The 57671-nt window shown below is 71.3% G+C and carries 50 protein-coding genes and 1 tRNA gene (2 of these 51 only partly in view); 15 read left to right on the forward strand and 36 right to left on the reverse strand.

Annotated elements, in window-relative coordinates; all coding sequences use genetic code 11:
• The 9 genes in view from ACP7BP_RS01885 to ACP7BP_RS01925 are tightly spaced (at most 58 nt apart) and all read right to left on the reverse strand, a layout consistent with a single transcriptional unit that may run on beyond the window.
• Positions 1-104: the 5' portion of a glycosyltransferase family 1 protein gene (locus ACP7BP_RS01885; protein WP_426241948.1), read on the reverse strand. The gene continues 1147 nt to the left of window position 1, outside the view; only the first 104 of its 1251 coding nucleotides appear in the window; it begins with the start codon at positions 102-104; its stop codon lies beyond the left edge, outside the window.
• A 10-nt stretch (positions 105-114) separates the two neighbouring features.
• Positions 115-1224, reverse strand: a complete 1110-nt coding sequence (locus tag ACP7BP_RS01890; RefSeq protein WP_426241950.1) for a DegT/DnrJ/EryC1/StrS family aminotransferase — start codon at positions 1222-1224, stop codon at positions 115-117.
• The gene (locus ACP7BP_RS01895; RefSeq protein ID WP_426241951.1) at positions 1221-2693 is read right to left on the reverse strand and encodes a lipopolysaccharide biosynthesis protein; all 1473 of its coding nucleotides are present in this window, start codon (positions 2691-2693) and stop codon (positions 1221-1223) included. Before ACP7BP_RS01895 ends, ACP7BP_RS01890 begins: the two co-directional genes overlap by 4 nt.
• Entirely contained in the window at positions 2690-3721 is a 1032-nt protein-coding gene (locus tag ACP7BP_RS01900) for a glycosyltransferase family 2 protein (protein ID WP_426241953.1), read from the reverse strand. Before ACP7BP_RS01900 ends, ACP7BP_RS01895 begins: the two co-directional genes overlap by 4 nt.
• Position 3722: 1 nt before the next feature.
• The gene (locus tag ACP7BP_RS01905) at positions 3723-4376 is read right to left on the reverse strand and encodes a NeuD/PglB/VioB family sugar acetyltransferase (protein ID WP_426241955.1); all 654 of its coding nucleotides are present in this window, start codon (positions 4374-4376) and stop codon (positions 3723-3725) included.
• Positions 4376-5515 (reverse strand): DegT/DnrJ/EryC1/StrS family aminotransferase, encoded by a 1140-nt coding sequence (locus tag ACP7BP_RS01910; RefSeq protein ID WP_426241957.1) that lies wholly within the window; start codon positions 5513-5515, stop codon positions 4376-4378. The genes ACP7BP_RS01905 and ACP7BP_RS01910 overlap by 1 nt, the downstream gene beginning before the upstream one ends.
• Entirely contained in the window at positions 5512-6507 is a 996-nt protein-coding gene (locus ACP7BP_RS01915; RefSeq protein WP_426241959.1) for an NAD-dependent epimerase/dehydratase family protein, read from the reverse strand. The genes ACP7BP_RS01910 and ACP7BP_RS01915 overlap by 4 nt, the downstream gene beginning before the upstream one ends.
• A complete protein-coding gene (locus ACP7BP_RS01920; RefSeq protein ID WP_426241961.1) occupies positions 6507-7577 on the reverse strand; it encodes a Gfo/Idh/MocA family protein in 1071 nt (356 codons plus the stop codon). The genes ACP7BP_RS01915 and ACP7BP_RS01920 overlap by 1 nt, the downstream gene beginning before the upstream one ends.
• A 58-nt stretch (positions 7578-7635) precedes the next feature.
• Complete coding sequence (locus tag ACP7BP_RS01925; RefSeq protein WP_426241962.1) at positions 7636-12417, reverse strand: DUF4082 domain-containing protein; 4782 nt, start codon at positions 12415-12417, stop codon at positions 7636-7638.
• A gap of 35 nt (positions 12418-12452) precedes the next feature.
• On the opposite strand from ACP7BP_RS01925, the gene ACP7BP_RS01930 reads away from it, so the two are divergent.
• Positions 12453-13058, forward strand: coding sequence for an acyltransferase (locus tag ACP7BP_RS01930; protein ID WP_426241964.1), 606 nt, complete (start codon positions 12453-12455; stop codon positions 13056-13058).
• On the opposite strand, the gene ACP7BP_RS01935 is transcribed toward ACP7BP_RS01930, so the two are convergent.
• Positions 13052-14446: a sugar transferase gene (locus tag ACP7BP_RS01935; protein WP_426241966.1), complete on the reverse strand. Its 1395-nt coding sequence runs from the start codon at positions 14444-14446 to the stop codon at positions 13052-13054. The genes ACP7BP_RS01930 and ACP7BP_RS01935 overlap by 7 nt on opposite strands.
• 442 nt (positions 14447-14888) lie before the next feature.
• On the opposite strand from ACP7BP_RS01935, the gene ACP7BP_RS01940 reads away from it, so the two are divergent.
• A complete protein-coding gene (locus ACP7BP_RS01940) occupies positions 14889-15584 on the forward strand; it encodes a TetR/AcrR family transcriptional regulator (RefSeq protein ID WP_426241967.1) in 696 nt (231 codons plus the stop codon).
• An 18-nt stretch (positions 15585-15602) separates the two neighbouring features.
• On the opposite strand, the gene ACP7BP_RS01945 is transcribed toward ACP7BP_RS01940, so the two are convergent.
• From ACP7BP_RS01945 to ACP7BP_RS01980, 8 genes are all read right to left on the reverse strand, one after another.
• Complete coding sequence (locus ACP7BP_RS01945; protein WP_426241969.1) at positions 15603-16073, reverse strand: hypothetical protein; 471 nt, start codon at positions 16071-16073, stop codon at positions 15603-15605.
• Between the two features lie 133 nt (positions 16074-16206).
• Positions 16207-16809, reverse strand: a complete 603-nt coding sequence (gene pth, locus ACP7BP_RS01950) for an aminoacyl-tRNA hydrolase (RefSeq protein WP_426241971.1) — start codon at positions 16807-16809, stop codon at positions 16207-16209.
• A gap of 80 nt (positions 16810-16889) precedes the next feature.
• Entirely contained in the window at positions 16890-17582 is a 693-nt protein-coding gene (locus ACP7BP_RS01955; protein ID WP_426241973.1) for a 50S ribosomal protein L25/general stress protein Ctc, read from the reverse strand.
• A 748-nt stretch (positions 17583-18330) separates the two neighbouring features.
• Positions 18331-19062, reverse strand: a complete 732-nt coding sequence (locus tag ACP7BP_RS01960; protein ID WP_426241975.1) for a DUF4386 domain-containing protein — start codon at positions 19060-19062, stop codon at positions 18331-18333.
• 911 nt (positions 19063-19973) lie between these two features.
• Entirely contained in the window at positions 19974-20201 is a 228-nt protein-coding gene (locus tag ACP7BP_RS01965) for a transposase (RefSeq protein WP_426241977.1), read from the reverse strand.
• A 50-nt stretch (positions 20202-20251) separates the two neighbouring features.
• Positions 20252-21037 carry an ABC transporter permease gene (locus ACP7BP_RS01970; RefSeq protein WP_426241979.1) on the reverse strand — a complete coding sequence of 262 codons (786 nt, stop codon included), beginning with the start codon at positions 21035-21037 and terminating at the stop codon, positions 20252-20254.
• Complete coding sequence (locus ACP7BP_RS01975; RefSeq protein WP_426241981.1) at positions 21034-21807, reverse strand: ABC transporter permease; 774 nt, start codon at positions 21805-21807, stop codon at positions 21034-21036. Before ACP7BP_RS01975 ends, ACP7BP_RS01970 begins: the two co-directional genes overlap by 4 nt.
• Positions 21804-22772 carry an ATP-binding cassette domain-containing protein gene (locus ACP7BP_RS01980; protein ID WP_426241982.1) on the reverse strand — a complete coding sequence of 323 codons (969 nt, stop codon included), beginning with the start codon at positions 22770-22772 and terminating at the stop codon, positions 21804-21806. Before ACP7BP_RS01980 ends, ACP7BP_RS01975 begins: the two co-directional genes overlap by 4 nt.
• Positions 22773-22820: 48 nt before the next feature.
• Between ACP7BP_RS01980 and pepN the strand changes: the two genes are divergently transcribed.
• On the forward strand, positions 22821-25244 hold the full coding sequence (gene pepN, locus ACP7BP_RS01985) for an aminopeptidase N (protein ID WP_426241984.1): 2424 nt from the start codon (positions 22821-22823) through the stop codon (positions 25242-25244).
• Positions 25245-25263: 19 nt separating this feature from the next.
• On the opposite strand, the gene ACP7BP_RS01990 is transcribed toward pepN, so the two are convergent.
• The 4 genes from ACP7BP_RS01990 to ACP7BP_RS02005 form a co-directional block, all read right to left on the reverse strand.
• Positions 25264-26244 carry a ribose-phosphate diphosphokinase gene (locus tag ACP7BP_RS01990; protein WP_426241986.1) on the reverse strand — a complete coding sequence of 327 codons (981 nt, stop codon included), beginning with the start codon at positions 26242-26244 and terminating at the stop codon, positions 25264-25266.
• Between the two features lie 35 nt (positions 26245-26279).
• On the reverse strand, positions 26280-27758 hold the full coding sequence (gene glmU, locus ACP7BP_RS01995; protein ID WP_426241988.1) for a bifunctional UDP-N-acetylglucosamine diphosphorylase/glucosamine-1-phosphate N-acetyltransferase GlmU: 1479 nt from the start codon (positions 27756-27758) through the stop codon (positions 26280-26282).
• A 36-nt stretch (positions 27759-27794) separates the two neighbouring features.
• Positions 27795-27873: transfer RNA gene (locus tag ACP7BP_RS02000), tRNA-Gln, on the reverse strand.
• A 269-nt stretch (positions 27874-28142) separates the two neighbouring features.
• A complete protein-coding gene (locus tag ACP7BP_RS02005) occupies positions 28143-29258 on the reverse strand; it encodes a glutamate--cysteine ligase (RefSeq protein WP_426241990.1) in 1116 nt (371 codons plus the stop codon).
• Between the two features lie 487 nt (positions 29259-29745).
• Between ACP7BP_RS02005 and ACP7BP_RS02010 the strand changes: the two genes are divergently transcribed.
• The 4 genes from ACP7BP_RS02010 to ACP7BP_RS02025 all read left to right on the forward strand — a co-directional run bounded on the left by ACP7BP_RS02010 (position 29746) and on the right by ACP7BP_RS02025 (position 35034).
• Positions 29746-30252, forward strand: coding sequence for a hypothetical protein (locus tag ACP7BP_RS02010; RefSeq protein WP_426241992.1), 507 nt, complete (start codon positions 29746-29748; stop codon positions 30250-30252).
• 409 nt (positions 30253-30661) lie between these two features.
• Entirely contained in the window at positions 30662-31750 is a 1089-nt protein-coding gene (locus ACP7BP_RS02015) for an ATP-dependent DNA ligase (RefSeq protein ID WP_426241994.1), read from the forward strand.
• Between the two features lie 81 nt (positions 31751-31831).
• Positions 31832-32368, forward strand: a complete 537-nt coding sequence (locus ACP7BP_RS02020; RefSeq protein WP_426241996.1) for a hypothetical protein — start codon at positions 31832-31834, stop codon at positions 32366-32368.
• A complete protein-coding gene (locus ACP7BP_RS02025) occupies positions 32365-35034 on the forward strand; it encodes a stealth conserved region 3 domain-containing protein (protein WP_426241997.1) in 2670 nt (889 codons plus the stop codon). Before ACP7BP_RS02020 ends, ACP7BP_RS02025 begins: the two co-directional genes overlap by 4 nt.
• Positions 35035-35043: 9 nt before the next feature.
• On the opposite strand, the gene ACP7BP_RS02030 is transcribed toward ACP7BP_RS02025, so the two are convergent.
• The 5 genes from ACP7BP_RS02030 to ACP7BP_RS02050 all read right to left on the reverse strand — a co-directional run bounded on the left by ACP7BP_RS02030 (position 35044) and on the right by ACP7BP_RS02050 (position 39279).
• Positions 35044-35421, reverse strand: a complete 378-nt coding sequence (locus tag ACP7BP_RS02030) for a VOC family protein (protein WP_426241999.1) — start codon at positions 35419-35421, stop codon at positions 35044-35046.
• 100 nt (positions 35422-35521) lie between these two features.
• Positions 35522-36571, reverse strand: a complete 1050-nt coding sequence (locus tag ACP7BP_RS02035; RefSeq protein WP_426242001.1) for a sulfotransferase family protein — start codon at positions 36569-36571, stop codon at positions 35522-35524.
• Between the two features lie 10 nt (positions 36572-36581).
• Positions 36582-37106 (reverse strand): DUF664 domain-containing protein, encoded by a 525-nt coding sequence (locus tag ACP7BP_RS02040; RefSeq protein ID WP_426242002.1) that lies wholly within the window; start codon positions 37104-37106, stop codon positions 36582-36584.
• Positions 37107-37116: 10 nt separating this feature from the next.
• Positions 37117-38124, reverse strand: a complete 1008-nt coding sequence (locus tag ACP7BP_RS02045) for a hypothetical protein (protein ID WP_426242004.1) — start codon at positions 38122-38124, stop codon at positions 37117-37119.
• 63 nt (positions 38125-38187) lie between these two features.
• Positions 38188-39279: a DNA polymerase domain-containing protein gene (locus ACP7BP_RS02050; protein ID WP_426242005.1), complete on the reverse strand. Its 1092-nt coding sequence runs from the start codon at positions 39277-39279 to the stop codon at positions 38188-38190.
• Positions 39280-39355: 76 nt separating this feature from the next.
• Between ACP7BP_RS02050 and ACP7BP_RS02055 the strand changes: the two genes are divergently transcribed.
• The 5 genes from ACP7BP_RS02055 to msrB are packed head-to-tail and all read left to right on the forward strand — an operon-like array spanning position 39356 to position 44511.
• Positions 39356-40561: a nucleotide sugar dehydrogenase gene (locus ACP7BP_RS02055; RefSeq protein ID WP_426242007.1), complete on the forward strand. Its 1206-nt coding sequence runs from the start codon at positions 39356-39358 to the stop codon at positions 40559-40561.
• Positions 40558-41334, forward strand: coding sequence for a glycosyltransferase family 2 protein (locus ACP7BP_RS02060; RefSeq protein WP_426242009.1), 777 nt, complete (start codon positions 40558-40560; stop codon positions 41332-41334). Before ACP7BP_RS02055 ends, ACP7BP_RS02060 begins: the two co-directional genes overlap by 4 nt.
• Before the next feature lie 6 nt (positions 41335-41340).
• The gene (locus ACP7BP_RS02065) at positions 41341-42372 is read left to right on the forward strand and encodes an NAD-dependent epimerase/dehydratase family protein (RefSeq protein ID WP_426242011.1); all 1032 of its coding nucleotides are present in this window, start codon (positions 41341-41343) and stop codon (positions 42370-42372) included.
• Between the two features lies 1 nt (position 42373).
• Positions 42374-44053, forward strand: coding sequence for a hypothetical protein (locus ACP7BP_RS02070; RefSeq protein ID WP_426242013.1), 1680 nt, complete (start codon positions 42374-42376; stop codon positions 44051-44053).
• Positions 44054-44094: 41 nt separating this feature from the next.
• On the forward strand, positions 44095-44511 hold the full coding sequence (gene msrB / locus ACP7BP_RS02075) for a peptide-methionine (R)-S-oxide reductase MsrB (protein ID WP_426242015.1): 417 nt from the start codon (positions 44095-44097) through the stop codon (positions 44509-44511).
• Here msrB and ACP7BP_RS02080 read toward each other — a convergent pair.
• The 4 genes from ACP7BP_RS02080 to ACP7BP_RS02095 all read right to left on the reverse strand — a co-directional run bounded on the left by ACP7BP_RS02080 (position 44495) and on the right by ACP7BP_RS02095 (position 48206).
• Positions 44495-45172 (reverse strand): class I SAM-dependent methyltransferase, encoded by a 678-nt coding sequence (locus tag ACP7BP_RS02080; protein WP_426242017.1) that lies wholly within the window; start codon positions 45170-45172, stop codon positions 44495-44497. The genes msrB and ACP7BP_RS02080 overlap by 17 nt on opposite strands.
• A gap of 9 nt (positions 45173-45181) precedes the next feature.
• Positions 45182-46075, reverse strand: a complete 894-nt coding sequence (locus ACP7BP_RS02085; protein ID WP_426242019.1) for a hypothetical protein — start codon at positions 46073-46075, stop codon at positions 45182-45184.
• Between the two features lie 66 nt (positions 46076-46141).
• Entirely contained in the window at positions 46142-46849 is a 708-nt protein-coding gene (hemQ, locus tag ACP7BP_RS02090) for a hydrogen peroxide-dependent heme synthase (RefSeq protein WP_426242021.1), read from the reverse strand.
• A 4-nt stretch (positions 46850-46853) separates the two neighbouring features.
• On the reverse strand, positions 46854-48206 hold the full coding sequence (locus tag ACP7BP_RS02095; protein ID WP_426242022.1) for a protoporphyrinogen/coproporphyrinogen oxidase: 1353 nt from the start codon (positions 48204-48206) through the stop codon (positions 46854-46856).
• A gap of 131 nt (positions 48207-48337) precedes the next feature.
• Here ACP7BP_RS02095 and ACP7BP_RS02100 point away from each other — a divergent pair, with 131 nt between their 5' ends.
• Positions 48338-49264 (forward strand): DUF4349 domain-containing protein, encoded by a 927-nt coding sequence (locus ACP7BP_RS02100; protein WP_426242024.1) that lies wholly within the window; start codon positions 48338-48340, stop codon positions 49262-49264.
• Here the strand turns inward: ACP7BP_RS02100 and hemE are convergent.
• Entirely contained in the window at positions 49261-50301 is a 1041-nt protein-coding gene (hemE, locus tag ACP7BP_RS02105) for a uroporphyrinogen decarboxylase (RefSeq protein ID WP_426242026.1), read from the reverse strand. The genes ACP7BP_RS02100 and hemE overlap by 4 nt on opposite strands.
• Before the next feature lie 69 nt (positions 50302-50370).
• On the opposite strand from hemE, the gene ACP7BP_RS02110 reads away from it, so the two are divergent.
• Together ACP7BP_RS02110 and ACP7BP_RS02115 are read left to right on the forward strand one after the other, a co-directional pair.
• Positions 50371-51000 (forward strand): DUF3000 domain-containing protein, encoded by a 630-nt coding sequence (locus ACP7BP_RS02110; protein WP_426242028.1) that lies wholly within the window; start codon positions 50371-50373, stop codon positions 50998-51000.
• Between the two features lie 4 nt (positions 51001-51004).
• Positions 51005-52366 (forward strand): HRDC domain-containing protein, encoded by a 1362-nt coding sequence (locus ACP7BP_RS02115; protein WP_426242030.1) that lies wholly within the window; start codon positions 51005-51007, stop codon positions 52364-52366.
• Here the strand turns inward: ACP7BP_RS02115 and ACP7BP_RS02120 are convergent.
• From ACP7BP_RS02120 to hrpA, 4 genes are all read right to left on the reverse strand, one after another.
• Entirely contained in the window at positions 52282-53715 is a 1434-nt protein-coding gene (locus ACP7BP_RS02120) for an ABC transporter substrate-binding protein (protein WP_426242031.1), read from the reverse strand. The two genes, ACP7BP_RS02115 and ACP7BP_RS02120, sit on opposite strands and share 85 nt — an antisense overlap.
• 89 nt (positions 53716-53804) lie before the next feature.
• A complete protein-coding gene (locus ACP7BP_RS02125) occupies positions 53805-54239 on the reverse strand; it encodes a type II toxin-antitoxin system PemK/MazF family toxin (protein WP_426242032.1) in 435 nt (144 codons plus the stop codon).
• Between the two features lie 129 nt (positions 54240-54368).
• Positions 54369-54956 (reverse strand): hypothetical protein, encoded by a 588-nt coding sequence (locus tag ACP7BP_RS02130; protein ID WP_426242034.1) that lies wholly within the window; start codon positions 54954-54956, stop codon positions 54369-54371.
• A 189-nt stretch (positions 54957-55145) separates the two neighbouring features.
• Positions 55146-57671, reverse strand: partial view of an ATP-dependent RNA helicase HrpA gene (hrpA, locus tag ACP7BP_RS02135; protein ID WP_426242036.1) — the 3' portion only. The gene runs 1269 nt beyond the window's last position; only the last 2526 of its 3795 coding nucleotides appear in the window; its start codon lies beyond the right edge, outside the window; the stop codon is at positions 55146-55148.

The raw sequence follows: 57671 nt of genomic DNA on the forward strand, positions 1-57671 counted from the left end.
ACGCGCTGGCCCATCGTGGCGGCCACCGAGCGCGCGCCCCGACGGCGGACCTTGCGGATGGTCGCGAGGGCCGACGCTGCGTGCCCGGCCGGGTCGAGTCTCACCGAGGCGTCCCTAGTTTCCCAGGGAGGACGTGAGCACCGACACGACCCGGACCTGCTGCTCCTCAGTGATGCCGGGGAACAACGGCAGCGACAGGATGCGGTCGCAGGCGGCCTCGGACACGGGGAAGTCCCCCCGCTGGTGGCCGAGGTGGGCGAAGGCGGGGAGCAGGTGCACGGGCAGCGGGTAGTGGATGCCCGCGCCGATGCCCGCCGCGCCGAGGTCGGCCAGCACGCGGTCGCGCTCGGCCACCTGGACGACGTACAGGTGCCAGACGTGCTCGTTGCCCGCGGCGATGACGGGAACCTCGACGCCCGCGACGTCAGCGAGCAGGTCGGCGTACAGGGTCGCGGCGGCGCGGCGCTCGGCGTTCCACTCGTCGAGCACTTCGAGCTTCGCCGACAGCACGGCGGCCTGCAGCGAGTCCATCCGCGAGTTCACGCCCATGAGGGTGTGCTCGTAGCGGCGGACGCCGCCGTGGTTGCGGATGGCGCGGATCCGCTCGGCCACCTCGGCGTTAGGGGTCAGCACCGCGCCGGCGTCGCCGTAGGCGCCGAGGTTCTTGCCGGGGTAGAAGCTCGTGCCCGTGACGTCTCCCACTGAACCCGCCCGGGCGCCGAACCTGCTCGCGCCCTGCGACTGGGCGGCGTCCTCGACGAGGAGTACGTCGTCGGGCAGGACTGCCCGCAGCTCCTCCATGGGCGCCATCTGGCCGTAGAGGTGGACTCCGATGACCGCCCGGGTCGCGGGCGTGAGGCGTTCCTTGACCGACGCGGGGTCGATCAGGTAGTCCTCCGTCGCGTCGGCGAGCACCACCTCGGCACCGGCGCGGACGACGGCTTCGGCCGTCGCGACGAACGTGTTGGCGGGGATGATCACCTGGTCGCCGGCACCGATGCCGAGGCCGCGCAGGGCGAGCTCGATCGCGTCGGTGCCATTGGCCACGCCGAGGCACTCGGAGACCCCGCAGTAGCGGGCGAACTCCTCCTCGAAACGGGTCACGGCCGGGCCGAGCACGAAGGAGGTCGTGGCGAGCACCTCCTGCATGCCGGCGGAGATGGCTTCGGCGACGCGCTCGTGGGCGAGGGCGAGGTCGACGAGGGGGATGGGGCGTTCGGTCATGTCACTTCCTGGTTCGTCTGGACCGGCGCCGGGTCGACCGGCGCCGGGGGGTCTTTGAGGAGGCGGCGCTGGGTGCGGAGCCACGGCCACATGCATGCGAGGTAGGTCAGCGCGAGGGCGGATCCGGCTGCCAGGATCCGCAGGTAGGGGTTGTCGACCAGCCCGGCGACGAGCAGCCCGGCCGCGGCCGCGGGCAGCACACCCAGCGACGCGGGCAGGAAGCCGAGCAGGAGAGCGCCGACAGGTACGTCGTAGCGGCGCATGGTGGCGAGGTAGACGGGCAGCATCACGAGTGCGGCCACGATCACATGGGCCCAGCCGGCGCCGACGATGCCGTCACGCTGGATGGCGAGGTACATGGCCGGCGTCAGGGCGGCGATCCAGACCACCTGGGTCCAGAGCAGGGCTCCCGCCGCGCCGCAGGCGGTGAGGTAGGCGATCCAGAGGTCGAACGCCACGCGCAGGGCGCCGAAGACGGCGAGCCCGACGAGCACCGGCGCGGACGGCAGCCACCGCTGGCCGTAGACCACCTCGATGACGGGGTCGGCCAGGATCGCCAGCACCACCGCCACGGGCAGGGCTGCGGCCCACACCACCGAGGTCGCCCGGACCACCCCGGTGACGTCGCGCTGCCCGGACTCCAGGCTGCGCTGGCTGAACGCCGGGAAGGCCACGGCACGGACGGCGGTGCCGATGACCGACGAGGGCCAGGAGGAGATGTTGAACGCGAGCACGTAGAAGCCCAGGGCGGTGGCTCCGGCCACCCCGCCGACGAGCATGGTGTCGATGTTGAGCAGGGTCCACGCCAGCACCCCGGCACAGGCCAGGGGAAGCCCGAAGCGGATGCCGGAGCGCGCGATGTCGGGCTGCCAGCCCACCCGGAACCGCCGACCCGTGAGGTGGAACTGCAAGACGGTGGCCACGACCTGTCCCGCGACCCGGCCGATGGCGAGTGAGATGGGTCCCCAGTCAGCCACCACGAGGCTGATCGTGACGACGGTGCCGACCACGAAGTTGCTGGCCTCGATCATGAACAGCTTGGACTGCTGGAACTCGCGCTGCAGGTGCGCGAAGGGCACCGCCGTGATCCCGGCCAGGGGCAGGGTCAGGGCCATCACGACGATGACCGGGGCGGCCTCGGCCGACCCCATCAGCCGGGCCACCGGCTCGGCCGTCACCCACATCAGCACCATCAGCGTGCCCGACGCGCCCAGCGCGACGGTGGTGATGGTCGGTCCGCGACGATCGAGGTCTCCGTGCCTGACGAGGTCGGCCGCCAGCCCGAGCTCGGCGAGGTTGATCAGGATCACCTGGACCATCAGGGCGATGGCGTAGACGCCGAACTCCTCCGGCACCAGCAGCCTGGCCAGCACGACACCTGTCAGCAGCGACCCGAGCCGCATCGAGGCGTTGCTCACGGCACTCCAGGCGAACCCGCGGGTGACCTTGCCGGAGAGCGCGCGGCTCATAGCCCGTACCTGTGCCAGCGGTGGTAGCGCATCGTCTCGCGGACCCGGCGGCGTGCGGCTCGGCCGCTGCGGATCGCCCCGCCGAGCACGACCGGCGAGGAAGAGGGACGCGGCCTCCGGGCCAGCGGACCGGCGGTCTCGTCGGCGAACGCCAGGAACGCCGCGCGGTCGGCCGGGGACTCCGCGGCCTCGCGGGCCAGCCGGCGGGCCTGGCTCGCCAGGGCCGCGCGGGCGCGGGCGTGCAGCTGCCGCGCGTCGGCGGGCAGCGGATCGCCCTCCGCCATGAGCAGCTCGAAGGTGGTACGCCGCTCCGTCAGGTCGACGAGCATGCCGGCGTAGGTGGTGAGGTGCATGTTGGCGCCGTGCACGCGGTAGTAGGCCTGGTCGGTGCCGTTGACGCGCCCGATGTCCCAGCGCAGCGCGGTGTGCAGCCAGGCGGCGAGGTCGGCGGAGTGCGGCAACCGGGCGTCGTACTCGCCGATCTGCTGCCAGGCCTCGCGGCGGAGGACGACCTCGGGGCTCATGATGACGTTGCCGCCGCGGCGCACCAGAGCGCCCAGCCACTCCCGGCCGGACCACACGGTCCAGTTGCGGGGCTCCTCCTGCGAGGGGGTCGGCGTCGTCTCGAAGGTCGCCGGGTGGCCGTAGACGAGCCCCACCCGCGGGTGGTGCTCCATCAGCGCCACGGCCCGGGTGAGCGCGTTGCGCGGCAGCTGGTCGTCGGCGGAGAGCAGCACGACGTAGTCGCCGGTGGCCTTGGTGAGGCCGTCGTTGTAGGTGCGGATGTGGCCGGCGTTGACGTCGTGCACGAGCACGTCGACACGCGGGTCGGCCGCCGCGAGCTTGCGCGCGACCCTGGCGCTGTCGTCGGGTGAGGCGTCGTCGACGATGAGCACGTCGACCTCGAGGCCCTCCTGGTCGAGGGCGCTGGCCACCGCGTCGGGCAGGTAGTGCCCGTAGTTGTAGCAGGGGACGACCACCGACACGGTCGGGCGCGTGGTCAGCGCGCGCGGCCGATGGAACCTCATGTCAGCCGCTCCTCACGCGGGCTGCGGCGGCAACCCGGCGGGCGGGCACTCCCACCCAGGTCTCGCCGGCGGGCAGGTCGGACAGCAGGGCGGCACCCATGCCGAGCACCGCGTCGGGGCCGATCGCGACGCGTTCGCGGACGCTGGAGGACATGCCGAGGTAGGCGCCCTCCCCCACCGACACCTCTCCACCGAGGGTGACCCCGGCGCACAGGGTCGCGAAGTCGCCGACCGCGTCGTCGTGGGTGAGCGTGACGTGCGGCATGGCCACGACGTGGTCGCCGAGACGGACGTCGGCCGTCATCACCACGCCCGCGAGCACGATGCTGCCGGCGCCGACGTCGCAGCCGGGCGGCACGACGGCGGCGGGGTGGACGGTCGTGGCGTAGCGGTCGCGGGTGACGCCGAGCTCTGCGAGGCGGGCGACGAGCGAGCGGCGTACGGCGCCGCGTCCGGCGCAGACGAGCACGGCGTGGTCGGCGTACTCACGCACCAGCTCGAGGCCGCCGACGACCGGGACGCTGTCGAGGGACGTGCCCCAGCGGTCAGGGTCGTCGTCGACGACGTGGAAGGAGTCGAAGCGCTCGAGGAGCTGCTCGACGACCAGCGTCTCGCGGGCCAGCCCGCTGGCGGCGACGAGCAGCAGGCCGTTCATCAGCCGCGTGCCGCACTGCGCAGCGCCTCGATGACCCGCGCCTGGTCGGACTCCGAGAGCTGGTGGAACAGCGGCAGGATCAGGGTGCGGTCGGTGAGCCGCTCGGTCACCGGCAGCGGGAGGTCGCCCGTGTCGACGCCGCGGTAGGCGGGCTGTCGATGGGCGGCCATGATGCCGCGACGCGCCGAGATGCCCGCCTCGGCGAGGCTCGCCATCAGCTGCTCGCGGTCCTGCTGGAAGCCTGGCTCGACCTCGACCCAGCACGACTGGTAGTTGGTGGTGCCCCACGCCGGGTCGGTCACGATGCGCAGCCCTTCGATCTCGTCGACGGCCTTGGCGTACGACGCGGCGATGGCCCGGCGGCGGGCGACCACCTCCGGCAACCGGCCGAGCTGGACGATGCCCACCGCCGCCTGGAGGTCGGTCATCCGGAAGTTGAAGCCGATCTCGGCGTACTTCTCCGGAGGAGCCAGGACCTGCGAGTGCCGGTCTGCCGCGGAGACGCTCATCGCGTGCTCACGGAGCTGCCGGGCGCGGGCCGCCCACTCGGGACGGGACGTGGTGATCATGCCGCCCTCACCGGTGGTGAGGATCTTCCGCGGGTGGAACGACCAGGCGGCGATCTCGGCGCCGGCGCCGACCGGACGACCACGGTAGGTCGAGCCGGCCGCACACGCGGCGTCCTCGATCACGACGATGCCCTGCGGGTCGCACAGCGCGCGGAGCGGGTCCAGGTCGAGGGGGACGCCGCCCTGGTCGACGCCGATGACGGCGCGCGTCTGCGCCGTGAGCGCCGCGGCGACGGTCTCGGCCGTGAGGTTGCCGGTGGTGGGGTCCACGTCGGCGAAGACGGGGCGGGCGCCGACGTAGGTCACGGCGTTGGCGGTGGCGATGAAGGAGAACGACGGCACCACGACGTCGTCACCGGGACCGACCCCGGCCACCAGCAGGGCCAGGTGGAGCCCGGTCGTGCACGACGAGACGGCCACCGCGTGCTCGGCCTGCACGAACTCGGCGAAGGCGGCCTCGAACGCCGCGACGCGGGGTCCCTGGGCGACCCAGCCCGACGCGATGACCTCGGCCACGGCGGCGGCCTCCTCGTCGCCGAGCCAGGGCTGCATGACGTTGATGCGGCTCACGACGCCACCGGGGTGCGGCCCGCCGCGATCTCGGCGCGCAGGGGGCGCCACCACTCGACGAGCTCGCGCAGCCCCTGCTCGAGGCCGACCTGGGCGACGAAGCCGAGGTCGCGCTCGGCAGCCGAGACATCCGCGAGCCGGCGTACGACGCCGTTGACGGCGCGCTCGGGGCCGTGCTCGACGTCGAGGTCGGAACCCATCACCCGCAGCAGCGCCTCGGCCAGCCCGAGCAGGCTCGTCTCCTCGCCACACGCGATGTTGTAGACACCGTCGGTGACGTCGCTGGCGGCCGCGAGCACGTTGGCCCGGGCGATGTCGGTGGTGTAGGCGAAGTCCATCGTCTGCAGACCGTCACCGAAGATCAGGGGCGGCTGGCCGTCGGCGATCCGCTCCATCCAGCGCACGAGCACCTCGGTGTAGAGGCCGTGCACGTCCATCCGCGGTCCGTAGACGTTGAAGTAGCGCAGGAGCACGTAGTCGAGGCCGTTCATCGCCCGGAAGCTGCGAATCATGCCCTCGTTGAACGACTTGGCGGCGCCGTAGAAGGTGTCGTTGTTGTGGTGGTGGTGCCGCTCGGTGGTCGGGAACTCCTCGGCCAGGCCGTACACCGACGCCGAGGACGCGGCCACGAGCTTGTCGACCCCGTGCTCGACGGCTGCCTCGACGACGTTGAACGTGCCGTCGACCAGCACCTCGAGCGCCAGCCGGGGCTCCTCGGCGCACTGGGTGATGCGGATCGCCGCCTGGTGGAAGACCAGGTCCTTGCCGCGGGTCGTGTCGTGCACCAGGTCCCGGTCGCGTACGTCGCCCTCGACGAGCGTCACCCGCCCGGAGGCCATGGCCTCGTCGAGGTTGGCCCGACGGCCGCGGACGAGGTTGTCGAGCACGTCGACATGGGCCACGTCGGCCGCCACGAGCTGGTCGACCAACGTCGAGCCGATGGTGCCTGCGCCGCCGGTCACCAGGACCCGGGCGCCTGAGAGCGTCGTCATCAGACTGCCTCCAGCTCTGGGGTTGAAAGTCCGGCGTCGACGAGCGCCCCGCCGTCGGCGAGGCTGGCCGAGGCCGCCTCCAGCACCGACAGCACGCGCAGCCCGGCTTCCCCGTCGGTCCGTGAGGCCCGCTGGTCGCGGATGCACGCGGCGTACTCCGCGACCATGGCGCCCAGAGCCTCGCGCTCCGGCAGCGCCGGAGCCCAGGTGTCACCGAGCCGGTAGGAGATCGTGGCGGCCGCCCGGTCGTCGGAGGAGTCCACCGACTGCTGGGCCAGGTCGACTCCCCGGTCGTAGACACTCAGCCGCTGCTGCGGGTTGAGGTCGTCCCAGACGAGGGTGCGTCGGCTGCCGCCGATCACCATCTGGCGGATCTTCGTGGGGCTGAGCCAGTTGACGTGGACGTGCGCGATGGCGCCGCCCGGCAGCGGCATGGTGAGGTAGCCGACACACGGCTTGCCGGCGCCGAGCGGGTCGCCGCCCTGGGCCGAGACGCCCGTGGGGCGGAGCCCGCCCGGGAGGATGAAGTCGAGGATGGACAGGTCGTGCGGGGCGAGGTCCCAGAAGACGTCGACGTCGGGCTGCACCAGGCCGAGGTTGATGCGCACGGAGTCGACGAAGAGGATGTCGCCGAGCTCGCCCGCCTCCACCAGCTCACGGATCTTGAGCACGGCCGGCGTGTAGCAGTAGGTGTGGTCGGCCATCAGCACGAGACCCTGCGACCGCGCGAGGTCGACCATGGTCGAGCCCTGGGCGACGCTCTCGGCCAGCGGCTTCTCGACCAGCACGTGCTTGCCGGCGTGCAGGGCCGCGAGCGCGATGTCCTGGTGTGTCCGGGCCGGCGTGGCGATCGCGATGGCGTCCACGTCGTCGCGCGAGAGCACCTCGGCGAGGTCGGCGTGCACGTCGACGCCGCTGCGTTCGCCGAGCACTCGCTGTGCGCGATCGACATCGAGGTCGCATACGGCGACGAGGTCCCAGTCCTCGGCGATCCGGAAGTTCCGGATCAGGTTGGGTCCCCAGTAGCCGGCGCCCACGACGGCAACGCCCAGCCTTCTGCTGTCTGACATTCAATCCCCCCAGGATTGTCGAGCTTGTTGTGTTAGATCATCCGCCCTGCGTGCCCCGCTAGGGACTGGATTGGCGAAAAACCAGGTCGACGAAGTAGTTGGTGCCGTTCCACGAGTTGGTGGGGAGCCCTCCACCGCTCCCGTAGACGTAGCGACCGTTGCCGGACGCCGGCGCCGAGAGCGGCCCCACGGTCCGACTGTCAGCGAAGTATCCCGGTGTCGCCGAGTAGTGGCCCCGGGGCGCGTAGTAGGAGACGACGTAGGTCTGGCCCGCCGTCAGCGCCACGGGCGTCGCGAAGGTGGCGGTCTGCCAGCCCGAGGAGCTCTCGGCGGTGAACGTGACCGTGCCCAGCCGCGTGCCGCCGGCACTCCAGATCGAGCCGGTGTGCACTCCGGTGTTGCCGGCCCCCTTGAAGAACCTGACGCCCTGCGCGGCGCCGTTGACCGACGGCGTGAAGGCGACGCCCAGCTCGACCGGCCCGCTGTCGTCGACGGAGGTCGTCTGCGGGACCACCCCGGTGAAGAGCGAGACCGTGCCGCTCGACGCGCCGTCCGGTGCCGTGCGGAAGGTCCAGGTCACGGTGCCGAGGGTCGCGCCCTCGGTGGAGGTCACCCCCGAGAGCGTGACGGTGATCTCCGCGTCGGCCGGCAGGGCGGTAGCGGGGTCGAACACGATCGTGCGGCCGTCGGTCGACAGGGTCGCCGTGCCGGCCAGGCTGGTGGTGCCCTGGCGCAGCGTCATGGTGTAGCCCGGCTGCACCGGCTTCGTGAGCACGGCCTCGACGGAGACGTCTCGGGCGACCCCTGTCGCGCCGGGGCCGGGGGTGCGGCTGGCCACCGCCACCGTGGCCGGGGACTTCTCGAACACCACGTCGGCGAAGTAGTTGGCCGAACCGGTGGAGTACTGGGGGAAGCCGCCCGCGGGGGCGTAGAGGAAGCGACCGTTCTCCTGTGGCGCCGTCAGGTCACCGGCGGTCCACGGCTGGGAGAAGAACCCGGACGTGTAGGAGTAGTGCCCCTGGGGCGCGAGGTAGGAGACGACGTAGGTCGTGCCCTCGGAGACCGACACCGGCGAGGACAGGCGCGCCGTCTGCCATCCGCTCGGCGTCTCCCCGGCGAACGTCACCGTGGCCAGTCGCTGGCCGGTCGCGCTCCAGAGCGACCCCGTGTGGGTGCCGGCGTTGCCCGCGCCCTTGAAGAACCTCAGGGCGGTGACCTGGCCGTCGGCGGTCGGCGAGAACGCCGTACCGACCTCGATGGGAGCTCCGTCGTCCGCCGCCTGGACCTGCGGCACCTGGTCGCCGAAGAGGGTCTGCTCGGCCGCCGCGGTCGCCGACCTCGTGCGGAAGGTCCACGTCTGGGCGGCCAGGACCGCGCCCTCGGTCGACCGGACGCCGGTGAGGTCGACGCGGATGTCGGCGTCACCGGGCAGCGGAGCCGCCGGCGTGAACCGCAGCATGGTGCCGTCGGAGAGCAGCTCGGTGGACCCGGCCAGGGACGTCGTGCCGGTCGCCGTCACCTGGCGGACGGTCATCGAGGCGCCGGCCGCGATCGGCTGGGTGAACCAGACGCGGACGGTGCTGCTGCGGGGTACGGCGACCGCGCCGGGCGCGGGATCCTGGGACTCGACGGCGATCGCGGGAGCCGGGCGCTCGAAGACCACGTCGACCATGTAGTTCTGCTGCGACGAGGCGGACGGGAAGCCAGCGCCGTAGGTGTAGGAGCCGGCCCCCGGAGCCACCCGGAGCGGCGGCCGCGAGAGGTCCGAGTCGGCGAAGGCGTTGGGCGTCACGGAGTACTTGCCGACGGTGGTGCGGTAGGAGGCGACGTACTCGGTGTTCTTGCTGACCGTCACGGGCTGCGCGAAGGTCAGGGTCTGCCAGCCGGAGGTGGACTCGCCGGTGAAGGTGCCCTCGGCGAGCTGGGTGCCGTCACTGGACCAGAGGGCGCCGGTGTGGGTGCCGGTGTTGCCCGCGCCCTTGTAGAAGCGCACCCCGGAGATGGTGCCGGCCACGTCGGGGTAGAACCGGACGCCGAGGGTCACCGGCGTGGAGTCGGGTGCCTCGAGCACCGTGGGGACGGTGGAGTCGTCGAAGAGCGAGCACGGGCACACGCCTGGGGCGCTGGGGGGCCGGGCCGTGGTGAACGACCAGGCCTTGCCGTCGGAGAGGGCGATCCCCTGCTGGTCGGTGGCGGCCAGTGTCGCGGTGTACCGGACGAACCCTGCGAGCGGCGAGGAGGGCGTGAAGGTGGCGGTGCGGGTCGCGGCGTCGTACGCCGTGCTGCCGGCGACGGTGTTGCCGGCACCGTCCTTCAGGGTCACGGCCACGCTCGCGGGGGCCACCGGCTTGGAGAACGTGGCACGCAGCGTGGTCGAGGTCGGCACGCTGGACGACCCGGCCAGCGGCCAGTGGCCGCTGGCCGTCAGCGGCGAGTCGTCGGTGGTGGTGAAGACGGCGTCCACGAAGTAGTTCGGTGAGCCGAAGCTGTTGATGGGGAACTGACCCACGTTCGCGTAGACACCGGACGCAGGGGCCCCGAACCCGCCGGCGATCGAGAACGGGTCGGCCTCGACACCGAGGGAGGCGAAGGCGTCGGCCTCGGCGGCGTAGTGGCCCTGAGGTGCCGAGTAGGACACCACCAGCGTCTGACCGGCGGTCACCGGGACCGGGCTGCGGAAGCTCACCTTCTGCCAGCCGGTCGCGGTCTCGTCGGTGAAGGTGGCCGTGGCCAGCTGCTGGCCGGCCGTGCTCCACAGCGAGCCCGCGTGGGTCCCGCCGTTGCCGGCGCCCTTGTAGAAGCGGACACCGGAGATGAAGCCGTCGGCCTTGGCAGTGAACCGCAGCCCGAGCTCGGCGGCCGAGCCGTCGTCGGAGGCAGGCACCTTCGGGACGACCGAGCCGAAGGCTGTGCACGGGCAGGTGACGGTGATGTCACGGGTGGCGGCCACGCCGATGTTGGCGCTGTCGTCGACGGCACGGACCTTGAGCGACTCGGCCCCGAGGCCCTGCTGGATGTAGTCGTAGGACCACGAGGTGGTCCCGCTGGCCGGGTGCCAGGTCGTGCCGCCGTCGGTCGAGACCTCGACCGCTGCGACTCGGCCCCCGACGTCGCTGGCGGTGCCGGTCACGGTGACCCGGGCGCCGTTGGCGCGGGTGGACCCGGCCGCGGGCGTCGTGAAGGCCGCGGTCGGTCGGGTGGTGTCGGTGGACGGGGCGGCTGCGACGAGGCCGGACTGGAGAGTCTTCGGCTGGGCGCCCATGTCGGCCAGCAGGTTGACCTGCGCCTGCTGCATCCGCGCGTCGGCGGGCTCGTTGGGGAAGGGGCTGTCGTGGACCGCGTCGAGGCCCCACGTCCACTGCACCGTCCCGGCACTGAACACGAGCGCACCACTGTCCGCGCGGTACATGGTCATGTGGTGCGTGGTCGTCCCCGGCTTCACCGTGTTGCCGAAGTCCTGGAGGTACTCGGGGGTCGGGCCGGTCGTCGTCGACAGCCGGATCAGGCCCTTGGGCCGGAAGCCGTTGTCGAGGTCCTCGTTGCTCTCGTAGCCGACGGTGTGCGGCGCAAGCGCGCGGGTGGTGCCCGTCGGCAGGCTGGCCAGCGAGGTGTTGCGCCAGAGCCGGAGCTTGCCCTCCTCGGCGGAGACCGTCAGCGCCAGATCGTCGTTGTTGACCATGTACATGGTGCCGATCAGGGCGTTCTCGGGTGTCCCCGCCCCTTGGCTCGGGGCGGCGTACCTGGGGTCGCGCCAGGTGCCGGTCCACTCGTCGGTCGGGTCGCTCTTGCGACGGTCCCAGGTCTCCTTGTAGGTCACCAGCGTGCGGTTCGGCGTGCTGCTCCCGTCGGCGCTCGGCTCGAAGCGGCTGCGCCAGTACATCTCGTTGCCGCTGAGGAACATCAGGTTGACGCCGGCGTCCCGGGCGGCTGTCACGTTGGCGCGCTGGGGTCCGGTCCAGTACTCGTCGTGACCGACGGAGAGGAAGGCCTTGTGGTTGGTCAGCAGCTGACCCGAGCGGTGGGTGTCGACGCCCGCGATGTAGCTGACGTCGTACCCGTTCTTCTCGAGGAAGCGCACCAGGGGGTACTCGTTGGACATGTAGAAGTCGCGTCCGCCGATGCCGCCCCGGGTGATCACGGGACGGTTGTAGGAGACCTTGTAGGCACGGCCGTTGGCCCCACCCCAGTAGTGGTTGGAGCCGCCGTAGTCGTTGTAGGCCTGCCACGTCGTGTCGGAGGTCTGGAACACCAGGTCGGAACGGCTGGCGTCGTCGCGCACGATGAAGGTGATGTGGCTGGTCTCGCCGGTGTCGGAGCGGTGCAGCCGCGCGATGTAGACGCCGGAGACCGCCGTCGACGGGACGGTCCAGGAGGCGGAGACCGCCCAGTTGCCGCAGTCGTAGAGCTCGGTGGTGACGTCGGAGATGCAGTTGGGCTGGTTCTGGGGCAGCGTCGCGCTCGGCGTGACGTCGGCGATCTTGCGGGCGCCGTCGCCGCCGTAGTAGCCGGTGCGGAAGATCCCGATCGTGTAGGCGCGGGCGTCGGTGTCGATCTTGAAGTCGACGCGCTGCCCGAGGTTGACCGAGATCTGGGTCGAGAAGCCCTGGATCGACGAGGCGCCGGCTCCGGAGATGTCGTCCCACTGCTCCATGGGCGTGCCCGGCAAGCTGTTCTCGCACGCGATCTTGTTGCCACCCGGGGCGCACGGGTCTCCCGCGGCGAGGGTGGGTGCCGCGGGCGCGACGATGACCAGCAGGGCCGCCGTCATCAACGTCGCGACGAGGGCAGCGAGCCTGGGCAGCATCTGTGATCTCCTGGTCGGGCTCTTCTGGGTTGTCATCGCGCCCATCCGGCGCGGCGGCTACGCTCCGGGCCATGACGCCAGGGCCGCGCATCCAAGCTTCCGCCGATGTCTCCGACGAGGCGACCATCGGCGACCGCACGCTGGTCTGGCACCTCGCTCAGGTGCGCGAGCACGCCGTCGTCGGCGACGACTGCATCATCGGACGAGGCGCCTACGTCGGGCCGGGCGTGCGCATCGGTGACCGGTGCAAGCTGCAGAACCACGCCCTCGTCTACGAGCCCGCCGTCGTCGAGGACGGGGCTTTCATCGGCCCTGCCGTCGTCTTCACCAATGACCTGATGCCGCGTGCGGTCACCGCCGACGGTCGTCTCAAGACCGGCGACGACTGGGAGGCCGTGGCCGTGGTCGTCCGCGAGGGCGCCTCGGTGGGCGCCCGCGCCGTGGTCGTCGCCCCGGTGACCATCGGTCGCTGGGCCATGGTCGGCGCCGGCTCGGTCGTCACCCGCGACGTCCCGGACTACGCGCTCGTCGTGGGCGTGCCCGCGCGCCGCGTCGGCTGGGTGGGGCCAGCCGGCGCGGCGCTGGAGCGACTCGACGAGCATCGGTTCAGGTGCCCCCGCACGGGAGCCGGCTTCGTCGAGTCCGACGGGGTGCTGCTGGAAGAGCTCCATCAGTAGGCCCCGGTCGATCTGGTCACAGCGGCGAAGGTCTTCAGCCCGATCCGCAGGTCCTCGCCGAGGTCCCAGTTGTCGGTGTACTCCAGGTCGAGACGCACCGACTCGTCGTGGCTGAGGTCTGAGCGTCCGCTGACCTGCCACAGGCCGGTGAGGCCGGGGCGTACGGCGAGCCGACGGCGCTCGTCCTCGTCGTACTCGGCGACCTCGGCCGGCAGTGCGGGGCGCGGGCCGACGAGCGACATCTCGCCCCGCACCACGTTGATGAGCTGGGGAAGCTCGTCGAGCGACGTCTTGCGGAGCAGGCCGCCGACCCGGGTGATGCGCGGGTCCTGCTTCATCTTGAAGAGGCGACCGTTGCCCTCGTCGAGCGCGACGAGCTCGGCCTTGCGCTCCTCAGCGTCGCTGGACATCGAGCGGAGCTTGTACATCGTGAACGGCGTCCCGTCGCGGCCCACTCGGGTCTGCTTGAACACGGCCGGACCGCGTGACTCGAGGCGGATGGCGATCGCGCACACGATGAGGACAGGCAGCGACACGAGCAGGATGGCCCCGGCGGCCAGGCGGTCCATCACGACCTTGCCGAGACGGTCGAGCCGACCGGGTCGCGGAGCCGCGACCTCGACCCCGGTGGCCGCGCCGAGCTGGAAGGGGGTGACGCGACGGCGGGAGACACCGTCGGGGAGCCCGAGCACGACCAGGCGGACGTTCGCCTCGGCCAGCTTCCAGGAGAGTCGCCGCAGGGCCATCGAGTTCAGGTGCACGGACGGCGCGATCGCCACCGTGTCGGCATGCCAGGCGGCGGCCATCTCGATGATCCGCTCGATCGAGGTGAGAGCGCAGGTCATCACATCGGGGAGATCGAGGGCTCGTTCGGTGACCTCGCCCAGGTGGCCCACCCCGACGACCTCGCAGCCACCGGAGCGCCGGAGCTGGTCGAGGGCGTGAGGGACGCCGTCGTGGTCGCCGACGAGCATCACCCGGCGGTCGACCTCGGCGCGGACGATCACGTTGTTGGCGCCGCGTGCCAGCACGCCCACGACGGCGAACTGGGCAGCGAAGCCGGCGAGGAGCTGGGAGGGACGGTCGACGCCCGACACCACGACCAGCACCGAGACGACGCCGAACGACGCCGCCTGGTGGCGGATGTAGGTGCTGATGCGCGCCTCGGCGCCGCGGCCGATGTCGCGTCGGGCCATCAGGACGCCCACGACGGCGGACACGCTGCCGACGGCCGTGACCACCGGGCCGAGGCCGGCCATGATGCCGATCGCGACGTCGGTGGTGAGGATGGCGAAGATGACGACGCCGACCCAGACGGCGTAGCCGCTCACGGGCCAGGCGAGGTGGCGGGTCCGACCCGCGCCGACGGCGAGCTCGAGCGAGGTCATGCCCGGGCCCTCGACTCAGGTCGCGAGACGGAACCCAAGACAGGAGAGCGCAGAACAGAAGAAGAGCGGTGGGCGGGGCCCTTCGTGCTCAGCTGACACATGAAGTGTCGCGAGAGGCCCCGCCCGTGCAGACGGCTCGAAGGGGGGGACTTCGAGGGTGCGGCCCGGCCGTGGCCCGCACCAGCCGTAACTGCACTCCGACGACGACCACACCGAACACGGTCTGGGCGCCGTCGGAGACTGGTTGCACTCGTGCTTGTCGCCATGTGACACCCCCCCACTCGTCTGACGAGAACAGTGTTCTTTACAGCGAACACCGTTGTCATACCCGGAATTGACGATCCTTCGCCCCTCTTTGACCCGGTCCTGCGAACGGGGTCGCAACCCGCTCCGGAGCGCGTACGGTGGCCCTGCAGACCGCCTAGGACAGGTGCCGCACCCGATGACGCAAGAAGACGATGCTCACGAGCCGTCTTCGCGTCGCGCCCGCCTGCGCGAGGCGGCGGCCCTGGAGATCAAGCAGGCCGCCCGCGACCACCTGCTGCGCTACGGCCCCGGAGAGCTCTCCCTGCGCGCGGTTGCGCGCGATGTCGGGCTGACGCCGTCAGCGCTGTACCGCTACTTCGACTCGCGCGGCGCCCTCGTCGCGGCGCTCAGCGCCGACGCCCTCGACTCAGCCGCCGAGGCGGTGTCGATGGCCGGCGCCGACCAGACCCGTCCGCCCGTCGAACGGCTCCGGGAGATGTTCGTGGCCATGCGCGCGTGGTCGCGCACCCACCGCTCGGAGTTCGAGCTGATCTTCGCCAACCGCGACGACCAGACCCGCCCCGACATCGCTCAGTCGGAGGAGATGCAACGGCTGGTCGCGCTGCCCCTGAGCGCCGCCCTCGAGGGCCTGGCCGACGGCAGCATCGTCGCCGGGCCGCGTACGGCGGCACTGAGCCCGGCGGTGGTGTCGGCCGTGGCCGCCCTGCCGGAGGACGTGGACCAGGAGCTCTTGGCCCATGCGATGCTCGTGTGCACCCGGTGCCTCGGCTGGCTCTACGTCGAGCACTTCGGGCTGGGCGCGTGGGCGGTCGACGACGCGGACGCCGCCTTCACGGCGTACCTTGACGGCGCCCTGGGATCGGGCCGGTAGAAGGCCCCTCTGCGAGCGTCAGGCCGTCGAGTGGAGCATCCGGCGAGCCGGCCAGCGCACGGCCGAGGCTGCCGGGGCCCGCGGGAAGCCCAGGGCCGCGTAGACCAGGGCGGTCACCAGCGGCCGGACCAGTCGCAGGTCGTAGCCGCCCGGCTCACGCTGCAGCACCAGCAACCACTCCTGCGCGTCCGGGTCGCACCCGTCGATGAGGAGCTGGGCGTCGTCGCCCCGGTCGATCGGTCCCTGCACAGGTCCGTGCCCCGAGGAGTCGACGGTCACCAGCTCGCGCTCGAACGCGGCCGCCACCCACCAGGCGCGCAGGCCGAGGAACTCCTGGAGTCGCTGGGCGAGCCACACCAGTCGGTCCTCGGGCAGCTCGCGGTCGCGGCCGTCGAGCTCGTCCATGCACTGTTCGATGAGCAACGTCCAGGCCTCCGGCGACGGCGACGCCATGATGCGGCCGTCTGGCTCGGAAACTGCTTCGTCCATGATCTTCGCTTCTCCCCACCAAGTGCGCCGATCACGGCCTCCCCAGGCCCGCACATGGGAACCCTAGAGGGGACGCAGGCCCCCGCGAATGGCCCATTTCGGGTACGTTGTCCGGTCGTCGATCAGGAGGGGCTCACGAGTTGAACTTCTGCTGCGTCTTGGCGAGGCCCTCGGTCACCAGGCACTCGACCGCGTCGGCGGCGTCCATCACCTGGAAAGGCAGCTCCTTGCGCTCAGCTGAGGCGTAGTTGGACAGCACGAAGTCCGCCACGGGCTGCCTCCCGGGTGGCCGACCGATGCCCGCCCGCACCCGGTGGAAGTCCCCCGTGCCGAGGGACGCGCGCATCGAGCGCAGGCCGTTGTGACCATTGTCTCCACCTCCCAGCTTGGCGCGCAGTGTGCCGAAGGGGATGTCGAGCTCGTCGTGGACGGCGACGATGTGCTCGGGCGACACCTTGTAGAACTTCGCGACGGTCGACACCGCCCCGCCGCTCTCGTTCATGTACGAGCGCGCCTTCATCAGTACGACGCGCGGTCCCGGCGTGCCCGGCGCCCCGAACCGGCCCTCGACCAGCTCGGCCCGGCCCGAGCGGTCGGCCTTGAACGCCTGTCCCATCCGCTGGGCGAGCTCGTCGACGACGAGGTGCCCGACGTTGTGGCGGTGCCCAGCGTAGGAAGGACCGGGATTCCCCAGCCCGACCACCAGCCACACGTCGCTCGTCTGGTCGGCCGTCATGGCTGGAGTTTCCCGGTCCCTTCGCTGCGTGCTGGCGCCGAGGCGGCCGCGTCGCGACCACCTCGACCGCCAGCGACGGATCACTCGGTGGCGTCGCCCTGGGCGTCGCCGCTCTCGGCACCGCTCTCGGCGGACCCTGCCTGCGCGTCGGCGATCTCGTCGTCGGACGGCTCATGGACGATGCCGGCGTCGGCCTCGGCCTCTTCGAGCTCGGCCTCCAGCGCGGCCTGCGAGACCTGCTGGGTGACGTTGATGATCAGCGTCTCGGGGTCGGTGAGCAGCGTGGTGCCCTCGGGCAGGACCAGGTCGGAGGCGTGGATCTGCGTGCCGATCGCGGCGCCCTCGATGTCGACCTCGATCTGCTCCGGGATGTGGGTGGCCTCGGCCTCGACCTCGACAGTGGAGTTCTCGGTGACGACCAGGGTCTCGGGAGCGGCGTCGCCGACCACGTGGACCGGCACGTCGACCGTGACCTTCTCGCCACGGCGTACGGCGATGAAGTCGATGTGCTCGATGACGCGGCGGATCGGGTCGATCTGCACCTCGCGGGCCAGCGCGAGCTGCGACTGACCGGTGATGTCGAGCTCGAGCAGCGCGTTGGCGCCGCCGTGCTTGAGAGCCATCATCGTCGCGTGCCCGGGAAGGGTCACGTGCACGGTGTCGTTGCCGTGCCCGTAGACGACGGCGGGGATCTTGTTGTCGCGGCGGATGCGGCGAGCCGCACCCTTGCCGAACTCCTCGCGGATCTCGGCGGTGATCTTCTCGGTGGCCATGCTTGTCTCCTGTGCAGCGTCGATGTGCGAACCGGTGGCTGCCCGCAGACGACGAACGCCGCGCTCCCGACAGGAGGCGCGGCGCAGAGGCTGAACCTGCCCTGTCGATCACGGAGTCGCTGTGCGCTCCCTCGCCGAGGCAACTACCCAAGACTACCCGCGGTCCGCCGGCACCGCCCAATCGACGTCCAGCCGGCCGGTGCGAGCCGTCGGAGCGCCGATGAGGGGACCTCTCACTGGGTGTGTCCCTATCGAGGCAGAAGCGCGCTTATCTGCCGATGGTCGGGCGTCCCGTGCGATCACCTCTGCTCCACACACGGCTGGTCGCGCCTGTCAACCGGCTGTGATGGTCGACGTGCGAGTCATCGTCCGACTGCTGGCGAGTTCCGCCCCGCACGGACCCCGGGTGTCCAGGCGGCCCGTGCGACGAGCAGTGCCGACGCAGGGAACTTCACCAGCAACCAGAAGGCTCCGTAGCCAAGCAACGTTCCGACAGTGTTGCCGATCAGTCGTCGATGTCCGCGATCCGCCCTGGGCTCACCGTCACCGACCCGGCGAGCTGCATCGTCTCGATACCGAGACTGACCAAGAAGCCCGACGCAGGCGACTACCGGGAGGAGCGACACCCGCCACGAACGACGAGGACCGCTCGTACGATGGAAACGGCAGCAGCACGTGCGCGCGATCACCCCCGGCGGCGTACACGCACGCGGTTCCGGGCGGCTACGCCGGAGCCGTGCTCTGCTCTTCAGCTGGATGGCACGGGCTCGCTATTGCGGGCTGCTTCGGCCAACGGGCTCGAGGAACGGAACCCCTTCCAGGCGCAGTAGACGCCGAGCGAGAGCTCCCAGGCGGCCTCCGGGAGCGTCAACAGGCCCGAGGGACCTTCGCCGTTCTTGTAGGCCCCTGCCAGGATCAGCAGGAACGAGAGGATCAGGATCGGGCCGCCGATCAAGCCCAACAGCGCCAGCCGCGGCGGCACGAGGGCTGACTTGTACATGAGGTAACCGAGCAGCAGCCCGTTGCCGATGCCGGCCACGAGCCCAGGCCCCCATTCAAAAGCCCACTCGTAGGCGTGCGCGAGGGTGTCACCCTGGGCTTGAAGCGCGACGGCCTCGCTGCCGCTCGCCCCGTTCATCGTGCTGATGACTGATACCAGCGAGAGCATGCTGACAAGGCCGATGATGGCAAAGACGGACTCGATGGTCCGGGCGGTCACGTAGCTGAGTGCGATCGTCTGACTCTGCCTGCGAGCGATTGGGTACAGCACAAGAGCGGTTCCGAGCTGAGTGACGACCAGACCGAACTCGAGTAGCGCGCCCCATTTCAGACTCGCCGAAGAGGCGTCTGCCGCGACGAACCGCATGTTGGTCCAACTCGCGCCCGCTCCGTCGATGAAAAGAAGACGCGCCGGAATGCTCGTCACGAAGGTCCCGATGAACAGCCATCCGAAGATCCGGCCGGTTCGACGCAAGTCCACGATCGACTCCCCTGGCAGTAGGACCAATCGTTATGCCAGAGCACCTGAACTGCATCGCCCGAATTGGGCAGTTCGACTCTCCTTGGATCCGTCTGACCACGCCGCGATGAGCGCGGTCGTGCTGATGAGCGGGCTGCCAGGCGAACACAACTCGAGATGCGTTCAAACGGTCAGAGTCCATGCGGGTGCGATCTGGGGCAGGCGACAACCCCAGTGTGTCTGCCCCGCCGGACCGCCCCGTCGAAACGCACTCATCTGCCGCCTTCCGCGCGGTTCGTGATGGCGGCCAGTCAGGCCGCAAAGCTGTCGCGCGCCGGCGAGCCCGTTCCCGGAACAGGTGTCGCAGCGTGGTGGCGATGCAGGTGACCTGAGCCAGCCGGTCGCTGAGATGGTGTTCTCGAACGACTTCGCCGGGCGACGGGACCACCCGAGGCGACTGTGGGCGACCTAAACCCGCCAGGCGTGCCGGATGGGCCGGATGGGCCGGATGGGCCGGATGGGCCGGAAGGTCGGCTGCTTGTCGTTCCACCCGACCCGGCGAACCGCTAAGGCCGTGGTGTTGGCCGGGCGTGCGAGCAGCAGCTGCGGTGACGCCGCGGTCCACCATGACCAGCTCGAGCCGGTCCGTGACGCCTTGCTGGGTCATGCTCCAGCATCAGTTCGCTTGCCCGGTTCTGGTGGGTTGAAGCGGGCACGACGAGCGCGGCCACCGGAAGGCCGGCCACGTCGACGGCCACGACGCGTTTGGCGCCCTTGGCCTGGCCGTACGGGCCACCCCGGTCATGGAACGTGAACCCCCCGTTCGAGGCCCCGCGGGCCAGATGGGTGTCGATGACGACCATCGACGGCTTCTCTTCGGCGCGTCCGTCGGCTCGGCGTGCGGCCGCATGCAGAACAGTCAGAGCCTGCGCTCAAGTGCCGTTGCGCGACCAACGGCGAAACTGCGACCAGACCCGCGTCCACGGTCGGAACGACGCGGGGAGGTAGAGCCACTGGCAGCCCGTCTGGGCGACGTACAGCATCGCGTCCACCACGCCCGCGCAGGTCATCGGCGTGCTTGCGGCCGCGTTTGCCCGCTGCGTTGAACACGGCTGCAGCAAGACCCACTGGTCGTCGGTCAGGCCACTCGGGTACGACATGCACCGGACGGTGACGACGCACTCCACCCGGGCAATAGGGACACACCCTGTCAGACGAGGTCCAGCGTCGCGCGCGACCGGCTCAGCCGCTCAAGGGCCGACAGCAGCGCCAGGCCGATCGCCACGAACACCAGCCCCACGACGAGCTCCTGGAGCACGAGGCCACCGACCTCGGAGAGCGCTCCGCCGGCCGCGACCTCGCGCGCCGCCTCGATGCCGTGGGTCAGCGGCAGCACGTCGCCCACCGCGGCCATCCAGCCCGGCAGGTCGTCGGCGGAGACGTTGACGCCGCAGAAGACCAGCATCACCAGGAAGAGGATGTTGCCCATGGTGGCGCTCTCGCGCACGCGCAGCGAGACGGCGCCCATCACCAGTCCCAGCCCGGTGCACGACGCCGAGGTCACGGCGACCACGACGGCGATGGCCGGCCAGGCCGACCAAGGGATCGTGACCCCCAGCAGGAGGCCGCCGACGAGCAGGCCGAACATCGCGACCGCCCAGCCGTTGACGATCGCGGGCAGCGACCGGCCGAGGAAGAGCGGGATGCGCGGCGCCGGCGTGGTCAAGATGATGCCGAGGGTCTGCGAGTAGCGCTCGCCCCCGATGGTCGCGCCCATCGCGAACAGGCACGGGATCGCCGCGTAGTTGAGGGCGTTGCCGATGAGGTAGAACTCGTCGTTGCCCACGCCGGCGCTGCGGCCGATGTAGGCGAACAGGAGCACCTGGCAGACCGGGGACACGAGCAGGGCCGGCACCAGGATCCACGGGTTGAGCCAGTTGAACATCGCCCGGTAGCTGATCAGCCCGCCGATGAAGAAGATCCGGAGGCTGGTCACGTCAGCGCCAGCGTCGCGTTGCGGCGGGCCGAGTCCACGAGTCGCCGGCTGAGGTAGGACCCCAGCGCGGCGTACGCGATGCCGAGCGCGAGGCAGACGGCCAGGTCGCCCCACGGGCTGCCGCCCGAGGCGGACTCGCGGATCGCCGCCATCGCCCAGGTGGGCGCGAGCGACCAGGACAGCGGCTGGAGCACGTCCGGCAGCAGGCCGAGCGGGACCAGGAAGCCGCAGAGGAGCCAGCCGGGGTACTCCAGCGCCGCGCCGAGCGCCCAGCTGGTGCGGTAGCGGACGGCGGTGACCGAGAACAGGAAGCCCAGCATGGCCACGGTGACGCACGCCATCGCCAGGCTGAGCACGAAGAGCGGCCAGCTCGCGATGTGGAGCTCGATGCCGAAGACCAGCCAGTCCCAGATCATCGTGGCCACCACGCTGTAGAGGCCCAGGGTCGCCATCGCCAGGGTGCTCGGCAGCAGCACCATCGAGAACGGCGTCGGCGCCGCCACGACCAGCTCGAGGGTGCCCGCCCACCGCTCCCGCGACAGGAGCGTCGCTGCCGGGACCATCATCGCGGTCCACACGCCCATCACGGCGGCGCCGAGACCGGCGTAGAGCATCGCGTTGGGGTCGTTCTCGACGCGGTAGACGAGCAGCGCGGACGTGGCGAACATCAGCGGGAACACGATCGACAACAGGCCCTCGAACGGCGACATGGCCATCACCTTGAAGTTCAGCCAGTAGCAGACCCACAGCTGACGAAGCCGGAGCCTCATCCGCTCACCAGCTCGACGTAGGCGTCCTCGAGGGTGGGCTCGCGCTGGCTCACCCTGCCGACGCGTACGTCGCCGAGCCGACCGAGCACCTCGTGGGTGACCTCGGCCCCGGTGTCGACCTTGACCACCAGCAGCTGGAGCTGGCCGCGCTCCTCCAGGGTCGCGGAGGCGACGCCGGCAACCTCCCCGACCGCCGTGACCCGGTCGTCGGGCAGCCCGTAGGTCTCCACCTCGAGCACCCGGCCGCCGCTGACCCGTTGCTTGAGCTGGTCCGGGGTCCCCTGGGCGACGATCTCGCCCTTGCGGATCACCGCGATCCGGTCGCAGAGCTCGTCGGCCTCGAACATGTAGTGCGTGGTGAGCAGCACGGTCTTGCCCTGCTCGGAGAGGGTGCCGATCGTGGCGCGCAGCTCGCGGGCGCCGACCGGGTCGATGCCGATGGACGGCTCGTCGAGGAAGAGCACCTCCGGGTCGTGCAGCAGGCCACGTGCGATGTGGAGGCGCTGGCGCATGCCCCGGGAGTAGCCCTCGACCCGCTCGCCCTCACGACCGCTCAGCCCGACCAGCTCGAGGAGCGAGCCGATGCGGGCGCTCTGCTCGCGCGGGGGGACGCCGTACAGCTCGGAGAAGTAGCGCAGGTTGTCGAGCCCGGAGAGCCGCTCGTAGAGCCCGCGGTCGCCGCCGAAGACGTAGCCGATGCGGCGGCGTACCTCGCGGACGTCCTCGACCACGTCGCGCCCCAGCACCCGCGCGCTGCCACCGGTCGGGAGCAGGAGGGTGATCAGCATCTTGATGGTGGTGGTCTTGCCGGCGCCGTTCGGGCCGAGGAGGCCGAAGAGCTCGCCCGGAGCGATGTCGAAGGTGACTCCCTTGACCGCCTCGACGTCCTTGCGGGTGCGCCGCACGACCCCGGTGTGGGTGCGGAAGGTCCGGCGCAGGTCACGGGCTTCCACGGCGAGGGTCACCCCGGGAGGCTAGCCTCACCGGTCGCAAGGTCGGGCTAACCTCGGGCCGTGTCCCTCACCCTGAGCGAAGCCCGTGCCCGCGCCGCCCTCGTCACGGACGTGGCCTACGACATCGACCTCGACGTCACCGACCGGGACACGTTCAAGTCGACCACCACGGTCCGCTTCACGTGCCTGGCGGACGGGACGAGCACCTTCCTCGAGCTCTTCGACGCGACCGAGGTCGAGGTCACCGGCGCCGACGCGTGGGAGCACCGCGACCACCGCATCCACCTCACCGGGCTGGCCGCCGGCGCTCACGAGATCACCGTCAGCGGCCGCCTTCCCTACGTCACCAACGGTGACGGCATGCACACGTTCACCGACCCGGCGGACGGGGAGACCTACGTGTCGGCCTACCTCGGCATGGACATGGCCCACCACGTCTTCGCCTGCTTCGACCAGCCCGACATCAAGGCCCCGCTCGCAGTCACGGCGATCGCTCCCGAGAGCTGGATCGTGATCGGCAACGGCGTCGGCACCCGCGACGCCGGCGACTGGACCTTCGCCACGACACCCCCCATCTCGCCGTACCTCTTCGTCCTCTGTGCGGGGCCCTGGCACTCCGTCACCTGGGAGTACGCCGGGCTGCCCTTCGGCTGGCACGCGCGCCGCTCTCTGGCGCCACTGCTCGACCGGGACGCCGAGGTGCTGCGCAGGATCACCGAGGCGTGCTTCGACCACTACACCGCGACGTTCGCGCCGGCGTACGCCTTCGACTCCTACGACCAGGTGCTGGTGCCGGAGCACAACTGGGGTGCTCTCGAGACGCCCGGCGCCGTGACGTTCCGCGACGAGATGCTCTTCCGCGGCGAGCCCACCCCGATGCAGCGGGTCGCCCGGGCGAGCGTGATCGCGCACGAGATGGCGCACATGTGGTTCGGCGACCTGGTGACGTTCGCGTGGTGGGAGGACTCCTGGCTCAACGAGTCGTTCGCCGACTACATGGGCTTCCACGTGGCCTTGCACGCGGTGGGCGAGCCGGACGCGTGGACCTCGGTGGCGCTGCGCCGCAAGACCACGGGATACCGCGCCGACGCCCGCCGCTCGACCCACCCGATCGCGGAGGACGCCGAGTCGATGGTCGATGTCGACACCGCCTTCGGCAACTTCGACCAGATCACCTACGCCAAGGGCAGCGCGACCCTGCGCCAGCTCGTCACCTGGCTCGGCGAGGAGACCTTCGTCGCCGGCGCGAACGCCTACCTGAGCGCCCACGCGTTCGGCAACGCGACGCTGTCGGACTTCCTGACGGCGCTCGACGACGTGTCCGACCGCGACGTGCGCACCTGGGCGGAGCGGTGGCTGCGCACCACGGGCTTCGACACGCTCCGCGTCACCCGCCGCGGCGACGTCCCCGTCCTGCAGCGCGACGGCTCGCGACCGCACCGCCTCACCGTGGCGGCGTACGACGACGACGGCCGGCTGGTCGGAAGCCGCCTGGTCGACCTCGCCGACGAGCCCGTCGAGCTCGCGGAGTACGCCGGCCGCGCGGTGCTGCCCAACTCCGGCGACGAGACCTTCGCACAGCTCGACCTCGACGAGCAGACGTGGGCGTTCCTGCGCTCGCACCTCTCGTCGATCCAGGACCCGCTGGCGCGGGCCGTCGCCTGGTGGGGCGCGGTGTCGTCGACGCGCGCCGGCACCCTGCCGGTGGACGACCTCCTCGGCCTGGTCGCGCGGCACCTGTCCGTCGAGCGGCACCCGATGGTGTTCGAGGGCGCGCTGAGCCTCACCTCCGACCTCGTGGTGACGCCGCTGCTCACCCCGGAGGCGCTTGCCGGGGCCGAGGAGGTGGTGGCCGCGGCGTGCACGCTGGCGCTCGCCGGGCCGCTCGAGCCCGCGCTCGCCGTCGCCGCCGCCCGCGGCCTGGCGCACACCACCTCCGACAGCGCCCTGCTCCGGGAGTGGCTGGCCTCCGGGCGGGTCGAGGGCTTCGAGCTCGACCGCGACCTGCGCTGGCTCGTCGTACGCCGCCTGGTGGCGCTGGGTGCCGATCCCACGATCATCGACGCCGAGCTCGCCGACGACCCGACGGCGTCGGGACAGCTCGGCGCCCGCGCCGTGAGGGCGGCCATCCCGACCGCCGAGGCGAAGGCCGCGGCCTGGGTGGAGATGTACGACGGGGAGCCGTCCAACCGCGTGTTCACCGCGACGGCCGCCGGCTTCTGGACCGCGGGCCAGGCCGACCTCGTCGCGCCGTACCTCGCGAGGTACGCCGCCGAGACACCGGCCGTGGCCGAGCGCCGCGGGCAGGCCTACAGCCTGGTGGTAGGCAACGCCTTCCCGTTCCTGCCGCTCGCGACGGCCGACCTGCAGGGGCTGCGCGACGCGTTGGCCGCGCGCCTCGAGGCGGGCGTCACGACCGTGCTGGCCCGCACCTGGAACGACCGCCTCGACGACCTCGACGTGGCGCTGCGACTGCGCGGCTGAGGCTGCTGCCCCGGACGCCTCAGGCGTGCCCGTCGAACATGCTCGTGACCGAGCCGTCCTCGAAGACCTCGCGGATCGCGCGCGCCAGCAGCGGCGCGATCGACAAACAGGTGAGGCTGTCGAACCTCTGGTCGTCGGAGAGCGGCAGGGTGTTCATCACGACGACCTCGGTCGCCGGGCTGTTCTTGAGCCGGTCGACGGCCGGGCCGGAGAGGATCGGGTGGGTCGCGGCGATGATCACGCCGGCGGCACCGTCGGCCATCAGCGCCTCGGCGGCCTTCACGATCGTGCCACCGGTGTCGATCATGTCGTCGACGAGCACGCACATGCGTCCGGCGACCTCGCCGACCACGCGGTTGGCCACGGTCTCGTTGGGCCGGTCGGTGCGGCGCGTCTTGTGGATGAAGGCCAGCGGTGCGCCGCCCAGGCGGGCCGACCAGCGCTCGGCCACCTTGATGCGACCGGCGTCCGGGGAGACGACGGCGAGGCGCTGGTCGCCGTACTTCTCGCGCACGTAGTCGGCCAGGATCGGCAGCGCCATCAGGTGGTCGACGGGGCCGTCGAAGAACCCCTGGATCTGGTCGGCGTGCAGGTCGACGGTGATCAGCCGGTCGGCGCCCGCGGTCTTGAAGAGATCGGCCATCAGCCGGGCCGAGATCGGCTCCCGGCCGCGGTGCTTCTTGTCCTGCCGGGCGTAGCCGTAGAACGGCATGACCACCGTGATCCGCTTGGCGGACGCCCGCTTGAGGGCGTCGACCATGATCAGGTGCTCCATGATCCACTCGTTGATCGGCGCCGTGTGGCTCTGGAGCACGAAGGCGTCGGAGCCGCGCACGGACTCCTCGTAACGGATGTAGATCTCGGAGTTGGCGAACTCATACGCTGACTGCGGCACGAGACCACAGCCGAGCAGGGTGGACACCTCCTCGGCGAGTTCGGGATGCGCCCGGCCACTGAAGACCATCAGGTTCTTCTCGGTGGTCCGCTTCATTCCGCTCACGGTGGGTGGCTCCTCGATCGGGGGTGGAGTGCCGTTCAGGATTCTGTCCCACCCGAGGCGTCGGCCCCAACCCCGGGGTCCACCTGTCGTTCATCAGCCGCTTGCCCGGCGCTCTCGGCCGCCTCGGCCTGAGCGGTCCCGGGCCGCTTGGACTGCGCCCAGCCCTCGATGTTGCGCTGCGGACCGCTGCTGACGGCCAGGGCCCCGGGAGGCACGTCGCGGCGTACCACCGTGCCTCCTGCGGTCCCGGCGCCGTCGCCGATCGAGACGGGTGCGACGAACGTGTTGTTGGACCCGGTGCGGGCGTGGCGTCCCACCGTGGTGCGGTGCTTCTCGACGCCGTCGTAGTTGGCGAAGATCGTCCCGGCGCCGATGTTGGTGCCCTCCCCGATCTCGGCGTCACCGACGTAGGACAGGTGCGGCACCTTGGCGCCGGCGCCGATCCGGGCGTTCTTGGTCTCGACGAAGCCGCCGATCTTGCCGCCGGCGCCGAGGACGGTGCCGGGCCGCAGGAACGAGAACGGTCCCACGGTCGCCTCGTCGCCGATGACCGCCAGCTCACCGTGCGTGCGTACGACGCGGGCGCCGGCACCGATCTCGCAGTCCTTGAGGGTCGAGTCGGGCCCGACGACGGCGTCCTCGCCGACGACCGTGGCGCCGAGCAGCTGGGTGCCGGGCAGGATCGTGGCGTCCTGGCCGAGCACGACGTCGGCGTCGATCCACGTGGTGGCGGGATCCATGACCGTGACGCCGTCGCGCATCCAGCGGGTGACGATGCGGCGGTTCATCTCGCGGCCGAGCTCGGCCAGCTGGACGCGGTCGTTGGCGCCCTCGGTCTGCATGACGTCGTCGATGGTGTGCGCGCCGACGGTCAGGCCGGCGTCCCGGGCAATGCGCACGACGTCGGTGAGGTAGTACTCCCCCTTCGCGTTGTCGTTGCCGATCTGCGGCAGCGCCTCGACGAGGAACTCCGCGTCGAACGCCAGGATCCCGGAGTTGATCTCCCGGATCTCGCGCTGCTCGTCGCTGGCGTCCTTCTCCTCGACGATCGCCTCGACGTCGCCCTCGGAGGTGCGTACGACGCGGCCGTAGCCGAACGGGTCGGCCACCAGTCCCGTCAGGATGCTCACGGCCCGCTGCGCGGCCTCGTGCTCGGCGGCGAACGCCCGCAGGCTCTCGCCCTCCAGCAGCGGGGTGTCGCCCGCGGCGACGATGACGGTGCCGTCGGTGTGCCCGACCGCCTCCATCGCGACCCGGACGGCGTCCGCCGTACCGTCCTGCCGCTCCTGCACCGCCAGCAGCACATCGGGCACCAGGGCCTGGATGTGCGGTCCGACCTGCTCGCGCTGGGTGCCGACCACAGCGACGATCCGCTGCGGCTCCATCGCACTGACCGCGGTGAGCACGTGTCCGATCATCGAGCGCCCACACACGGGGTGGAGCACCTTCATCGTCTTCGACTTCATCCGGGTGCCACCACCCGCCGCCAGGACGATCACCGTGAGGTTGTCCATGCTCCTGCCTTCCCCATGGGGTCGCTTTGCTCGCAGCTCCCCGGGTAGGAGTCGAACCTACGTCGCTAGTCCTGATTCAAAGTCAGGCGGGCCCTGCCGGCAGACCAACCGGGGATTGACCGGACAAGACTAGGGCCCGCCGCGGATCCCTGCCGGATCGGGAGGTTACCGGGGCTTGCCTGCGCTTCACGGGGGTTGCAACCCCCGTGAGGCGACGGGATACCCGGGTACCCGGGTATCCCAACAACTAGCCCACCACGGCGACCCAGTCACCGCCGGATGGGGAGGTTACCGGGGCTTGCCTGCGCTTCACGGGGGTTGCAACCCCCGTGAGGCGACGGGATACCCGGGTACCCGGGTATCCCAACGATCCGATCCCAACGATCACGACAGCTCCCCCACCACCGAGTCCACGACGGCGACCCAGTCGCCGCCGGTGGCCTCGGCGACGCGCCGCTGCCGCTGGTACGACGCGCCCCTTCGCGGGATCTCCTCGACCAGGGCCAGGTCGTCGGCGCAGCCGAGGCGCCGGGCGACGGGAGCCAGCCGCTCGAGGAGGTCGTCGAGGTCGTCGAGCAGCAGCCGCTCGTGGGAGGCCTCGTCGAGGATGATCCAGGCGTCCAGCCCGTAGCGGGCCGCTCGCCACTTGTTCTCCTGCACGTGCCACGGCGGCATGGTGGCCAGCTCCTCGCCCGCGTCGAGGCGGTCGCCGAGGTCGGCCACCAGGCAGTGCGTGAGCGCGACCAGCGCCCGCATCTCGTCGTACGTCGAGACGCCGTCGCTGATGCGCACCTCCACGGTGCCCAGGTGCGGCGCGGGCCGGACGTCCCAGCGGATCTCGTTGATCTCCTCGATCACGCCGGTGGTCAGCAGGTCGCCGGCGTAGGCCTCGAACTGCGGCCAGCTCTCGAACTGGAACGGCAGCCCGGCGGTGGGTAGCTGCTGGAACATCATCGCCCGGTTGCTGGCGTAGCCGGTGTCCTGGCCGGCCCACGCGGGCGAGGAGGCGGAGAGGGCGAGCAGGTGCGGGTACTGATTGAGCAGGGCTGACACGATCGGCACCACGTGCTCACGACGCACCCCGACGTGCACGTGCACGCCCCAGATCAGCATCTGCCGTCCCCACCACTGGGTGCGGGAGATGAGCTCCTCGTAGCGGTGCCCGGGCGTCAGCAGCTGCTCCGACCACTCGGCGAACGGGTGGGTGCCGGCGCAGTAGAGGTCGGCTCCGAGCTCGCGCGCGATCGGCCGCACCTGGTCGACGAGGTCCCGGAGGTCGGCGACCGCCTCGCCCGTGGTGCGGCACACGCCGGTCGTCAGCTCAACGGAGTTGCGCAGAAGCTCGCGATGCAGTCGTGGGTTGGCGCCGTGCCGGCCCTGGTAGGCCTGGAAGACGCTGTCGGCCGCGTTGGCGAGGTCGCGGGTCTGCCGGTCCACGAGGGCGAACTCCCACTCGACGCCGAGCGTGTCGCGCTCCGATCGTGCGAAGTCGATGGCCACCCGCTGATCGTCGCAGAGTCCAGGTGAGAGCACACCGATCGAGGAAGGTGGCGCTGGGCAGTTCTTCCAAAGGGATCACCGATCCCATCACATCGCGCTAGCGTCACCGCCCTCGTCACCCAACTCCTCAGAGGTCGAACAAGTGCGTGTATCCAGGTTCACCATCGCCGTCGCCATCATCGGTTCAATGGTCGGCCTTGTGTCGAGTCCCGGGGCTTTGGCGGCACCCGGATCCACGGCGACCCTGAGCTCCTCTGCATCGACGGTGTCCTCCGGCGGCACCGTGCAGTTGACGGGCAGGGTTCCGTCCTTGGCAGTCCGCCGCCCCGTCGTACTGCAGCGCTCCACGGGTGGATCGTGGCAGCGAGTCACCACCAAGAAGACCGCCGCCAACGGGCGGTTCGCCTTCCGGGCCGTCGCCACCGGAGTACCTGGAGCGCGGGTCGCCTACCGCGTCCTCGCGCCACGCCGCGTGGTGGGCAGGTCCGTGTTGGGCAAGGTCACCACGCCGACGCGGCGTGTCGGCATTCGCATCCCGGCGGTGCAGCCACCTCCCGCTCTCGGAACGCGGGAGAACCCGTTCCCGATTGCCACGGGCTTCACTCAGGGAGACTGGGGCCTTGTTCTCAGCCCCACTGATACCGATGCTTGGCCCGAGATCCGGACAGCAAACATGTTCAACGAGGCCCCGCTGAACGGGTGGGCCTACGTCACGGTGCCGGTCACGTTCACCTACCGGGGTGCGACGCAGGAGGCGCCTTGGCTCGACGTGGACATCGACTTCCTCGGCAGCGACGGGGTGATCTACGACCGAATGAGCGGTGACCAGTGGTGTGGAGTAATCCCCAACAGCAGTGACGACATCGACGACCTGTATCCGGGTGCCAGCGCGACCGGCAACGAATGCGCCGTAGTTCCCACGTCGGCCATCGTGGGTGGCCTCTGGCGGATCTCGACCGAGTACGACGAATACGTCTTCGCGAAAATCGCCTAACCCGTGACAGGGGCGATGCCCTACGGGGAGCCATTGACCCGATTCTCGTCCGTGCCTCTTTCGTCTGACGAGGCTTCGTCTGACGAGGCTGCGGCCGCGTCATGGATATGCCTGTTGTGGCGCCCGTCCAGCCGATGCTCGCAGGGGTCGCCCCGGCACACGGAGCCGCGGTGCCGGCATGCTGCCCGTGGTCGGTGCGCCGTCCACCGGTGCCGGCCAACGCGCACCCCGCCGAAGTCACTGTCGCCGCTCTGACCCCGCTGATGCGCCTAGCAGCGTCCTAGCCACGAGCGGGTGTCCTTCGCCGACTGCGAGCAAACGCACCTGGCGAGTGAGGAAGGCGCGGCTCCGACATGCCCCGAGTCTCAGCGAGTGACCGCAACATGACACGAGCCCTATCGTGGTCAGAGTGGACCTGCCCGTGATGCCGCCCGTCCAGCCGATGCTCGCCAAACCCGTCGAGAGTGTGCCCCGGGACGACGGCTACAGCTTCGAGCCGAAGTGGGACGGCTTCCGGTGCCTCGTCTTCCGTGACGGCGACGAGGTCGAGCTGGCCAGCCGCAACACGAAGCCGCTGACCCGCTACTTCCCCGAGATCGTGGCGGCCGTCAAGGAGCAGCTGCCCGAGCGCTGCGTGCTCGACGGAGAGCTCTTCGTGGCGCTCGGCACGGCCGACGGGGGCGAGCGGCTCGAGTTCGAGAGCCTCCAGGAGCGCATCCATCCCGCCAAGTCGCGCGTCGACATGCTCGCGGAGACGACGCCGGCCGGCTTCGTCGCGTTCGACCTGCTGGCCCTGGGCGACGAGTCGTACGTCGACCGGCCGTTCGCCGACCGCCGGGCGGCCATGGAGTCGGCGCTCAGCGGTCTGGCCGGGCCCTGCTTCCTGACTCGCACGACGACCGACCCGGCGGAGGCCGAGCAGTGGTTCACCGAGTTCGAGGGCGCCGGGCTCGACGGGGTGATCGCGAAGCCGCTGGCCGCGCCGTACGCCGAGAACGTGCGCACCATGCTGAAGATCAAGCACGAGCGCACCGCCGACGTGGTCGTCGCCGGCTACCGCGAGCACAAGACGTCCACGGCCGAGAAGCCGCTGCTCGGCAGCCTGCTCCTCGGCCTGTACGCCGACGGCGAGCTGCAGCACATCGGGGTCTCCGCGAGCTTCACCGCCAGCCGCCGCGCCGAGCTGATCGAGGAGCTGCAGGGACTCGTCTGCCCTATCGAGGAGCACCCGTGGGGACGCTGGCAGGAGTTCCTGACAGCCAACCCCGACCGGGTCCCCGGCACCCAGAGCCGGTGGAGCGCGGGCAAGGACCTGTCGTTCACGCCGTTGCGGCCGGAGCGGGTGCTCGAGGTGAAGTACGACCACATGGAGGGCCGGCGCTTCCGGCACACCGCCCAGTTCAAGCGCTGGCGGCCCGACCGCGACCCGGAGTCGTGTGGCTACGAGCAGCTCGAGGAGCCCGTGTCCTACGACCTCGCCACGGTCCTCGGCGGCTGACGTGGACGGAGCGGGCGTCGCGGGCTGGGAGCGGCGATAGGATCGAGAACGACCCAATCGCCCGCCGCACGGAGGAACGCCATGCAGGACTATGACGTCGTACTGCTCGTCGAGCAGGCGCTCTCGCCGGCTGACGGGGCACAGGTCCACTCGCTGCACGAGGGGCTGGACCAGCCGGTGACCTACCACGTCCTGCTCCCGCTCGAGGACGCTTCGGCGCGCGTCGAGTCGGCGATGGGCTCGCTGGCGGCCGGCGAGGTGATGGCCTCCCCGGCGATGGTGATGAGCGACGTCGACCTCGACGCCGTCCGCAAGGACTGTCAGGACCGCGCCGACGAGGACCTCAAGACGACCCTCGCGGCGCTCGCGGCCTCCGGCGCCCACGTCACGGGCGAGGTGGTCACCGAGTCGCCCATCGACGCGCTCGCCCGGAAGGTCGCCGAGGTCGACGGCCGCGAGGCCATCATCTTGACCCGCCCGCACGTCGTCGCCGAGTTCTTCCACGTCGACTGGACCTCCCGGGCCCGCCGCAAGATCGGTGTACCCGTGCTGCATCTCCTCGAGCACGAGAACTTCGACGAGCAGGCCGGCGGCGGCGAGGGCGTCACCGGGCTGTGAAGCTCGCCCCCCGGCTGCGACTCGTCCGGAACGGCCGCGACGACCGCCTGCGCGTCGCGTTCTGCGTCTTCAACCTCGACGGCATGGGTGGCACGTCGCGATCGGCGATCACCCAGGCCAACGCGCTGGCCCGCCGGGGTCACGACGTACGCCTGGTCAGCGTCACCCGCTCCGCTGACTCCCCGCACTACCCCGTCGATCTCGCCGTGGCGGTCGACCACCTCCTCGACGTACGCCGCCGCGACGGCAGGCCGGCGCCGTCGGTGCTGGTGCCGGCCCGGTGGGACGGCCAGTTCGACGCCGAGACAGATGCGGCGATGAACGCCTACCTGCCCGGTATCGAGGCCGACGTGTTGGTCACCGTCACACCCGCGCTGCTCGCCGCGGCGGTTCAGCTGGTGCCCACGGACGTGGCCGTGGTGCACCAGGAGCACCGCTCCTCCGCAGACCGGGTCGGCGGCCTGGAGCCGCTGCTCGCGTTCGCCCCGCGGGCCGACACGGTCGCGCTGCTGACCGAGGCCTCGGCGACCTGGCTGGCGCACGAGCTGGGTCCGGTCGCGCCGGAGATCGTCGTCGTACCCAATCCCCTGCCGGAGACCCCTCAGCCGCGCTCCGCGCTCGACTCCAGGCTGATCGTGGCGGCGGGCCGGATCGTGGCCGAGAAGCAGTTCATCCATCTCGTCCGTGCGTTCGGCGAGATCGCGGAGTCCCGGCCGGGCTGGCGGCTGCGCGTCCTCGGCGAGGGACCCCTGCGCGGCGAGCTGGAGGCGCACGTCGCCAAGGCCGGGCTCGCCGACCGGGTGGAGCTGCCCGGCGCGGTCACCGACATGGCCACCGAGTGGGCTGCTGCGTCGATCTGCGCGCTCAGCTCACGCACCGAGGGCTTCCCGCTGGTCGCCCAGGAGGCCATGTCGGCCGGTGTGCCCGTGGTGACCTACGACTGCCCGTCGGGTCCACGAGAGCTGGTCGAGCACGAGGTCAGCGGGCTGCTCGTGGCCGCCGGCGCGAAGGCCGGCCTGACCGCCGCGCTCGACGGGCTCACCGGCGACGAGGACCTTCTCAAGCGGCTCGGCGCCGGCGCCCTCGAGGCCTCCAGGCAGTACGACGCCGACACCATCGCCGCGCGCTGGGAGCCCATCCTCCTGGAGGCCGTGGCGAGACACGCGTCGGGCGAGCGCCCGCCGCGGTGGGACCGTCCGCACACCCGCGAGCGCGTCGGCACTGCTCCCCTGGTCACGCCGGAGCAGGCCCGCGCGGAGGCCTTCGGGCTCGCGGTCGACGCGGCGCAGGCCGCCGGGCCGGGCTGGTTCGTGATCCCCCCGCACGAACGCTTCGAGGCCACCGTGGTGGTGCCCACCGAGCGCCGCGCCGCCTTCCTCGACGCCCTCACGGCGCCTGCTCACCTGTCGCTGCGCGACCCGGGCGACCGCGGCTGGCCCGAGCGTCGCCTTCCCGTCGCGCCGATGATCGACCTGCAGCGCCGCGCGATGACGCCGCGGCTGGTGCTCGAGCCGTGGCCGCGCGGCGAGGGCGGCCGGCGCTCGCACCTGGGCGAGCGCTGCGGCGTCGAGATCGAGTTCTGGGACCGCGCCGGCGACGGCGCCCTGGTGGCCCCCCGGCCCAACGGCCTCGTGCAGCGGGTGGGCTCATCCGACACGACGGTGTCGGTCCTCGGACGCGAGGTGCCGTCGTACGACGTGGTGAGCGGGCCGACCGTCGACGAGTGCCGCTTCCCGGTCGACGTCGTCTACACCTGGGTCGACGGCGACGACGACGCATGGGATGCCGCGCGTGAACGACGGCTGGCCGCCGTCGGCGGCGACGAGCAGCGACGCGAGGCGAGCGGCCGGGCGCGGTTCCGCAGCCGGGACGAGCTGCGGCACTCGCTGCGCAGCGTGCACCTCTTCGCGCCGTGGGTGCGCACGATCCACCTGGTCACCGCGGGTCAGCGGCCGGCCTGGCTCGCCGACCACCCGCAGGTCCGGGTGGTAGACCACCGCGACATCCTGCCCGCCGACGCGCTGCCGACCTTCAACTCCCAGGCGATCGAGACGGCGCTGCACCGGGTGCCCGACCTGGCCGAGCACTTCATCTACCTCAACGACGACGTCTTCCTCGGCCGGCCTCTGCGCCCCGAGCTGTTCTTCACCCCCGGTGGCGACGCGGCGGCCTTCGTCGGCGACGGCCTCATCGGTGAGCCCGGGCCGGACGCCAAGCCGTTCCTCCAGGCCGCCGCCAACAACCGGAGACTGCTGCACGACGCGTTCGGCGCATCGATCACCCACGTCATGGCCCACTCGCCGCACCCGCAGCGCGTCTCGGTGCTGCGCGAGATCGAGTCGCGCTTCGGCGAGGCGGTGAGCGCGACCGCCCGGGCGCCGTTCCGCTCGCCGGGCGACGTGTCGCTGCTGTCGTCGTTCGCCCAGCACTACGGACTGATCACCGGTACGGCGTTCCGCGGCGAGGCCGCGCATGCGTTCGTCGACCTCTCCAGTGCCCGGGTCGCCCGCCAGCTGCGGCAGCTGCGCGCCCGCGACAACGACTTCTTCTGCGTGGGCGACCACCACGACTTCGCCGTCGACGCCGACGAGGTCGACGCCCTGCTGGCGGAGTTCCTCGCGGCGTACTTCCCGGTCGCCGCCCCCTGGGAGACGCCCGGCCGCTAGGCGCCGGCGTCACCCGCCGTAGGGCACCGTGATGATCTCGAGGCGGTGGCCGTCCGGGTCGTCCCAGTAGAGCCCGCGGCCGCCGTCGCCTGCGTTCTCCTCGTTCTCCCTGCGGTGGAAGGGATCGGCCCAGTAGGTCAGCCCGCGGTCGATGATCCGGGCCTTGATCTGGTCGAACGACGCGTCGTCGACCAGGAACGCGTAGTGCTGTGAGTGTGGCGCGCCGTGGTCGTCGGCGTAGTCGAGGGAGACCTCGTTGTCGACCTGGACGACGACGAACGGGCCGTACGTCGTCGGCTCGGGCAGGCCGAGGATCTCGACCAGGAACCGGGCGGACGCGTGCTTGTCGCTGGCGTGGACGATGGTGTGGTTCAGCGTGACGCTCATCTCGATCAGTCCTCTCCGTGGAGATGACTGATTGTGTGCCGGACGAGGCGTCCGGACCAGCACGGCGGCGACGCCCGCCGCCGCCACGAGGAGTACGGCGTCAGCGACGCCTGAGCCGCCGGGCCACCCGGTTGGTGAGCGAGGTGCGCAGCCGGGCGTTCTCGTCGCGCAGGGCGTGCAGCTCGCGGCGTACCTCCGCCAGCTCCGCGTCCTTGCGCTTGCGCACCGCGCGCTTGCCGTCGGCCACCTTCGCGGTCGTCGCGTCCATCGCGATGGCAGCCGACCAGTCGAACAGCTCGGCGTACTCGCCCTGCACCTGCCCCAGCGACGCGACCGCGGCGTGATCCTGCGGATCGTCGACCAGCGCGTTCATGGCGTCCCAGGCCCGCTCGGCGAGGTCGCGGAGCACCGGCGGCACGGCCAGGTCGTCCCAGGTGATGCGCGACCTGTTGAGCTTCACGTCGATGAAGTCGTCGACGTCGTGGTGCTCTCGTGCGGACAGGTCGGCGGCGTAGGTGATGCCGAGCTGCTCACCGGCCCGGGCCATCGCGACCCGCCAGTCCTCGATCAGGTCGGGGTAGCGCACGAACGCCCGCGGCCGGTCGCGCGTCGCCAGCTCGGTCTGGAACGCCGCGTTGACCCAGGCGGCGACGTTGGCCGTCTCGCGCTGACGCCGGAAGGCCGCGTCCTGCTCGGTGAGGTACGCCGTGTCGCGGGACCTCACGACCTCGGTGGGGTGCCGCAGCATCGTGAGGGTGACGACGTCGGCGCCGAGCTCGGCGGCCACCTTGGTCCAGACGGGCAGGATCCAGAACGCGCGCGGGTCCTTGACGAGGATCTGCGGCTTGTCGAGCTGCCCCGAGAGCCACCCACGGAGCCGCTCCTCGACCTCGGGCGCCGAGCCCGCCTCGGCGGCGATCGCGCCGGCGTCGGGGCGGGTGTCGATGGTGCGCACGGGCACCGGGTTGAGCACGTCCTTGTGGAACTCGGTGACCCACAGCGGCTCGTAGTAGCCCCGTGGGTTGGCGTCGTCGGCCTCGACCTCGGGCTGCGGGATGTGCAGCCCCAGCCGCTTCAGGGCGCCGGCCACGCTGCTCGTGCCGCTGCGTCCCGAGCCGGTGACGATGACGAGCTTCACGCGATCTGGCACGAGCGAGAGGCTACCGGTCGCCCAGCTCGGCGACGATGTCGAGATGACCGGCGTGCCGGGCGTACTCCTGGAGGACGTGGAAGCAGATCCACTCCAGCGTGGCGGGGTCGTCCTCGAAGCGTCCGCCCTCGGCCGACACCTCGTCGAGGGCGTGGTCGGCCAGGATCTGCGACGTGCGCCGGCCCAGCGCGCGCAGCCGCCCGGCGAGGTCGTCGGCCGTGACGTCGTCGGCCACGACCCAGCGGGCAGAGGGCCGGGTCTCGTCGGCGTCGTCGGAGAGCCACGGCTCCGGCACGTTCCAGTCGCCCCAGGGGTCGTCGACCGCCTCGCCCAGGAAGCCCCACACGAACCAGCGCTGCTCCATGTGCAGCACGTGGCTCAACAGTTCGAGCGGCGTCCAGCCGCTCGGCACCAGGCTCGCGCGCTGCGGCTCTGGAGTCATCGCCAGCACGCCGGTGATCAGCTGCTCGCGGAAGTAGTGCAGGTACGCCGGCCACAGCTGCGTCTCGTCGTGGCGCGGCTCGTCGTCATCCATGACCGCCACGCTAGCCAGCCACCTTCTTCGACACCGTGGGATCTCCGGCGCGGCGTGCGGGATAGCGCACGATGTCGGCGACCGGACAGCCTTCCCGGCACGCTCGCGGCCGGCCCCGCCAGCCGCGGGCAGCCAGGATGCGAGCGACCGTCGCCGCCAGCCGGCAGGGGTCGAGCACCTGCTTCCATCCGATCCGCAGGGTCATGCGGTTCTCCAGGGCGGCATGGAGATCGCGGTCGAGATCGGTCCACCGAGCGGATCCCTCGTGCCCCAACCGACCGTCGAGCTCCACCACGGTTCGGGTGGCGACGTACTCGACATCGCGGAACACCACGCCGTGCTCGGCGACGGCTCGGCGCTGGCGTCGGCCAGCCGGCAGGCCGTGCGGGCGTTCAACCTCCACCAGGTAGCGCCGCTCGAGCACCGAGTAGGCACCGCTCGCTACGTCGTCGAGGAGGCTGCGCAGGAACGCACGGCGCCGCAGCCGCGGTAGCGCATCGAGAGCAGCAACCACCCGCGCCGGCGTCGTACGCCGTGTCTGCATCACGTCTGCGAGGACGGCCACCGCCCCGACCTCGTCGAGGGTCGACGCGTGCTGGACCAGCGCCTCCTCCAGCCGGAGTCGAGGGGGTCTCAGGTGGAACTGCGCCCGCCGGTCGAGGTCGCTCACTCGGCTGACACGCAGGCCGGGCAAGGACCGAACGCTTCGGCTGCCGTCGACGGCGACCCGGATGACCTTGGAGTCCGTGACGTCGCGTACGCCGTGCGCCCGCAACGCCGCGGCACCCGCCAGTGCAGCCGGCCAGTAGAACAGCACGGCGGCCCAGGCGCGCTGCTCCCAGGTCGGCACACCCGTGTGGTCGAGGTAGACGCCGGAATGCATCCGCACCCACTCGCGCCGGCGCAGCAGCCGCTCGATGTCGGAGTCGCTGCCCCCCAGGTCGAGGACCTGCCGTCGCGCGACCACCCCACACTGGGCGGCCCTCAGCCGGACGAGCGCATCGTGGTCGAGAAGCATGCGGTCAGCGTGTCTCCGCTCGCGCACATTCGGCGGCCTCGGACGTCGACCCTGTGGAGAACCTCAGTTCTCGACCCGGTTGCCCTCGGCGTCCCAGTGCTCGGCGACCTTCTTGCTCGGCTGCACCCGCGGCGGCTCCCCGGGCATCTTGGGGTAGTCGGGCGGGTAGTTGAGCTCGACGGGGTGCTCCTCCCACAGGTCCAGCAGCGGGGCGAGGTCGTTGGCGACGTCGTCGATGGCCGCCCACGGGTCGCCGTCGGCCATCCGCTCGGGCACGGTGAAGAGGTTGTGCACGCGCGGGTCGGTCACCGACGCGATCTCGTCCCAGGTCATCGGGGTGGAGACGGGGGCTCCGGGGATCGGCCGCAGCGAGTACGCCGAGGCGATGGTGCGGTCTCGGGAGTTCTGGTTGTAGTCGACGAAGATCCGCTCGCCGCGCTCCTCCTTCCACCACGCGGTGGTGACGCCCTGGTCGCGCTTCTCCAGCTCCCGGCCGAAGGCGATGGCCGCGTGCCGGACGTCGACGAACTCCCAGTCGGGCCGGATCCGCGCGAAGACGTGGATGCCGCGGTTGCCGCTCGTCTTCGGGAACCCGACCAAACCGAGGTCGTCCAGCAGCTCCTTGGCCACGCCGGCGACCCGTACGACGTCGGCGAACGACGTACCCGGCTGGGGGTCCAGGTCGATGCGCAGCTCGTCGGGCCTGTCCACGTCGGAACGGCGTACAGGCCAGGGGTGGAAGGTCAGGGTGCCCATGTGCGCGCACCAGATGGGCACCGCGAGCTCGGTCGGGCAGATCTCGTCGGCGGTGCGCCCCGACGGGAAGGTGATGGTCGCGGTCTCGAGGTAGTCAGGAGCGCCCTTGGGCACCCGCTTCTGGTAGAACGCGTCGGCATCGCGGTCCTGCGCGCCGGTCGCCAGCCTCATGCCCGGCCGCACACCCTTGGTCCAGCGCTCCAGCGCCGTGGGACGCTCGCGCAGGGCACGCATGAGCCCGTCGCCGACGGAGGCGAAGTACTCCGCCACCATCAGCTTGGTCACCTCGGGCGTGGACTCCGTCGCCTCGTAGATCACCCGGTCCGGGCTCGACACGCGCACGGCGCGTTCACCGTCCGGTCCGGGTACGACGATCTCGGCAGCAGCAGGCTTGGCCATGACCGTCAACCTAGCCGTCAGCCGATACCATCGCGGTGCCCGAACGCACTCAGCGCCGATCTCCCGGGGGACTCCCATGACCGAACAGACCGACTCCGCCTTCGACCTCGTGGTGGTGGGTGGCTGTGGCCACGTCGGGCTGCCCCTGGCCATCGCCTTCGCCGACCGCGGCAAGCGCGTCGGCATCTACGACGTCAACGAGTCGGCGGTCAAGCTCGTCGAGAGCGGGGAGCTGCCGTTCGTGGAGAACGGCGCCACCGAGGTCCTGCAGCGCGCGCAGGCAGCCGGCCGGCTGACCGTCACCACCGACCCGTCGATCATCTCGGGGGCCGACGCGGTCGTCGTCGTCATCGGCACGCCCGTGGACGAGCACCTCAACCCCGACCCGCGCGCGGTCACCTCGGCGATCGCGGAGATCAAGGAGCACTTCCGCGACGGCCAGCTGCTGGTCCTGCGCAGCACCGTCTTCCCGGGCGTCACGGCCGGCGTCGAGCGGCTGCTCGAGAAGGCCGGCCTGGCGGTCGACGTCGCCTTCTGCCCCGAGCGGATCGCGGAGGGCAAGGCGATGGAGGAGCTCTTCACCCTGCCCCAGATCGTCTCGGGCCGCTCGCCCCAGGTGAAGCAGCGCGCCGGCGAGCTGTTCGGCACGCTCACCGAGAGCATCGTCGAGCTCGAGCCGGAGGAGGCCGAGCTCGCCAAGCTGTTCACCAACACCTGGCGCTACATCAAGTTCGCGGCGGCCAACCAGTTCTACGTGATGGCCAACGACCACGGCCTCGACTTCGACAAGATCCGCCGGGCGCTGGCGCACGACTACCCGCGTGCCGCCGACATGCCGGGCGCCGGCTTCGCCGCCGGTCCGTGCCTGTTCAAGGACACCATGCAGCTGGCGGCCTTCACCGACAACTCGTTCGTGCTTGGCCACGCCGCGATGCTCGTCAACGAGGGACTGCCCCTCTACCTCGTCACGCACCTCGAGAAGAGCCACGACCTCTCCACCATGACCGTCGGCATCCTGGGCATGGCCTTCAAGGGCGAGAGCGACGACATCCGGTCCAGCCTGTCCTACAAGCTCAGGCGGATCCTGGAGTTCCGTGCGGGCGAGGTGCTGTGCACCGACCCCTACGTCACCGTCGACTCCTCGCTGCTGCCGCTCGAGGAGGTGCTGCAGCGCAGTGACCTGCTGATCCTGGCGGCGCCGCACCGCGCCTACGCCGACCTCGAGACCTCCAAGCCGGTCGCCGACGTCTGGAACTTCCTGGGCCAGGGCAGCGTCGTATGAACGCACCGCACGACCCGACACACCCGCGCGTCTCGGTGGTCATCCCGGCGTACAACGAGGGCGAGCACGTCGTGCCGGTGCTGGACCGCATCTTCGAGGCGGTCGAGCTGCCCTGCGAGGTGCTCGTGGTCGTCGACTTCGAGGAGGACACCACCGTCCCGGTCCTCGCGGAGTACGCCGCGCAGGAGCCTCGCCTGACCACTCTCGTCAACACCTACGGCCGCGGCCCGGCCAACGCGATCCGGTTCGGCATCGACCGGGCCACCTCCCCGGTCGCCGTCGTCACCATGGCCGACGGCAGCGACGACCCCCGTCAGATCGACGCCCTCACCCGGCTGGTCGAGCGCGGCGTCGTCGTGGCAGCGGCCTCCCGCTACTCCCCCGGCGGCCAGCAGGTCGGCGGCCCGCTGCTCAAGGCGCTGGTGTCGCGCGGCGCCGGGACCTCGCTGGGCCGGCTGGGCCGGGTGGGCACCCGGGACGCCACCAACAGCTTCAAGGCCTACTCCACCGACTTCGTGCGGGAGGTGGGCATCGACTCCCGCAGCGGCTTCGAGATCGGCCTCGAGCTCACCGCCAAGGCCCGCCGCCTGCGTCGCCCGGTCGCCGAGATCTCCACGATCTGGCTCGACCGCACCGCGGGCGACTCGAATTTCGACATGAAGGCCTGGATCCCGAAGTATCTGCGGTGGTACCGCTTCGCCTTCGGTCCCGAGCTCACCGTCGAGCAGCTCCGTGTCCAGTCGGCCAGAATCGCCGCCCAGAACAACCGTTAGGAACTCATGTCAGACCAACAGAAGGTCCTCGTCTCAGGCTCGGCCGGCTTCATCGGCGGCTACGTCGTCGAGGAGCTGCTCGAGCGCGGCTACAAGGTCGTCGGCATCGACAACTACTCCAAGTACGGGCCCGTCGAGAAGTCCTACGACAAGCACCCCGACTACGACTTCACCGAGGGCGACGCCCGCGACCCCCTGCTGATGGAGAAGCTGCTCTCCGACTGCGACCACTTCATCGCCGGCGCCGCGCTCATCGGGGGCATCTCCTACTTCCACGCCTACGCCTACGACCTGCTGGCCCAGAACGAGCGGATCATGGCCTCGCAGTGCGACGCGGCGATCGCCGCCGCCCGCAACGGCAGGCTGAAGAAGGTCACCTACCTCTCGTCCTCGATGGTCTTCGAGTCCACCGAGCACTGGCCCTCCAAGGAGGGCGACGAGCGCAAGATCCCGCCGCCGCTGTCGTCGTACGGCTTCCAGAAGCTGGCCGTGGAGTACTTCGCCAAGGCCGCCTGGGACCAGTACAAGCTGCCCTACACGATCGTCCGGCCCTTCAACTGCGTCGGCATCGGCGAGGGTCGTGCGCTCGGCGACGTCGAGGTCTCCTCGGGCAACGTCAAGCTCGCGATGAGCCACGTCGTGCCCGACATCGTGCAGAAGATCGTCAAGGGCCAGGACCCGCTCCACATCCTCGGCGAGGGCAACCAGGTGCGGCACTACACCTACGGGGGCGACCTCGCGAAGGGCATCGTCGAGTGCATGTCGCAGGAGGCCGCTCACAACCAGGACTTCAACATCTCGACGCCGGAGTCCACCAGTGTGCGTGAGCTCGCCGAGGTCATCTGGCGCAAGATCAAGGGCGACGCGCCGCTCACCATCGTGAGCGACGAGGCCTACGAGTACGACGTCCAGAAGCGCGTCCCCGACGTGCAGAAGGCCAAGGACGTGCTCGGCTTCGAGTGCACCACGACGCTCGACGTGATGCTCGACGAGGTCATCCCGTGGGTGACCCAGGCGGTCGCCGACGGGCGCCTGTGACGTGCTCCGCAGGCTGAGCCTCCCCCGCGAGGGGCGGCTGCACCTCGCCGCGCTCGTCGTGGGGCTGCTCGTCGCCGGCGGCATCCTCGTCGGCTTCGCCCGCAGGCTCTACTTCTTCGGCGACGACTGGGACTTCCTGCTCAACCGCGGCACGGTCGACGGTGCCGATCTCGGCCTCTTCACCCCCCACAACGAGCACTGGTCGACACTGCCCATCTTGCTGTTCCGCGGTCTCTTCGCGCTCTTCGGCCTCGACCACTACCTGCCCTACGCCCTGCCGGTGATCCTCGCCCACCTGGCTCTGTGCGCACTGGTCTACCTCGTGCTGGTGCGGCTGGGCTCACGCCCCGGCCCCGCCCTGGTCGCGGCCCTCACCCTCGCGTTCTTCGGAGGCGGCGCGGAGAACACGCTGTGGGACTTCCAGATCGGCCTGCTCGCCCCGATGACCCTCGGGTTCGCGGCCGTCTGGGTGTGGAGCCGGTGGCCGGCGAGTCCGCGCGGCGTCGTGATCGCCGGGGTGCTGCTCGTGCTCGCCCTGATGTGCTCGGGCGTCGGCATCGCCGCCGTGGTGCTGGTCGCCAGCTTCGCCGCGCTCACCACCGGCCTGCGCAGCGCCGTCGCGGTGGCGGCCGCACCCACCCTGGTCTTCCTCGTCTGGTACGCCACCGTCGGCCGCACCGCGCCGACCATCCCGGTCACCGACCGGTCGGTCTACCTCGCGGTCCCCGACTACGTCTGGACCGGGCTCACCGCCGCCCTGGAGCAGGCGGCCGGCATCCAGGGCTCCGGGCCGGTGCTGCTGCTCGTCCTGCTCGCCGTCCCCTTCGTCGTCCGCGGCACTAGTCCCGGAGTGCGCGCGCTGGCCGTCGCCGGCATCGCGACGGCCTTCGTGCAGTTCCTGCTCCAGGCCTGGTCGCGGGTGGGGCTCGGCGTCGAGCAGGCCACCGCTCCCCGCTACGCCTACCTCACCCTCGCGCTCTTCATGCCCACCTTCGCCATGGCGTGCGGCTGGCTGGGGAGGCGGGTGCAGGCGCCGCGCTGGGTCGCCGCGCTGCTGGTCGCGGTGGTCGGGCTGGGCTACGTCGTCAACGGCGTCCAGCACCAGCACGACTTCGTCGAGAGCCGCCAGAACCTCTCGCCCGACCTGGAGCGGCTGTTGCGGGGGGTGCAGGCGGTCACTGCGGGAGACGAGCCGGTGCTCAGCGAGTCCCCCTTCCCGACGTACCACCCCAACATCAGCGTCTCGCTGCTCGACTCCCCGCAGGCGCGCGCGGCGTTGCCGCAGGGCCCGGTGCGGCCACGCACCGAGCTCGACGGCCTGGCGCTGGTGCAGGTGGGCGTCGGCCCCCAGTCGTTCGGGCTGCCCGAGGCCACCGACCTGCGCATCGGGCCGAGCCTGGCCCCCACCGGGGACAGCGACGGCTCCTGCTCTGAGTACGTCGCCGGGTCGAGCGGCGCGGTGATCCAGCTCGCGTCCCCGGCTGAGGGCGCCGAGTTCACCGTCACCGGCGGCGCCGGCTTCGTCACCACCGTGCTCGAGCGCGACGGGCTGCGCAGCCTCCCGAGCGTGCGGCGGGTGACGCCGGGCGAGCGGCTCCACGTCGCCGTGCGCGCACCCGGCGCGAACCTGCGTGTGAGCTTCGACAAGGACGGCGCCTACGAGATCTGCTCCGCGGACTGAGCCGTCCACGGGGCCATCCACGAGGTCAGTACGCTTGAGGCATGGGCAACGACGTGCAGAAGACCTACGGCGTGGAGAAGACCGACGAGCAGTGGCGCGAGGAGCTCAGCCCCGAGGAGTACGCCGTGCTCCGTCAGGCCGGCACCGAGCGCGCCTTCACGGGTGAGTACACCGACACCGAGACCACCGGCACCTACTCCTGCAAGGCGTGCGGCTCGGAGCTCTTCACCTCCGACACCAAGTTCCACTCCGGCTGCGGCTGGCCGAGCTTCTACCAGCCGATCAGCGACACGGTCGAGTACATCGAGGACGTCTCCCACGGCATGAAGCGCGTCGAGGTGCGGTGCGCCAACTGCGGCTCCCACCTCGGGCATGTCTTCCCCGACGGCTACGGCACGCCTACCGGCGACCGCTTCTGCATCAACTCGATCAGCCTGACGCTCACGCCGAAGGAGTAGCGCTCGGCCTGCCGACCAGGAACGCCTGCGCGCCCAGCACTCGCCACGCCAGCGGCACCTTGAGGTAGAGCTTCACGAGGGCCGGGCCGCTCGGCAGCCGGCTCTTGGTGGTGTAGGGCAGGAAACGCGGGATGTTCAGCTCGACGTCGAAGCCGGTGGCGGTGAACGCCTCGACCAGGGCCCGGTCGTCGACCGGGGTGATGTGGTCGAAGAACATCCAGTAGTCCTTGGCGCAGTAGCGCACGTTGGGCTGGAGGACGAGCAGCCTGCCGTCGGCCTTCAGCACCCGGCGTACGGCGACCAGGGTCGAGGTGATCACCTCGCGCGGGACGTGCTCGAAGAAGTTGCTGATGAAGACCCGGTCGACCGAGCCGTCCTCGATGCCCAGGAGCTCGTCGGAGCGGGTGACGATCGCCTCGACGCCCGGGGCCGCCTTGTGCGCGACGTCGGGGTTGAGGTCGACGGCGATCCGCCGGGCGGCCCGGATGTTGTTGACGAACTCGCAGTGCCCGGCCGCGATGTCGAGGACCGTCGCGTCCTCGGGCACCCACTTCTGGAAGAAGCGGGAGCAGAGCACCTCCCACACGTCGAGGCGCTGCTCGCCTTCGTTGTGGAAGCGCTGGGCATAGAGCTCGCGGAGCTCTTCGGGTTCCGAGGTCACGGGCGCAGCCTAGTCAGCCGGCTGGAGCACCGGCTGCACGAGCACCGTGCCCGCACCGAATTCCTCGTCGAGCCTCGACTGGATCGACCCGTCGTCGTACCCCACCGTCACCTCGAGCGGACGGATGCCACCCCCGTTGAGGCCGCCCAGGAACTCCGGCAGCTCGTCGACCAGCCGCTCCTGGATCTCCAGCCGCCTCTCCTCGGTGACGAGGCCCTTCGTCACGCAGAGCGCACCGCCCCAGATCGTCCGCAGCCGAGCCTCCGCGGCGGCGAGGTCACCCACGACTGCGACGTTGACGATGACCAGCCGCGGGTCGTTCAGCAGCTCCATCTGCTCTGGCTTGACCTCGCCCGAGGGGTCGAAGGCCGGGTTCGGCGACTGGTCCATCCAGGCCTGGGAGTAGCCGGCGAGGCGCGTCGCCTCCCCGAACACCGCTTCCATCGTCTGCCGGTTCGTCGTGGCCGGGTCGACCACCGACCAGCCGCCCGCGGGCTCAGGGCAGGGCGTGCCGAGCAGCCCGTCATCGGGCGGATCAGGGGCGTCGTACTCCGCTGCAGGCACCGCCTCGGTGAGGGTGAGCGCGTCGCCGTCCCAGGTGCCGGTCAGTGCGAAGTCTCCCCAGCGCACCTCGCCCGACCTCTCGAAGTCACCGCGGTGCTCGGCCCAGTCCCAGCCGGGCAGGGCGGGGCCACTGCACTGCGGGGGGTACGACGTGGCGATCCCAGCCAGGCACGCCTCGGGTCCGGAGTCGGCGTCGTCCATGACGGTGACGGCGTACTGGGTGGCGACCAGCGGATCAGCGTCGCCCACCGGTGCGGAGGGCTCCTTCCCGGTCTGCGAGCCACATCCCGCAAGAGCAGCCACGGTGAGCAGTGCGGCGCAGCGCGTCAGGATCCCCATGCGCAGAGCATGGAGGCACGCGTGCGGCTGGTCACGCGGCAGCGCCCGGTCGTTGTCGAGATGTGATCAGGGCAGGCGATGCACCAGGTCGGCGACGCTGACGCGCGACCCGGTGTAGAACGGCACCTCTTCGCGCACGTGGCGCCGCGTCTCGGAGCCGCGCAGATGGCGCATGAGGTCAACGATGCGGTGCAGCTCGTCGGCCTCGAAGGCCAGCATCCACTCGTAGTCGCCGAGCGCGAAGCTCGCGACCGTGTTCGCGCGGACGTCGGGGTAGTCGCGAGCCATCTTGCCGTGCTCGGCCAGCAGCGCGCGGCGCTCGGCGTCCTCCAGGAGGTACCACTCGTACGAGCGCACGAACGGGTAGACGCAGACGTGCGCCTTGGGCTCCTCCTCGAGGAAGGCGGGCAGGTGGCTCCGGTTGAACTCCGCCGGCCGGTGCAGGGCGAGCTGCGACCAGACCGGGTCGAGGCGGCGGCCGAAGGCAGTGCTCCGGAGCCGGTGGTAGGCGTCCTGCAAGGCCTCGCTGGTGGGAGCGTGCCACCAGACCAGGAGGTCGGCGTCGGCGCGCAGGCCGGCGACGTCGTAGGTGCCGCGGACCACGACGTCCTCGCCGGCGAGCTTGGCGAACAGGTCCTCGACCTCGGCCGCCTCGGCGGGACGGTCGGCGTCGCCGAGGAGGTCGCGCAGGCGGAAGACCGACCACATGGTGTAGCGGATCATCTCGTTGAGCTCGTTGATCCGCGCGGCGTTGCTCTGGGGCTGGTCGCTCATGTCCCTATTGTGCCGCGCCGACCAGGGCGGCCGCGCGGCGGGCGGAGCCGATCACGGCAGGGATGCCGACTCCGTCGTACGCCGCCCCGCAGACCGCGACGCCCGAGCCCTCCAGGCCGGCTCGGACCCGCTCCATGCGGGCCCGGTGCCCGACGGCGTACTGCGGCAGGGCACCGCCCCAGCGCTGCACGTGGGTCTCCACGGGGGTGGCGGTGATCGCGACCATCGCCCGCAGGTCGACCAGCGACGCGGTGACCAGCTCAGCGTCGGTCGCCTGGAGCGACGCCTCGTCGCGGTGCCGCCCCAGCGAGGTGCGGAGCAGGAGCAGACCGTCGCCTGCGGCGCGGACCCATTCCCACTTCGCGAACGAGAAGGTCGAAGCCTTGATGCGGCGCCCCTCGACCGGCGGCACGAGGAACCCCGACATCGCCGAGAGGTCCGGCAGCTCCTCGGCCCGGAAGGCGAAGGTCACCACCGCCACCGACGCGGTCTCGATGGTGGCGAGCACGGCGGCGGAGCCGGGGGCGACCGAGTCCAGCAGACGAGCTGTCGGCGCGGGTGGCGTGGCGAGGACGACGCGCTCGGCCACGAGCGTCTCCGGGGCACGGGCCGAGCCGACCGTCAGCTCCAGGCCACCGGCTACGCGCCGCAGCGCGCGCACGGTGGCGTCAGTACGCACCGCGAAGCGCCCGGTGTCGACCAGTGCTCCGGGCAGCTGCCCCACGCCTCCCTCGATCCCGGCGAAGACGGGCACGTCGGAGACCGGGATCGCCGCGGCCTGGCGCAGGATCGCCCCGCGCGCCGCCATCGCGACCAGCTGGGGCATCGCAGCCTCCGCGGATATCTCCCTGGCTCGGCCGGCGTACACGCCTCCCAGCAGCGGCTCGACGAGCCGGTCGACGAGCTCGTCCCCGAGGCGTGCGGCGACCAGATCGCCGACCGCCACGTCCGCACCGTTCCACGGCCTCACGACCTCTGAACGGGCGCGATCCAGGCCCTCGGGGGACAGCACGCCCGACGCGGCGAGCTCGTCGAGATCGAACGGGACACCCATCAGCGAGCGCGGCAACCGGTGCAGCTCGCCGCGACTCCAGACCCACGACGTTGCCGACGTGGGGTGGACGACGGAGAGGCCGAGCTCGCGGACCAGCTCGACGGCCTCGGGCCGGCGGTTGAGCATCGCCTCGGCGCCGACGTCGACCGTGACCCCGGCAACCTCGGCCATGCGCAGCTTGCCGCCGACCTGTGGCGAGCCCTCGAGGAGGAGCACCTCGTGGTCGGCGCCGAGCACGTGGGCCGCGGCCAGTCCGGCGATCCCGCCTCCGACCACGATGATCTGGTGGTGGTCGGCAGTCACGCCCTTCAGCCTCGCACCCCCCACGGCCCGGCGCAAAAGCCCCGACGGGCACTCACATAACGATCGGGTTGCGAGACGCTCCTCCCGGCACCCAGCAGGAACCCCCGGGCTCCTGGTGGCGTCACAGCCACATGTCGACCTCAACCAAGGCACCGGCCCTGCTCGCCGGCATCGTGATCGCCCTGACCATCGGCCTCGCCGGATGCAGCTCGTCCGGCGACGACGCCGGCGGCGCGTCCGCCGACTCCGCCGACAGCAGCGTGGCCCAGGACGTGGCGCCGGAGCAGAAGGACGGCGGCGGCTCGGGGAACGACGCGGGGACCGGCGCGCCCGCCCGGGCCGTCGTACAGGAACGGGCGATCATCTCGACCGGGACCGTCTCGCTCACGAGCGCCGACGTGCAGGACACCCGTAACCAGGTGCAGAAGATCGTGGACGTCCGCCAGGGCGAGATCACCGGCGAGGAGACCCAGACCAGCGACCAGGCGACGGCCGAGATGACGTGGTCACGGCTCGAGCTGCGGGTGCCCAGCGAGAGCTTCGCCGCGACGATGGCAGACCTGATGAAGGCCGGCACCTTCAAGAGCTCCAGTCAGACCTCCGAGGACGTCACCACGGAGGTCATCGACACCGAGGTGCGCATCCGCGCGCAGGAGCGCAGCCTGCGACGCATCGAGGTGCTCCTCGACAGCGCCGGGTCGTTGCGGGACGTCGTGTCTGTCGAGGCCGAGCTCACCCGCCGCCAGGCCGACCTGGACTCGCTGAAGCAGCAGCGGGCCTACCTCGCCGACCAGACGTCGATGTCGACGATCACGGTGCACATCGAGCGTGCGGGAGCCGAGAAGCCCCGCAAGGACGACGATGAGCCGGCCGGCTTCGTGGCGGGGCTGAAGGGCGGCTGGTCGGCACTGAGCACCTTCGGCAGGGGGCTGGCCACCGTGGCCGGGGCCCTGCTGCCGTGGCTGGCCGTGCTGGCACTGCTCGGCGGCCCGCTGCTGCTGGCGGTTCGCAGGTACGCCGCCCGGCGTGCGCCGCGACCGACCGCCGAGTCGAGCTAGGCGAGCGGGTAGGCCTGCACGAACTCCGTCAGCCGGGCCAGCTGGTCGGGGTCGGTGGAGGGGATGACCCCGTGCCCGAGGTTGAAGATGTGGCCCTTCGCCGAGCGGCCCGCGTCGATGATCTCGGCGGCCCGGGCGGTCATCACGTCGGTGGGCGCGAAGACCAGCGTCGGGTCGAGGTTGCCCTGGACGGCGCGGTCACCCACCAGCGGCAGCGCGTCGGCGAGCGGGGTGCGCCAGTCGACGCCGACGACGTCGGCGCCCGCGTCGCCCATCAGGCCGAGGAGGTTCGTGGTGCCCACCCCGAAGTGGATGCGCGGCACCCCGAGCTCACCGGCCGCGGCCAGGACGCGAGCGGAGTGCGGCATCACGTGCTCTGCGTAGTCGCGCGGCGTCAGGGCCCCGGCCCAGGAGTCGAAGAGCTGTACGGCGGACGCACCGGCGTCGACTTGGACCTTCAGATACGCCGCGGAGATGCCGGCGATCTTGCGCATCAGCGCGTCCCACACGTCGGGGGCGCCGAACATCATCGCCTTCGTCTTCGCGTGCTCTTTCGACGGTCCGCCCTCGACGAGGTACGACGCGACGGTGAACGGCGCGCCGGCGAAGCCGATGAGCGGCGTCGCGCCCAGCTCGCCCACCAGCCCCTCGACGGCCTGGCTGATGAAGGGGACGTGGTCGGGCGTGAGGTCGGGGATCGCGGCGACGTCGGCCAGGGTGCGCACGGGCGACGCGACCACGGGCCCGACGCCGGGCTTGATGTCGAGGTCCACGCCGACCGCCTTGAGCGGCAGCACGATGTCGGAGAAGAAGATCGCCGCGTCGACGCCGTACCTGCGGACCGGCTGCATGGTGATCTCGACGACGAGCTCGGGGTCCATGCAGGAGTCGAGCATGGCCACGCCCTCGCGGGCCTTGAGGTACTCCGGGAGCGACCTGCCGGCCTGTCGCATGAACCAGACCGGCGTGTGCGAGACGGGCTCACCCCGGGCGGCGCGGAGGAGGACACTGTCGGCGGCGGCAGGCGACGGACTCACCCCCGAATCCTCGCAGGTCAGGCGGCGTGTTGGCACATCGCCGCTGGCGCCGCGACCTACTGTGGGGCCATGGCTGTCCGTGAAGAGACACGCCCGGGCGCGGGCGCGGGCGGGTCACCCCCTGACTTCATCGCGGCGGTGGCCGCGATGCGTGCGGCGCCCCTGCGTCCCGAGATCCTCTGCGAGGAGATGCCGGCCCCCCAGCGCATCGCGCCGCACTCCTTCGCGCTCAGCGCCGACGTCACCGTCGACGAGGTCGACGTCGGCACCGGCCGGATCATCCTGCTCCACGACCCTGCCGGCAACGACGCCTGGCAGGGCACCTTCCGCTGCGTCGCCTACGCCCGGGCCGACATCGACCCCGAGCTGATCACCGACCCGATGCTCGGCGCGGTCGGCTGGACGTGGCTCACCGAGGCGCTCGACGCACACGGCGCCCAGTGGACCGCCGCGTCCGGCACCGTCACCCGGGTCGCCACCGAGAGCTTCGGTGGGATGGCCGACGAGGAGGGCACCGCCCAGGTCGAGATCCGCGCGTCCTGGACGCCGGTCGCCCCGGAGGCCCCACTCACCGGACCACCCGACCTGACCCCGCACGTCGAGGCCTGGGGCGAGCTGCTGTGCACGGCGGTCGGCCTGCCGCCGGTCCCCGAGGGCGTGGCCACCATGCCGAACCGGCGCGGGCAGCGCGGCCGCTGACCACATGCCGCCCGAGCCGCCACCGGAAGACGACGAGACCGTCGGCATTGACGAGACGCCCGAGCCGCCACCGGCGCCCCTGCTGGTGCTGCGTGACGGCCTCACGGGTCTGGTCGACACCCCCGAGCTGCTCGAGGAGGCCTGCGCCGCCCTGGCCACCGCGACCGGGCCGGTCGCGATCGACGCCGAGCGCGCTTCCGGCTACCGCTACTCCGCCCGCGCCTACCTCATCCAGCTGCGCCGCGAGGGCGCCGGCACCTGGCTGATCGACCCGATCGCCTTCAACTCCCACCTGCCGATGCTGCAGGGCGCGCTGACCGGCACCGAGTGGATCCTGCACGCCGCCACCCAGGACCTCCCCTGCCTGCGCGAGGTCGGCCTGGAGCCGGCCGCCCTGTTCGACACCGAGCTGGCCGGCCGCCTGCTCGGCTACCCCCGCGTCGGCCTGGCCACCCTGGTCGAGGAGATCCTCGGCCAGCGGATGCGCAAGGAGCACTCGGCCGCCGACTGGTCGACCCGGCCGCTGCCGACGCCGTGGCTGGAGTACGCCGCCCTCGACGTCGAGGTGCTGACCGAGCTGCGGACCCACATGATCGCCGAGCTCGAGACCTCCGGGAAGACCGAGTGGGCACGCCAGGAGTTCGAGAACCTGCTGGACTTCGAGCCGACCGTCCGCGTCGACGCCTGGCGCCGCACCAGCGGCGTGCACCGGCTGCGCGGACGCCGGGCCCTGGGCGCCGCCCGAGCCATGTGGGAGACCCGCGACCGCATCGCGGCCGAGCGCGACGTCACCCCCGGCCGGATCCTCCCCGACGCGGCGATCGTCGCGGCCGCTGCTGCGATGCCGACCGAGAAGGGCGCACTGCTGCGCACGAAGGGCTTCCACGGCCGAGGTGCCGAGCGCTACGTGCGCCAGTGGGTGGCCGCGTTGCAGGAGGTGGCCGAGATGGCCGAGGAGGACCTGCCCAGCAAGGCCCCTCGCGGCGACGGTCCTCCGCACCCCCGCACCTGGGCCGAGCGCGACCCGGTGGCAGCCGTCCGGTTCCAGCTCGCCCGCGCGTCCATCCTGGCGATGTCGGTGGACCTCTCGGTCCCGGTCGAGAACCTGCTCACCCCCGACTACCTGCGCCGCGCGATGTGGGCCCCGCCGGCCACCCGCGATCCGGGCGCGCTGGCCGAGGCGCTCGCGGCCCAGCTGTCGTCGTACGGCGCCCGGCCGTGGCAGACCGACCTGGTGACCCCGCCGCTCGTCGACGCCGTGCTCGGCGCCGATGAGCGCAGTCAGTCCGAGCCGCTCGACTCGGTCGACGAGGGCGACTCGGAGGACCCCTCCGTCGACCCCGGGGACTCGCTCTCCGGCACGTAGTCGGGGTCGAGGATGGGCCGCGAGACCTCGTCGATCTGCTCCGTCACGGCTTCGAGGTCGAGCTCCCCCGGCGACCTGAGCAGCTGCTCGATCAGGTCGGACTCGGCCATCTCCAGCCGGTGGCCGGTGCCCACCAGCGGCGGGATGACCATGCCACGGATCGAGGCGTTGAAGACCGTTGAGGTGGCCGGCGCCCGGGTGGGCTGCAAGAAGGCATCGGACCCGGCGACCGTGCTGTTGGCCGGCACCATGAACCCGGCGCTGACGACCTTCTGGACCGCCTCGTCGGAGATCAGGTCCGCGATGACGTCGGCTGCGGCCTGGGGGTCTGGGGCATCGGCGGAGATGCACAGCCCGGTGATGTCGCCGACCGTGGCGGCCGAGTCCAGGACCGGCATCGAGATCGCGTCGAAGTTGAGGCCCGGCACGGCGCGCAGTCCTGGCACCAGGTCGCGCTGCCCGGCGAGGATGCCGAGCTTGCCCCGCTCGAACCACTCCTGAGGTGACGCCTTCTTGAGCTGCCCGTCGGTCAGGGTGAGCTGGGCGTCACGGAGCACGGCGAGGCTGCGCTCGAGTGCGTCGCGGGTGTCGCCGTCGGAGAACGCCAGGGACTTCGGGTCGTCCTCGTCGTCGAAGACGTGGCCGCCGCCGGAGTAGATGTACGGCGCGAGGCCGCGCACGGTCGGCTCGACGTAGAAGCCGCGGGTCCCGCGGGCGGGCCGCGACGCGAACTCCGCCGCGGCCGTGAACTCGGCGAGGCTCCAGAACTCCTGACGGTCGGGGTTGGGGACGTTGAGCCCGCGGCGGGCCATCTTGTCGAAGTCCACGAGATCGGTGTTGATGTACATGACCTCGGGCGAGACGGAGTAGGCCATGCACTGAAGTCTGGCGTCGACGCCGAACGACTGCACCGCACCGCGGGCGAAGCCGTCACCGAAGTCGACGCCGCGCTCGTCGAGGAGCTCGTCGACCGGGCGCAGGGCGTTGCGTGCAAGAAGGCCGGGAAGGTCACGGCGGGAGATCATGAAGACGTCGGGCGGATCGCCGTCCTCGATGCCCTGCAGGGCTGCCCCCTTGTCGGCCCACTGCTCCAGCTCGACCTGGCCCGTCTGGGACGTGGTGTTGTAGTCCCTGACGATCGACTCGAAGGCGTTGAGCTCCTCCTCGCGCCCGAAGACGCCGAGGGTCACCGGGCCGGTCTCGGGCGAGGGGGTGCTGGTCGGCGACGACTGGCTCGACTCCGGAGACGGCGGATCGTCCTTCTCACCGCCCTGGCAGGCCACGAGCGCCGGGACCAGACACACCACCAGGCCGACGGCAGCGAGTCTGATCGGGCGGCGTCGGTGCATGCGGTGGCTCTCCTTCAGCGTGGGGACTGCGCCCACCCTAGCCACCCGCGACCAGTCGGGGCACACGCATTCCTCCGGCGGGACGAACCTCAGGCCAGGTCGTGGAAACGTCCCGCGGCCGCCACGACAGCGTCGAAGATGCCGTGGTCGAGCGCCGCGCCCTCGCGCCGGATGGCCGCCTCGTCGAGACGGATCAGCCTGTCCAGCCGCACCTCGCTCGGCCGGCCCTCGCGGTCCCAGCCCCCGGTGCCGACGTCCATCCAGTGTCGGCCGTACGCCGCCTCGTCGGCCGCGTCGCGGTCGTGGTCCTGGCTGGAGAGCATCAGGCCGAGCCACTGCCCGCCGGCGTCGCGGGCCAGCAGCAGCACCGGGCGGTCCTTGCCCTGCTGCGGGTCGTCCTCGTAGGGCACCCAGCCCCACACGACCTCGCCCGGGTCGGGCCGGCCGTCGGCCTCCGGCGCGTAGCGGGGACCCGTGACCGGAGTGGCCTGCGGAACCAGGCGGGAGAGGAGTCGACGCAGCATGCGAGCGAGTCTAGGGAGTGAGGGGTACGCCGGACCGGGAGCGCCTCACGGCGCGAGGCCGCTCGTAGCGGCTCATTTTGGGACCCGGGGCTGCCACAGCCCGACGTACCACCTGCTCAGTCTAGGACGTCACGCCAGCTCGCGACGCATTTCGAGATGGGCGGCCGACTCCAGCTGCTCGGCGAGGGTGAGCAGGCGCACCGTCTCGTCGTGACCGGCGTCCAGGCTGGCTCGTCCCGTCGTCACCACCCGCGCGAAGGCAGAGGCGCGGAGCAGGACGTCGGCGAAGTCGCCGGCCGTGATGCCGCGCAGCACGTCGTCGACCATGGCGCGCAGCTCGTCGGGACCGGGCGGGTCGGCGACGCCGGCCACCACCCGTGCGACCTGGGCCTGGGCGCGTCCCGCCTCGAACTGGGCGGCGACGCCTGCCGGGTCGGCGTACACCCAGGCGCGGATCAGGTAGAGACGCCACAGCGAGCCGGCCAGCGAGTCGGCCGGCGAGCCCGCCCACAGCTCCGCCAGCGTCTCCAGGCCCTCGGTCTCGGCCAGGTGCAGCACGCGGTCGGCGACATCGGCGTCGGCGCTGCCCCGGGCGCCGCGGACCAGCAGCGTCGCCGCTCGGTCGGCCGCCTCCTGCAGCATCGCCGGGTCGTCGCCCGCGTCGATCTCGTCGAAGAACCCCGCGCCCGGCGTCATCGGTCGGTGGTGGTCGCGCATGCCCGCCACCCTAGTTCGCCGCCGCCCGTGGGGTAGTCCGGTGCGTTTCAGGGCTCGAACGGCCCGATGCGCCCCGGTTTGCACCGGACTACCCGGCGAGCGCCTTGCGGATCCGCTGGTCGCCGCCCGTGGGGTAGTCCGGTGCGAATCACGGCTCGAACGGCCCGACACGCCCCGGTTTGCACCGGACTACCCGGCGAGGGCCTTGCGGATCCGCTGGTCGCTGACCGAACGGGTGGTACCGAGGTGCTGGGCGAAGAGGGAGACGCGGTACTCCTCCAGCAGCCAGCGGGCGGCGCGCTGCGACGGGCTGGGCGGACGCCCCCGGGGCAGCGCGTCGAGCTGGTGCAGCAACGACTCCTGCAGGTCGGTGACCTGGTCCATCAGCTGGCGGTCTCGGGCGACCTGCTCGTCGAGGCGATCGCGGCGGTGGTCGATCGCCGCCAAGTAGCGCGGGATCTGCCTCAGCTGTGCCGCGCCGGCGTCGCCGACGAACCCGCGTCGTACGAGCCGGTCGAGCTGCGCCCTCATGTCCGTCAGCGCCGGCAGGGTCATCAGCTCGGCGCGCCCGGTGAGGTTGCGGTCGGTGCGTCGCCACGCGTCTAGCACCCGCATCACCTCGTGCACGGTGGCCCGCAGGTTGACCTCGAGGTCGTCGCCGGCCGCGGCGAGCAGGGCGGCGTACGCCGACTCGTCCCGCACCACCGGACGTGCGTCGACGACGTCGCCGACCACGGCGGCGCGACAGTCCTCGAGCAGCTCCGCGACGTTGGGGTACGGCGACCCGGCGAGGCTCAGCTTCTCGGCGTTGTCGAGGCCTTCGAGGATGCGGGCCACCGGGTTCGCGGCGCGCGCGAGGTCGAGCAGGACCAGCCGGCGCACCCCGAGCCGGTGCCGCGACTCGGCCTCCTCCTGCGAACCGAAGATGCCCAGCCCGACGGTCTCCCCCTCGTCGACGAGGCCGGGGAACGCGAGCACCTCGTGACCGGCGCGACGCTGGGTGAAGGACGGCTCGACGGTGCCGAAGGTCCAGGTCGTCTGACCCGTCGCGGTGACCCCCGCGTCGGCGGCGACCTCGGCCATCGCCTTCGCGAAGGTCGGCAGCAACGGCGCCTTGAGCGCCTCGAGGTCCTTGCCCCGGGCAGCCTCCGCGCCGCTCTCGTCGACGACCCGGAAGGTGGGTCGCAGGTGCTCGGGCACCTTGCTCCAGTCCCACGCCTCGCGTGGGACGAGGATCCCGGTCGTCGAGCGGAGGTGTCGTTCCAGGGCGTCGAGCAGGGGCTCCTCGCCGGCCGGCACCTTGGCCAGGAAGTCGCGCGCGGTGTTGGGCGCAGGCACGAAGTGGACCCGCAGGTTCTTCGGCAGGCTGCGCACCAGGCTGGTGACCAGCTCCTCACGCAGCCCAGGCACCACCCACGAGAAGTCCTCGGCTTCGACCCGGTTGAGAGTGGCCACGGGTACGTCGATGGTGAGGCCGTCGTCGCGAGCGCCCGGCTCGAAGTGATAGCTGATCGGGAAGGTCAGCCCCTCCGAGCTGCCCCGCCACTCGGTCGGGAAGTCCTCCCCCGCCACCTCGCCGGCCGTGTCGTGGGTGAGCATGTCGAGGTCGAAGGTGAGCAGGTCGGGGTGCTCCCGACGTTCGCTCTTCCACCACTGGTCGAAGTGCGCGCCACTCACGACCTCGCGGCCGACCCGGGCGTCGTAGAAGTCGAAGAGCGTGTGCTCGTCGACGACGATGTCGCGGCGCCGGGCCCGGTGCTCGATCTCCTCGGCCTCGGCCAGCAGGGCTCGGTTCTGCTCGTAGAACCTGTGCCGGGTGTGCCATTCGCCGTAGACCAGCGCGTGCCGGATGAAGAGCTCCCGGGCGAGCGCGGGATCCACACGCCCGAAGTTGACCAGCCGGTCGGCGACCAGGGGGACGCCGTACAGCGTGACCTTCTCGTGAGCCATCACCGCGGCGCGCTTCTTCGACCAGTGCGGCTCGCTCCAGGTGCGCTTGACCAGGTGCGCGCCCAGCCGCTCGGCCCACTCGGGCTTGATGGCGGCGTTCTGGCGGGCCCACAGCCGCGACGTCTCCACCAGCTCGCCGGCCATCACGAACGCCGGGTTCTTGCCCCGGAGGCCGGAGCCCGGGAAGATCGCGAACCTCGCACCGCGCGCGCCGAGGTACTCCCGCATCGGCCGGCGCTCCCCCGGGCGGCCGTCCGCCCGCTCCTCGAGAGCGCCGATGTGGCTCAGCAGGCCGGAGAGCAGGGCCTGGTGGATCCCGTCGGCGTCCGGCTGGTCGGCCGGCCGGCCGGCGTCGATCTTCATCTCCCGGCACACCTGCCGCAGCTGCGACTCGAAGTCCTGCCACTCCCGCACCCGCAGGTAGTTGAGGTACTCCCGCTTGCACATCCGCCGGAACGCGCTGGACGACAGCTCGCGCTGCTGCTCCTTGATGTAGCGCCACAGGTTGAGCCAGGACAGGAAGTCGCTGCCCTCGGCCTTGAACCTCGCGTGCTGCTGGTCGGCCTGGGCCTGCTGCTCGGCCGGCCGCTCGCGCGGGTCCTGAAGGCTCAGGGCAGCAGCGATCACGACGACCTCGCGCACGCACCCCAGCCGCTCCGCCTCGAGCACCATCCGGCCCAGCCGCGGGTCGATCGGCAGCCGCGCCAGCCGTCGCCCCAGCTTGGTGAGCTGGGGACCAGCGATCTGTGCCGGACGGCGGACTCC

Source organism: Nocardioides sp. LHG3406-4, assembly GCF_049897745.1.
Lineage (GTDB): Bacteria > Actinomycetota > Actinomycetes > Propionibacteriales > Nocardioidaceae > Nocardioides.

Bases quoted from the DNA above. Each gene is read 5' to 3' on its own strand.
- ACP7BP_RS01890 (WP_426241950.1), bottom strand. From the start codon at position 1,224: ATGACCGAACGCCCCATCCCCCTCGTCGACCTCGCCCTCGCCCACGAG.
- ACP7BP_RS01895 (WP_426241951.1), bottom strand. From the start codon at position 2,693: ATGAGCCGCGCGCTCTCCGGCAAGGTCACCCGCGGGTTCGCCTGGAGT.
- ACP7BP_RS01900 (WP_426241953.1), bottom strand. From the start codon at position 3,721: ATGAGGTTCCATCGGCCGCGCGCGCTGACCACGCGCCCGACCGTGTCG.
- ACP7BP_RS01905 (WP_426241955.1), bottom strand. From the start codon at position 4,376: ATGAACGGCCTGCTGCTCGTCGCCGCCAGCGGGCTGGCCCGCGAGACG.
- ACP7BP_RS01915 (WP_426241959.1), bottom strand. From the start codon at position 6,507: ATGACGACGCTCTCAGGCGCCCGGGTCCTGGTGACCGGCGGCGCAGGC.
- ACP7BP_RS01920 (WP_426241961.1), bottom strand. From the start codon at position 7,577: ATGTCAGACAGCAGAAGGCTGGGCGTTGCCGTCGTGGGCGCCGGCTAC.
- ACP7BP_RS01925 (WP_426241962.1), bottom strand. From the start codon at position 12,417: ATGACAACCCAGAAGAGCCCGACCAGGAGATCACAGATGCTGCCCAGG.
- ACP7BP_RS01930 (WP_426241964.1), top strand. From the start codon at position 12,453: ATGACGCCAGGGCCGCGCATCCAAGCTTCCGCCGATGTCTCCGACGAG.
- ACP7BP_RS01935 (WP_426241966.1), bottom strand. From the start codon at position 14,446: ATGACCTCGCTCGAGCTCGCCGTCGGCGCGGGTCGGACCCGCCACCTC.
- ACP7BP_RS01940 (WP_426241967.1), top strand. From the start codon at position 14,889: ATGACGCAAGAAGACGATGCTCACGAGCCGTCTTCGCGTCGCGCCCGC.
- ACP7BP_RS01945 (WP_426241969.1), bottom strand. From the start codon at position 16,073: ATGGACGAAGCAGTTTCCGAGCCAGACGGCCGCATCATGGCGTCGCCG.
- pth (WP_426241971.1), bottom strand. From the start codon at position 16,809: ATGACGGCCGACCAGACGAGCGACGTGTGGCTGGTGGTCGGGCTGGGG.
- ACP7BP_RS01955 (WP_426241973.1), bottom strand. From the start codon at position 17,582: ATGGCCACCGAGAAGATCACCGCCGAGATCCGCGAGGAGTTCGGCAAG.
- ACP7BP_RS01965 (WP_426241977.1), bottom strand. From the start codon at position 20,201: ATGTCGTACCCGAGTGGCCTGACCGACGACCAGTGGGTCTTGCTGCAG.
- ACP7BP_RS01975 (WP_426241981.1), bottom strand. From the start codon at position 21,807: ATGAGGCTCCGGCTTCGTCAGCTGTGGGTCTGCTACTGGCTGAACTTC.
- glmU (WP_426241988.1), bottom strand. From the start codon at position 27,758: ATGGACAACCTCACGGTGATCGTCCTGGCGGCGGGTGGTGGCACCCGG.
- ACP7BP_RS02020 (WP_426241996.1), top strand. From the start codon at position 31,832: ATGCAGGACTATGACGTCGTACTGCTCGTCGAGCAGGCGCTCTCGCCG.
- ACP7BP_RS02030 (WP_426241999.1), bottom strand. From the start codon at position 35,421: ATGAGCGTCACGCTGAACCACACCATCGTCCACGCCAGCGACAAGCAC.
- ACP7BP_RS02040 (WP_426242002.1), bottom strand. From the start codon at position 37,106: ATGGATGACGACGAGCCGCGCCACGACGAGACGCAGCTGTGGCCGGCG.
- ACP7BP_RS02045 (WP_426242004.1), bottom strand. From the start codon at position 38,124: ATGCTTCTCGACCACGATGCGCTCGTCCGGCTGAGGGCCGCCCAGTGT.
- ACP7BP_RS02050 (WP_426242005.1), bottom strand. From the start codon at position 39,279: ATGGCCAAGCCTGCTGCTGCCGAGATCGTCGTACCCGGACCGGACGGT.
- ACP7BP_RS02055 (WP_426242007.1), top strand. From the start codon at position 39,356: ATGACCGAACAGACCGACTCCGCCTTCGACCTCGTGGTGGTGGGTGGC.
- ACP7BP_RS02060 (WP_426242009.1), top strand. From the start codon at position 40,558: ATGAACGCACCGCACGACCCGACACACCCGCGCGTCTCGGTGGTCATC.
- ACP7BP_RS02065 (WP_426242011.1), top strand. From the start codon at position 41,341: ATGTCAGACCAACAGAAGGTCCTCGTCTCAGGCTCGGCCGGCTTCATC.
- msrB (WP_426242015.1), top strand. From the start codon at position 44,095: ATGGGCAACGACGTGCAGAAGACCTACGGCGTGGAGAAGACCGACGAG.
- ACP7BP_RS02085 (WP_426242019.1), bottom strand. From the start codon at position 46,075: ATGGGGATCCTGACGCGCTGCGCCGCACTGCTCACCGTGGCTGCTCTT.
- hemQ (WP_426242021.1), bottom strand. From the start codon at position 46,849: ATGAGCGACCAGCCCCAGAGCAACGCCGCGCGGATCAACGAGCTCAAC.
- ACP7BP_RS02100 (WP_426242024.1), top strand. From the start codon at position 48,338: ATGTCGACCTCAACCAAGGCACCGGCCCTGCTCGCCGGCATCGTGATC.
- ACP7BP_RS02110 (WP_426242028.1), top strand. From the start codon at position 50,371: ATGGCTGTCCGTGAAGAGACACGCCCGGGCGCGGGCGCGGGCGGGTCA.
- ACP7BP_RS02115 (WP_426242030.1), top strand. From the start codon at position 51,005: ATGCCGCCCGAGCCGCCACCGGAAGACGACGAGACCGTCGGCATTGAC.
- ACP7BP_RS02120 (WP_426242031.1), bottom strand. From the start codon at position 53,715: ATGCACCGACGCCGCCCGATCAGACTCGCTGCCGTCGGCCTGGTGGTG.
- ACP7BP_RS02125 (WP_426242032.1), bottom strand. From the start codon at position 54,239: ATGCTGCGTCGACTCCTCTCCCGCCTGGTTCCGCAGGCCACTCCGGTC.
- ACP7BP_RS02130 (WP_426242034.1), bottom strand. From the start codon at position 54,956: ATGCGCGACCACCACCGACCGATGACGCCGGGCGCGGGGTTCTTCGAC.